The sequence below is a fragment of the Sporotomaculum syntrophicum genome, assembly GCF_009932395.1.
GTDB classification, from domain to species: Bacteria; Bacillota; Desulfotomaculia; order Desulfotomaculales; family Desulfallaceae; genus Sporotomaculum; species Sporotomaculum syntrophicum.
Map to the genome: position 1 here is coordinate 559,860 of NZ_LSRS01000003.1, position 57,157 is coordinate 617,016.

At 45.3% G+C, this 57,157-nt stretch carries 60 protein-coding genes, 3 tRNA genes and 1 pseudogene (1 of these 64 running past the window's edge); 10 read left to right on the forward strand and 54 right to left on the reverse strand.

Translation table 11 applies throughout. The features are described from left to right. The coding region (locus tag SPSYN_RS07690) for an MCP four helix bundle domain-containing protein (protein WP_161821882.1) at window positions 1-1,058 on the reverse strand (1,058 nt) is incomplete at its 3' end. A 354-nt stretch (window positions 1,059-1,412) separates the two neighbouring features. Here SPSYN_RS07690 and SPSYN_RS07695 point away from each other — a divergent pair. The 3 genes from SPSYN_RS07695 (at window position 1,413) to SPSYN_RS07705 (ending at window position 3,677) form a co-directional block, all read left to right on the forward strand. After that, window positions 1,413-2,897 (forward strand): recombinase family protein, encoded by a 1,485-nt coding sequence (locus tag SPSYN_RS07695; protein ID WP_161821883.1) that lies wholly within the window; start codon window positions 1,413-1,415, stop codon window positions 2,895-2,897. Window positions 2,898-2,908: 11 nt separating this feature from the next. Beyond that, window positions 2,909-3,358: a manganese catalase family protein gene (locus SPSYN_RS07700; protein ID WP_161821884.1), complete on the forward strand. Its 450-nt coding sequence runs from the start codon at window positions 2,909-2,911 to the stop codon at window positions 3,356-3,358. A 109-nt stretch (window positions 3,359-3,467) separates the two neighbouring features. Next, window positions 3,468-3,677 carry a hypothetical protein gene (locus SPSYN_RS07705; RefSeq protein ID WP_161821885.1) on the forward strand — a complete coding sequence of 70 codons (210 nt, stop codon included), beginning with the start codon at window positions 3,468-3,470 and terminating at the stop codon, window positions 3,675-3,677. 77 nt (window positions 3,678-3,754) lie between these two features. Here the strand turns inward: SPSYN_RS07705 and SPSYN_RS07710 are convergent, their stop codons facing one another. From SPSYN_RS07710 to SPSYN_RS07720, 3 genes are all read right to left on the reverse strand, one after another. Further along, window positions 3,755-4,603, reverse strand: a complete 849-nt coding sequence (locus SPSYN_RS07710; protein WP_161821886.1) for a nucleotidyltransferase domain-containing protein — start codon at window positions 4,601-4,603, stop codon at window positions 3,755-3,757. A gap of 148 nt (window positions 4,604-4,751) precedes the next feature. After that, window positions 4,752-5,153, reverse strand: a complete 402-nt coding sequence (locus tag SPSYN_RS07715) for a pyridoxamine 5'-phosphate oxidase family protein (RefSeq protein ID WP_161821887.1) — start codon at window positions 5,151-5,153, stop codon at window positions 4,752-4,754. A gap of 182 nt (window positions 5,154-5,335) precedes the next feature. Beyond that, window positions 5,336-5,662 (reverse strand): hypothetical protein, encoded by a 327-nt coding sequence (locus SPSYN_RS07720; protein WP_161821888.1) that lies wholly within the window; start codon window positions 5,660-5,662, stop codon window positions 5,336-5,338. Between the two features lie 489 nt (window positions 5,663-6,151). On the opposite strand from SPSYN_RS07720, the gene SPSYN_RS07725 reads away from it, so the two are divergent. Further along, window positions 6,152-6,409 carry a hypothetical protein gene (locus SPSYN_RS07725; RefSeq protein ID WP_161821889.1) on the forward strand — a complete coding sequence of 86 codons (258 nt, stop codon included), beginning with the start codon at window positions 6,152-6,154 and terminating at the stop codon, window positions 6,407-6,409. Window positions 6,410-6,481: 72 nt separating this feature from the next. Here SPSYN_RS07725 and SPSYN_RS07730 read toward each other — a convergent pair. Together SPSYN_RS07730 and SPSYN_RS07735 are read right to left on the reverse strand one after the other, a co-directional pair. Further along, window positions 6,482-6,556: transfer RNA gene (locus SPSYN_RS07730), tRNA-Gly, on the reverse strand. A gap of 21 nt (window positions 6,557-6,577) precedes the next feature. Continuing rightward, a tRNA-Asp gene (locus SPSYN_RS07735) sits at window positions 6,578-6,654 on the reverse strand. Window positions 6,655-6,832: 178 nt separating this feature from the next. Here SPSYN_RS07735 and ybaK point away from each other — a divergent pair. Next, window positions 6,833-7,315: a Cys-tRNA(Pro) deacylase gene (gene ybaK, locus SPSYN_RS07740; protein ID WP_161821890.1), complete on the forward strand. Its 483-nt coding sequence runs from the start codon at window positions 6,833-6,835 to the stop codon at window positions 7,313-7,315. A gap of 2 nt (window positions 7,316-7,317) precedes the next feature. Here the strand turns inward: ybaK and SPSYN_RS07745 are convergent, their stop codons facing one another. The 12 genes from SPSYN_RS07745 to SPSYN_RS07800 form a co-directional block, all read right to left on the reverse strand. After that, window positions 7,318-8,733, reverse strand: a complete 1,416-nt coding sequence (locus SPSYN_RS07745; protein ID WP_161821891.1) for a sensor histidine kinase — start codon at window positions 8,731-8,733, stop codon at window positions 7,318-7,320. A 7-nt stretch (window positions 8,734-8,740) separates the two neighbouring features. Further along, complete coding sequence (locus SPSYN_RS07750) at window positions 8,741-9,418, reverse strand: response regulator transcription factor (RefSeq protein ID WP_161821892.1); 678 nt, start codon at window positions 9,416-9,418, stop codon at window positions 8,741-8,743. Between the two features lie 22 nt (window positions 9,419-9,440). Continuing rightward, the gene (locus SPSYN_RS07755) at window positions 9,441-10,595 is read right to left on the reverse strand and encodes a S1C family serine protease (protein WP_161821893.1); all 1,155 of its coding nucleotides are present in this window, start codon (window positions 10,593-10,595) and stop codon (window positions 9,441-9,443) included. 89 nt (window positions 10,596-10,684) lie between these two features. Then, complete coding sequence (locus SPSYN_RS07760; protein WP_161821894.1) at window positions 10,685-11,299, reverse strand: nitroreductase family protein; 615 nt, start codon at window positions 11,297-11,299, stop codon at window positions 10,685-10,687. A 42-nt stretch (window positions 11,300-11,341) separates the two neighbouring features. After that, window positions 11,342-11,731, reverse strand: a complete 390-nt coding sequence (gene mutT / locus SPSYN_RS07765; protein ID WP_161821895.1) for an 8-oxo-dGTP diphosphatase MutT — start codon at window positions 11,729-11,731, stop codon at window positions 11,342-11,344. 148 nt (window positions 11,732-11,879) lie between these two features. Continuing rightward, window positions 11,880-12,386 carry a rubrerythrin family protein gene (locus SPSYN_RS07770; protein WP_202623763.1) on the reverse strand — a complete coding sequence of 169 codons (507 nt, stop codon included), beginning with the start codon at window positions 12,384-12,386 and terminating at the stop codon, window positions 11,880-11,882. 90 nt (window positions 12,387-12,476) lie between these two features. After that, a complete protein-coding gene (locus SPSYN_RS07775; protein WP_161821896.1) occupies window positions 12,477-12,893 on the reverse strand; it encodes a Fur family transcriptional regulator in 417 nt (138 codons plus the stop codon). 351 nt (window positions 12,894-13,244) lie between these two features. Then, the gene (locus SPSYN_RS07780) at window positions 13,245-14,138 is read right to left on the reverse strand and encodes a formate/nitrite transporter family protein (protein WP_161821897.1); all 894 of its coding nucleotides are present in this window, start codon (window positions 14,136-14,138) and stop codon (window positions 13,245-13,247) included. A gap of 71 nt (window positions 14,139-14,209) precedes the next feature. Further along, a complete protein-coding gene (gene fdhF, locus SPSYN_RS07785) occupies window positions 14,210-16,912 on the reverse strand; it encodes a formate dehydrogenase subunit alpha (RefSeq protein WP_161821898.1) in 2,703 nt (900 codons plus the stop codon). Window positions 16,913-16,928: 16 nt separating this feature from the next. After that, a complete protein-coding gene (nuoF, locus tag SPSYN_RS07790) occupies window positions 16,929-18,155 on the reverse strand; it encodes an NADH-quinone oxidoreductase subunit NuoF (protein WP_161821899.1) in 1,227 nt (408 codons plus the stop codon). 25 nt (window positions 18,156-18,180) lie between these two features. Then, window positions 18,181-18,627: an NADH-quinone oxidoreductase subunit NuoE family protein gene (locus SPSYN_RS07795; RefSeq protein WP_161821900.1), complete on the reverse strand. Its 447-nt coding sequence runs from the start codon at window positions 18,625-18,627 to the stop codon at window positions 18,181-18,183. 436 nt (window positions 18,628-19,063) lie between these two features. After that, window positions 19,064-19,447, reverse strand: coding sequence for a YbgC/FadM family acyl-CoA thioesterase (locus tag SPSYN_RS07800; RefSeq protein ID WP_161821901.1), 384 nt, complete (start codon window positions 19,445-19,447; stop codon window positions 19,064-19,066). Between the two features lie 244 nt (window positions 19,448-19,691). Here SPSYN_RS07800 and SPSYN_RS07805 point away from each other — a divergent pair, with 244 nt between their 5' ends. After that, window positions 19,692-20,675, forward strand: a complete 984-nt coding sequence (locus SPSYN_RS07805) for a sporulation protein (protein WP_161821902.1) — start codon at window positions 19,692-19,694, stop codon at window positions 20,673-20,675. 77 nt (window positions 20,676-20,752) lie between these two features. Here SPSYN_RS07805 and SPSYN_RS07810 read toward each other — a convergent pair whose 3' ends face one another. The 8 genes from SPSYN_RS07810 to bioB all read right to left on the reverse strand — a co-directional run bounded on the left by SPSYN_RS07810 (window position 20,753) and on the right by bioB (window position 28,832). Beyond that, the gene (locus SPSYN_RS07810; RefSeq protein WP_161821903.1) at window positions 20,753-21,958 is read right to left on the reverse strand and encodes an ABC transporter permease; all 1,206 of its coding nucleotides are present in this window, start codon (window positions 21,956-21,958) and stop codon (window positions 20,753-20,755) included. Window positions 21,959-21,970: 12 nt separating this feature from the next. After that, window positions 21,971-23,125, reverse strand: coding sequence for an ABC transporter permease (locus SPSYN_RS07815; protein WP_161821904.1), 1,155 nt, complete (start codon window positions 23,123-23,125; stop codon window positions 21,971-21,973). Then, the gene (locus SPSYN_RS07820) at window positions 23,118-23,825 is read right to left on the reverse strand and encodes an ATP-binding cassette domain-containing protein (RefSeq protein ID WP_161821905.1); all 708 of its coding nucleotides are present in this window, start codon (window positions 23,823-23,825) and stop codon (window positions 23,118-23,120) included. The genes SPSYN_RS07815 and SPSYN_RS07820 overlap by 8 nt, the downstream gene beginning before the upstream one ends. 3 nt (window positions 23,826-23,828) lie before the next feature. Then, a complete protein-coding gene (locus SPSYN_RS07825; protein WP_161821906.1) occupies window positions 23,829-24,896 on the reverse strand; it encodes an HlyD family secretion protein in 1,068 nt (355 codons plus the stop codon). 26 nt (window positions 24,897-24,922) lie between these two features. Further along, the gene (locus tag SPSYN_RS07830) at window positions 24,923-25,573 is read right to left on the reverse strand and encodes a TetR/AcrR family transcriptional regulator (RefSeq protein ID WP_161822242.1); all 651 of its coding nucleotides are present in this window, start codon (window positions 25,571-25,573) and stop codon (window positions 24,923-24,925) included. A gap of 240 nt (window positions 25,574-25,813) precedes the next feature. Then, a complete protein-coding gene (gene bioA / locus SPSYN_RS07835) occupies window positions 25,814-27,160 on the reverse strand; it encodes an adenosylmethionine--8-amino-7-oxononanoate transaminase (RefSeq protein WP_161822243.1) in 1,347 nt (448 codons plus the stop codon). A gap of 21 nt (window positions 27,161-27,181) precedes the next feature. Further along, window positions 27,182-27,868 carry a dethiobiotin synthase gene (gene bioD / locus SPSYN_RS07840; protein ID WP_161821907.1) on the reverse strand — a complete coding sequence of 229 codons (687 nt, stop codon included), beginning with the start codon at window positions 27,866-27,868 and terminating at the stop codon, window positions 27,182-27,184. Continuing rightward, complete coding sequence (gene bioB / locus SPSYN_RS07845) at window positions 27,861-28,832, reverse strand: biotin synthase BioB (protein WP_161821908.1); 972 nt, start codon at window positions 28,830-28,832, stop codon at window positions 27,861-27,863. Before bioB ends, bioD begins: the two co-directional genes overlap by 8 nt. 336 nt (window positions 28,833-29,168) lie before the next feature. On the opposite strand from bioB, the gene bioF reads away from it, so the two are divergent. After that, entirely contained in the window at window positions 29,169-30,335 is a 1,167-nt protein-coding gene (gene bioF, locus SPSYN_RS07850; RefSeq protein WP_161821909.1) for an 8-amino-7-oxononanoate synthase, read from the forward strand. 2 nt (window positions 30,336-30,337) lie between these two features. On the opposite strand, the gene SPSYN_RS07855 is transcribed toward bioF, so the two are convergent. From SPSYN_RS07855 to SPSYN_RS07870, 4 genes are all read right to left on the reverse strand, one after another. Continuing rightward, window positions 30,338-31,066: an enoyl-CoA hydratase/isomerase family protein gene (locus SPSYN_RS07855; protein ID WP_161821910.1), complete on the reverse strand. Its 729-nt coding sequence runs from the start codon at window positions 31,064-31,066 to the stop codon at window positions 30,338-30,340. A 193-nt stretch (window positions 31,067-31,259) separates the two neighbouring features. Then, entirely contained in the window at window positions 31,260-31,430 is a 171-nt protein-coding gene (locus SPSYN_RS07860; RefSeq protein WP_161821911.1) for a hypothetical protein, read from the reverse strand. Further along, a complete protein-coding gene (locus SPSYN_RS07865; protein ID WP_161821912.1) occupies window positions 31,414-32,301 on the reverse strand; it encodes an S-layer homology domain-containing protein in 888 nt (295 codons plus the stop codon). Before SPSYN_RS07865 ends, SPSYN_RS07860 begins: the two co-directional genes overlap by 17 nt. An 86-nt stretch (window positions 32,302-32,387) precedes the next feature. Beyond that, a complete protein-coding gene (locus SPSYN_RS07870; RefSeq protein WP_161821913.1) occupies window positions 32,388-33,545 on the reverse strand; it encodes a hypothetical protein in 1,158 nt (385 codons plus the stop codon). A gap of 220 nt (window positions 33,546-33,765) precedes the next feature. Between SPSYN_RS07870 and SPSYN_RS07875 the strand changes: the two genes are divergently transcribed. Then, window positions 33,766-34,326: a 3'-5' exonuclease gene (locus tag SPSYN_RS07875; protein ID WP_161821914.1), complete on the forward strand. Its 561-nt coding sequence runs from the start codon at window positions 33,766-33,768 to the stop codon at window positions 34,324-34,326. Between the two features lie 92 nt (window positions 34,327-34,418). Here the strand turns inward: SPSYN_RS07875 and SPSYN_RS07880 are convergent. From SPSYN_RS07880 to gdhA, 17 genes are all read right to left on the reverse strand, one after another. Next, window positions 34,419-34,493, reverse strand: a tRNA-Arg gene (locus tag SPSYN_RS07880). A gap of 66 nt (window positions 34,494-34,559) precedes the next feature. Continuing rightward, window positions 34,560-35,393: an ABC transporter permease gene (locus SPSYN_RS07885; protein ID WP_161821915.1), complete on the reverse strand. Its 834-nt coding sequence runs from the start codon at window positions 35,391-35,393 to the stop codon at window positions 34,560-34,562. After that, window positions 35,377-36,303, reverse strand: coding sequence for an ABC transporter ATP-binding protein (locus tag SPSYN_RS07890; RefSeq protein ID WP_161821916.1), 927 nt, complete (start codon window positions 36,301-36,303; stop codon window positions 35,377-35,379). The genes SPSYN_RS07885 and SPSYN_RS07890 overlap by 17 nt, the downstream gene beginning before the upstream one ends. Before the next feature lie 14 nt (window positions 36,304-36,317). Then, complete coding sequence (locus tag SPSYN_RS07895; protein WP_161821917.1) at window positions 36,318-37,424, reverse strand: anti-sigma factor family protein; 1,107 nt, start codon at window positions 37,422-37,424, stop codon at window positions 36,318-36,320. After that, the gene (locus tag SPSYN_RS07900) at window positions 37,424-37,984 is read right to left on the reverse strand and encodes an RNA polymerase sigma factor SigX (RefSeq protein WP_243152960.1); all 561 of its coding nucleotides are present in this window, start codon (window positions 37,982-37,984) and stop codon (window positions 37,424-37,426) included. The genes SPSYN_RS07895 and SPSYN_RS07900 overlap by 1 nt, the downstream gene beginning before the upstream one ends. A 134-nt stretch (window positions 37,985-38,118) precedes the next feature. After that, window positions 38,119-38,592, reverse strand: a complete 474-nt coding sequence (rimI, locus tag SPSYN_RS07905; RefSeq protein WP_161821918.1) for a ribosomal protein S18-alanine N-acetyltransferase — start codon at window positions 38,590-38,592, stop codon at window positions 38,119-38,121. Continuing rightward, a complete protein-coding gene (gene tsaB / locus SPSYN_RS07910) occupies window positions 38,585-39,295 on the reverse strand; it encodes a tRNA (adenosine(37)-N6)-threonylcarbamoyltransferase complex dimerization subunit type 1 TsaB (protein ID WP_161821919.1) in 711 nt (236 codons plus the stop codon). Before tsaB ends, rimI begins: the two co-directional genes overlap by 8 nt. Then, window positions 39,276-39,755, reverse strand: a complete 480-nt coding sequence (tsaE, locus tag SPSYN_RS07915; protein WP_161821920.1) for a tRNA (adenosine(37)-N6)-threonylcarbamoyltransferase complex ATPase subunit type 1 TsaE — start codon at window positions 39,753-39,755, stop codon at window positions 39,276-39,278. Before tsaE ends, tsaB begins: the two co-directional genes overlap by 20 nt. 123 nt (window positions 39,756-39,878) lie before the next feature. Next, window positions 39,879-40,256, reverse strand: coding sequence for a response regulator (locus tag SPSYN_RS07920; RefSeq protein WP_161822245.1), 378 nt, complete (start codon window positions 40,254-40,256; stop codon window positions 39,879-39,881). Between the two features lie 219 nt (window positions 40,257-40,475). Next, on the reverse strand, window positions 40,476-41,639 hold the full coding sequence (locus SPSYN_RS07925; RefSeq protein WP_161821921.1) for an amidohydrolase: 1,164 nt from the start codon (window positions 41,637-41,639) through the stop codon (window positions 40,476-40,478). Window positions 41,640-41,694: 55 nt separating this feature from the next. After that, window positions 41,695-42,423 carry a gamma-glutamyl-gamma-aminobutyrate hydrolase family protein gene (locus SPSYN_RS07930; protein ID WP_161821922.1) on the reverse strand — a complete coding sequence of 243 codons (729 nt, stop codon included), beginning with the start codon at window positions 42,421-42,423 and terminating at the stop codon, window positions 41,695-41,697. A 171-nt stretch (window positions 42,424-42,594) separates the two neighbouring features. Then, a complete protein-coding gene (locus tag SPSYN_RS07935; RefSeq protein WP_161821923.1) occupies window positions 42,595-42,945 on the reverse strand; it encodes a type II toxin-antitoxin system PemK/MazF family toxin in 351 nt (116 codons plus the stop codon). Then, the gene (locus tag SPSYN_RS07940; RefSeq protein WP_202623765.1) at window positions 42,945-43,223 is read right to left on the reverse strand and encodes a CopG family ribbon-helix-helix protein; all 279 of its coding nucleotides are present in this window, start codon (window positions 43,221-43,223) and stop codon (window positions 42,945-42,947) included. The genes SPSYN_RS07935 and SPSYN_RS07940 overlap by 1 nt, the downstream gene beginning before the upstream one ends. Before the next feature lie 88 nt (window positions 43,224-43,311). Beyond that, window positions 43,312-43,809 (reverse strand): acetolactate synthase small subunit, encoded by a 498-nt coding sequence (gene ilvN / locus SPSYN_RS07945; protein WP_161821924.1) that lies wholly within the window; start codon window positions 43,807-43,809, stop codon window positions 43,312-43,314. A 206-nt stretch (window positions 43,810-44,015) separates the two neighbouring features. Further along, entirely contained in the window at window positions 44,016-45,314 is a 1,299-nt protein-coding gene (gene glnA, locus SPSYN_RS07950; protein WP_423828288.1) for a type I glutamate--ammonia ligase, read from the reverse strand. 368 nt (window positions 45,315-45,682) lie between these two features. Next, entirely contained in the window at window positions 45,683-46,267 is a 585-nt protein-coding gene (locus tag SPSYN_RS07955; protein WP_161821926.1) for an ANTAR domain-containing response regulator, read from the reverse strand. 196 nt (window positions 46,268-46,463) lie between these two features. After that, window positions 46,464-47,798 carry an NADP-specific glutamate dehydrogenase gene (gene gdhA, locus SPSYN_RS07960; RefSeq protein WP_161821927.1) on the reverse strand — a complete coding sequence of 445 codons (1,335 nt, stop codon included), beginning with the start codon at window positions 47,796-47,798 and terminating at the stop codon, window positions 46,464-46,466. A 384-nt stretch (window positions 47,799-48,182) separates the two neighbouring features. On the opposite strand from gdhA, the gene SPSYN_RS07965 reads away from it, so the two are divergent. Together SPSYN_RS07965 and SPSYN_RS07970 are read left to right on the forward strand one after the other, a co-directional pair. Next, complete coding sequence (locus SPSYN_RS07965) at window positions 48,183-48,983, forward strand: IclR family transcriptional regulator (protein WP_161821928.1); 801 nt, start codon at window positions 48,183-48,185, stop codon at window positions 48,981-48,983. 460 nt (window positions 48,984-49,443) lie between these two features. After that, window positions 49,444-51,999, forward strand: a complete 2,556-nt coding sequence (locus SPSYN_RS07970; RefSeq protein ID WP_161821929.1) for a PEP/pyruvate-binding domain-containing protein — start codon at window positions 49,444-49,446, stop codon at window positions 51,997-51,999. A 108-nt stretch (window positions 52,000-52,107) separates the two neighbouring features. On the opposite strand, the gene SPSYN_RS07975 is transcribed toward SPSYN_RS07970, so the two are convergent. From SPSYN_RS07975 to SPSYN_RS08010, 7 genes and pseudogenes are all read right to left on the reverse strand, one after another. Beyond that, window positions 52,108-52,509 carry a PIN domain-containing protein gene (locus tag SPSYN_RS07975; RefSeq protein ID WP_243152961.1) on the reverse strand — a complete coding sequence of 134 codons (402 nt, stop codon included), beginning with the start codon at window positions 52,507-52,509 and terminating at the stop codon, window positions 52,108-52,110. After that, a complete protein-coding gene (locus SPSYN_RS07980; protein WP_161821930.1) occupies window positions 52,496-52,738 on the reverse strand; it encodes an AbrB/MazE/SpoVT family DNA-binding domain-containing protein in 243 nt (80 codons plus the stop codon). Before SPSYN_RS07980 ends, SPSYN_RS07975 begins: the two co-directional genes overlap by 14 nt. Before the next feature lie 303 nt (window positions 52,739-53,041). Continuing rightward, window positions 53,042-55,139: pseudogene (locus SPSYN_RS07985) on the reverse strand (thioredoxin domain-containing protein). A gap of 151 nt (window positions 55,140-55,290) precedes the next feature. Beyond that, window positions 55,291-55,485, reverse strand: coding sequence for a spore coat protein (locus SPSYN_RS07995; protein WP_161821933.1), 195 nt, complete (start codon window positions 55,483-55,485; stop codon window positions 55,291-55,293). Window positions 55,486-55,490: 5 nt separating this feature from the next. Then, a complete protein-coding gene (locus SPSYN_RS08000; protein WP_161821934.1) occupies window positions 55,491-55,751 on the reverse strand; it encodes a hypothetical protein in 261 nt (86 codons plus the stop codon). A 202-nt stretch (window positions 55,752-55,953) separates the two neighbouring features. Then, window positions 55,954-56,094, reverse strand: coding sequence for a hypothetical protein (locus SPSYN_RS08005; protein WP_161821935.1), 141 nt, complete (start codon window positions 56,092-56,094; stop codon window positions 55,954-55,956). A 134-nt stretch (window positions 56,095-56,228) separates the two neighbouring features. Next, window positions 56,229-57,157, reverse strand: partial view of an ammonium transporter gene (locus SPSYN_RS08010; RefSeq protein ID WP_161821936.1) — the 3' portion only. Its footprint extends 397 nt past the window's final position; the window shows 929 of its 1,326 coding nt (coding positions 398-1,326); the start codon falls outside the window, past its right edge — the gene reads right to left on this strand; it ends in the stop codon at window positions 56,229-56,231.

Sequence of the window (57,157 nt, forward strand, 5' to 3'; positions counted from 1 at the left end):
AGTCCTTCTCCCAATTTGAAGTCGGGACTGTCAATCTGGCTGCCGTCAAAAGCGTAGGCAGCTAGTTTCTTGAGATATTTCCGATCTTCTTCCCCTCCTTCCAGCAGGTAAATAACTCCATATTTTCCGCCAACCATTGGTGTTATCTTAGTGATTAACTCATTACAAAAGATTTCTATATTTTTAACACCTTGAAACATTGTGGAAACTTCGCCAACGCTTGATTTTAACCAGCTTTGTTCCTGGATTTCTTTGTGATATTCTTTTTCCTGCTTAATACGCTTTTCGAGAACACCGGCCATTTCGTTAAATGCGTGGGCTATCTGGCCGATTTCGTTGTTGGCAGCTATATTTATACGGGGTAAATTGTTTGTTGCGTCAAAGGATGTAATGCTGTTTAGTACACCGGTTACTGTATTTATATCACCGGTAATTTTATGCATGGATATGAACATTACTCCTAAACCGATTAGTACTCCTAATATGATCAGGGTTGTAAATACCCCGATAGCCTGTTGGTATGATGTTTCGGCCTGTTTGAGTGCATCTTGCATAGCTTGTTCTTCAATTTCTACAATTTGGTTTATAACTTGATATATCTCATCCCTATTCTTTTGCACACTGGCTAACAACTCAGCTGCATCATCTTTTCGACCCTCTTTAATCAAAGTCGCGATTTCAATTTGAACATCATTAAAATTGCTATATAACACTTTTACCCTGGAAACTAATTTACTAGTCTCATTTAATTTCATTAATTTATCCATATCATTTAGGGCAAATAACGTATTTCTTCTAGAATCTTCTACATTTTGAATATCTTTTTCAATACTTGCCTCATCCATATCAAGCAAGATAAGATCCCTGAGATATCTGCTGGTACTACTGATCTCATAGCGTACAATATTTGCCAAACGAACCTCTTCATAATTATTCTGCACTACTTCGTTCATGTTATTTTTAAATTGGCTAATGACATAAAGAGAAGTAATCGCGATAATTATTATTAAAATCAAAAACAAACCAAAATCAATGTACAGTTTATTTCTTAATTTCAAAGTGACCGAACCTCCCCATCCCATTTTATATAAATTATTAATAAGTTTACAAACTAAATACTTACCATAGATTTTATCCTCTCATTTTTAATGACTTAATTTAAACAGCAAATTCATTTTTACCTTCAGGAATTATGTATTATAATGTCGCACAAAAAAATATATTCATATATATTCCAATTTGTCTAAATACTAACCCTCAGCTTTTAACAATCATATATTTATAATGGAGTAAATACTGGTGCGAGTTAAAATTTAAGCTAAGTTCTCTCCGAGAATTAACGAATTACAGCAACAAAGAAAACTGCAGGAATTCGCCTGAACATACTGCAATTGTTTTTTAGAGGTGACTTTATGTCCAAGTGTAACTTAGTAGCTGCTTATGCACGAGTATCCACCGAAGAACAGGCAGAACAAGGCCTTTCCATCCCTGCCCAAAAATCTCGTCTTCTCGCCTACTGTCAATCACAAGGCTGGGAAATATTCGATTTTTATGTTGACGATGGATACTCGGGAAAAGATCTTGAACGCCCTGCCATAAAACGACTTATTGAGGACGCTAGAAATAAAGTAATCAACATTGCCTTGGTCTTAAAGCTGGATCGTATTTCCCGCCGGCAAAAAGATGTGCTTTATCTCCTGGAGGATGTATTTGAGACCAATGGCGTAGGTTTTAAATCTGTCACTGAAACATTTGATACAACAACCAGTTTCGGAAAGGCTGCCATTGGTATGATGGCTGTTTTTGCACAGCTGGAACGTGAAACCATTTTAGAACGCACACGCATGGGCAAGCTTGAGGCGGCACGGAAAGGCCGGTGGCACGGGGGCACTATATATGGTTATAGCTATGAACCGGGAACCTATATCCTCAAAATACGGGAGTCTGAAGCTAAGGTGGTTAGAGGAATATATGATATGTACCTTGACCGCAGCTATGGCATAACCTCTATAGCTAACGACTTAAATGATAGGGGCGTCCCTGGCCCGGACGGCGGTCACTGGATTAAGCAAACTGTAAGCTATATCCTTAACAATCCCACTTACGCCGGATATTCGAAACATAAAGGCAGCCTATACGAAGGCATACATGAGGCCATTATCACAAAAGGACAATGGGAAAAGACGCAAGAACTTCTTAAACAGCGCCGGGGAAAACACAACCATCGTCACCCTTCAAAAAAAGCGTTGCTTGCCGGAATTATTTATTGCACTGAATGTGGAGCCCGGATGCGTAATAAAACAGTTTGGCAGAATTATCCTTATAAACCCAAAAAAATTATGCACTATTACGTTTGTTATTCTCAGGATGGCTCTGCCAGGCATATGGTCCGAGACAAAAACTGTAGGTGTGGCTACAAGCAAATGGAAGATATTGATAACAAGGTTATTAAAAGATTATTTAAGTTGAGCTTTAATGAAAAATTGCTTGAGGGCATCATAAAGGAAGAACTGGCAAAAGAAACCGTCGACCAAAAGAATGCCATCCGAGGTCTGAATCAATCTCAAAAAGAATTGCAACAAGTGAACAAATCATTAGACCGGTGGTATGAAGTGTTTGAAAAAGGTGCTCTAGATCCGAATGAGTTAACTGAACGTGTAAAGAATCTGCGGGCTAAACGTGAGCACCTGGAAAACTCCATCCGTGAGTGGGAAGAAGAAGTGAAGGAGGAAAAACAGCGGACCGCCAACGTAAAAGAGATACTTGAAACAATGATAAATTTCAGGCTAATTTGGGATTTGGCCACCCCAGATGAAAAGCGAGATATTTTAATCAACCTCATCCAGGAGGTTCGCGTAAACAAGGCAAGTGAGGTTGAAGTTAAGTTTAATTTGTAGTAGCAAATATTATGCCATTAATTTATCATATCAACATAGTCAATTACGCCAAGGGGGTGCTTACCGACATTGGCACCGAAGAACTTGCGCATATGGAGATAGTGGCCTCACTGGTATATAAACTCATCGAAGGTGCCTCAGTCGAAGCCATCAAAGCCGCCGATTTAGGGGCCCATTATGCAGACCACGATCGTGCCCTATACTGGGAAAATGCTGCCGGGGTACCCTGGGTGGCCGCTTATGTTTCAGCAACCGGTGATCCGGTAGCCGACTTGCACGAAAACCTGGCGGCAGAGCAAAAAGCCAGGGCTGTCTATGAAAACCTTATTCAATTATCAGATGACCCTCTGGTAAACGATGTGCTGCGCTTTTTAAGGGAGCGAGAAGTTGTACACTACCAGCGCTTCGGCGAGACGCTGATGCACGTGCAGGATTATATGGCTCAAAAGAAAATATTTTAATCCAACACACCCCATCCCACCGAAATTCTCGAGGTGGGATGTATTTTTTTGTATTGGCGGTGTTTATTACTATAATATAACTATACTAGATTTCAAAGGATGTGATTAAGTGAACGACTCCGACAAATGGAATTTAATAATCCGCAATGCCGAGCAATTCTGGATCATCAAGGAAGAGGGTACCTCTCAGTACGTGGTCATGAAAAAACCGGTTGGATTATTCGGAAATGGTCAACCCATCAAGCATTATCAGGCCGCCAATAACGAAGAGGCCATCGAAAAAGGTCTAATAATTGCAAAAGAAAATAATTTATACTGAGCAATTGATCCATACCAGAAAAAAGCTAAGCTGCCGCTCAACACGTGCAGCTTAGCTTATGCAGTTAGCTACATCTATTAATTTTGCAGTAGTTTTTCCGTTTCCGCAATCAGTTCTTTCAGTATCTCAATCGCCATACTTGTTTTATCCATGTCTGCGGAAATCAATGTGATAGCATAATCGACTTTTGGCTGGTAATTTGATGGTTTGATATTAAAATCATTTATCTTAGCGGCCGCCTTTTTCTCATTTAAGCAGTATTCTTCGTTCATTGCAAAGATGACCTGGTTTAAACAGGCAATAGTGCGATAACAGCAGCCGGCAACATAAGTGACGTCATCTTTTTCTACATTGTCGGCGGCGTACATTAGGGAGTAATTTGCTTCAAACATGAAGTATTTTATAATGGCCTGCTGCATCGCTTTGGGGTATGTATTTGTTTTGGCTTTTAATTCAGCTATGCGATTTTTTGGATCAGCCAGTATCTTACCGGTAGCTATTTCACCCATATACATGACATTAACAAAAGCATGGGGATGACCGGCATGGTAATGGGCCTCCACCTTACCTCTTAAACAATCATCAATTACCTGTGAGACTTTTTCTACATCACGAAATACAAAATCAAAAAGATATCCTTCAACCTCCAGCCACCCACCGCCGTTTATCCACGGGCCCCATGCCCCTAAGGAAGTAATTAATCCTTCCCGGTGTTCATCATCAATATGGGCTGCTATTATACCTATATCTCGCGCATTGAAACCAGCTGCTTCACTATAATAAATGCCCATATCGATATCGGAATTTATACCCTCGGTGCCTCTAGCTCTTGAGCCTCCCAGAACCACTCCCTCAACTCCAGGTGCTTCTAATAATATATTGGCTACATCTTTTATAATTTCATTTAAATCATTTACAATATTCAAAACCAGTTCTCCCCTCCTATGATTAATGCTTAAAAAAAAGCGGAAAATTTGCGGCGGTTAGCTATTGTATGTAAGAAAGGTATTGCTGTCCGATACCGGCAACAATACCTTCATATACCATAGTATTGTTCTTATCTTTATAAAAATATTAAAATGAGATACTTTCAAAATTTCCTTGCACATCGGCAATTTCAGCGACACCGTCTTTAATATAAAAATTTGCGAGAGTCCGGCCGGTTTTTTCGTTGTACATCTCTTTTAAAGCAGGCATGGTTTCAAAGGCTTTTTCCAATACTTCCTGACGCTCATCAAATACCGCCGTGCCACGGATACGTATCCATTGTCCCTTATCATTGGCTGTACTGATTTCCACGTTCGGGTTGGCTACGGTTTGAGCATATGACTGTTTATGCTTACCCATACCGAAATATAATTTCCCTTCATATCCCATGAAAAAGCCGAAAGGCCTTACCCTGGGCTTATCCCCGTCTACCGTTGCATAATAAAAAACCGGGTTTTCTTTTAAAAAAGTAAGTATTTTTTCCATCATTTACACCCCCAGAATAATATTCCTAATTAAGAATAGTATCAATTTTTTGGCTTAAAAAGTCAAGACCGGGTATTTGTATACGGGTTGTAATAAAGAAAAGGATTAATAAAAAGCTTTGTAATCACCTTTTATCAATCCTTTATCAGGCAATGCTAATGAATTAATTTACATGTAACAACAGACTACTTTACGCCTGGACGCATCTGTTCGAAGGATATGGTAACAAAATCCCATGCATTAGAACGTATATGAGTGGTTTCAGTATAGTATAACGTGATTTCAGAATCACTCGCCTTAGCGGATAGAGCCATTTGAAGTGCAGGAGCAAATGCCGGGTGGTTGCCAACAATTACTACTCTTTTGGTTTCGGGTATATCTGCTACAACAGGTTTTAATTCATCCATGTGAATAAATAAATATGCAGTGCCAGATGAGTCTTCATTCCAAACACCCGTCACGGCTATGTTGGTAATTTTACCCTTAACCCATCGTAATTTTGTTTCTTGCAATTGAATCGCCCTCCTTTTGCATATTTCGTTACTATAGCCTAATTTTTCTTTCCATGCATTCATCAGTTAGGTGATCTTAACCCTATCGACCGATACAAACTCAATTCTAATGCGTAATAGACTCACTGTCACTTCAAAATAGCGCAAATTCACCTCCACCACTTTAATTTGCACCTGACAACAGCATTTAGATTCTTAATAGTATCTTCATTTTAGATTTAAACTAGTCTACTTACAATGTAATAAATGGTATTTAGTACATTATTTATACTATTATCAAAAATTTTTTTACTATTATGATAATATCTATGTTTCAGAGATAGGTCAATTTTAGTATTATGTCTCTGTTCAGAGCTCATTACAACCGTCTGAATTTTTATCGTAGAGTTGGGAAAAAACTAATTTTATGAAATTTACATCATTGATAACACTGAATAAAACTATAAGTTTATCCGGAACGCGAGGGGCTATTAGAAAGGGGAAAAAGCATTGAACAGAGACATTTGCATAGTTGGTATCCTGGTTGATGAAAGATCATGCCAGGCGCCTGAAGTGCAGGAGGTACTGACGAAACACGGATCGCGAATTCTAAGTCGTAACGGCATACCGGATCCTGGCAAAGAGAGGGGAATTATCACTTTGACCATGCAGGCAAGCGATGAGGAAAGGATAAGCCTGGAGAATGACCTGAACGGTATTGGTGGAGTCTATACTAAATCATTCTGTCTTGCAAAAGCTATTGAGTAAAAAACCAGAAAATAAGCCCCTCACGTATTATGTGAAGGGCTTATTTAACCGGCATTGCTGACTAAAATAAATTGGAGCGGAAGACGGGATTCGAACCCGCGACCCTCGCCTTGGCAAGGCGATGCTCTACCACTGAGCTACTTCCGCAAATTATATTCAATTTTTTATTGGCGGAGCTGACGGGAATCGAACCCGCGATCTTCGGCGTGACAGGCCGACATGTTAGACCGCTACACCACAGCTCCGCAATAGTTAGTCCCATCAGCGACAATAACAATTATACTAGCTTGTCTGCAATATGTCAAAGGTTTTCTCTTAAATTATTATCAGTACGATTATATGCCGGCGTTCTAGTTGCTTAAAGCCGGCAAATATGTGTATTATAAAATAAAAAGTTATTTAATCAAGGAAGGAGTTATTAATATGGCTAAGAATAAAACCCCCATAACTCCTGCGATAAGATTGCTGCGTAATGAAAAGGTATTTTTTGAAGAGTATACCTATAACTATGAGGACAGGGGCGGCACCGCTGTTTCGGCCAGAGAGCTTGGTGTTGACGAGCATTCGATAATTAAGACACTGGTTATGGAGGACGAAAATAAACAGCCTTTAATTGTTCTAATGCATGGTGACCTGGAGGTATCCACAAAAAAACTTGCTCGCTTAATTGGTGTTAAAAATATTGCTCCCTGCTCACCTGAAACAGCCAACAAGCATACGGGGTACTTGGTGGGAGGCACCTCCCCCTTTGGAACCCGCAAATCAATGCCTGTTTATATGGAGGATACCATTGTTGAATTGCCCAAAATCTATATTAACGGCGGCAAGCGTGGTTTCCTGGTCGTCCTTGACCCGCGGGATGTGATACGCCTTTTACAGCCGATTCTGGTACAGGTAGGGATATAAGCTTAAGCCTCATCGTAAAGAGGCAGCTGAACTGTGAAAACACTACCGCCTTCAGGCCTGTTGGCGGCTGCGATGAATCCGCCGTGCCGGTCAACAATCCAACGGGCAATAGACAGACCCAGTCCCGAACCCTCCTGGCCGCGGGTGCTTTCACTGCGGTAAAATCGATCAAAAATGCGGTCTTCATCCCCTGGGGTTAACCCTGGTCCCTGGTCGGTAACGGCTATTTCCACCCACCCCTCCTTTGTTTTGGCAGCAGTTAGCTTCACTGTACCGCCCGAAGGCGAGTATTTAAAGGCGTTGTCCAGCAAGATAAACATTAACTGGCTGAAATAATCCCTATTTACTTGCACCTTGGCCTGGGCTGGGTATTGTTCATCAATAATAAACCCCCGGTCCGCGGCTAGAAAGCGGGCTTTTCTTACTACTCCCTGGATTAATTCCGCCAATAGAACAGTTTCCTTTTCCGGAATGAATCCGGCGTCGGCTCTGGCTAATACCAGCAAGTCTTCTACCAACCGGGATAAGCGACGAGCCTCGTCGGTTATATCGTTAAGCGCCTCTGCCATTAGTACAGGGTCACCATCCTGCACCTTAAGCAGCAGCTCGGCGTTGCCCCGGATGGTGGTCAGTGGTGTGCGCAATTCGTGGGAAGCGTCGGAAACAAACCGCCGCTGCAGTTCATAGCTTTGCTGCAGTTGGTAATACATGGTTTCCAACCTTTTCAGCATGGCGTTTAAGGTGTCCACCAACCGGCCCAGCTCGTCTGCAGGGCCATTATATTCGATGCGCCTGCTTAAATCGCTGCCAATTTCGATAGAAGCGGCTGTTTTTGTGATCTTATCCAGAGGCCTTAAAGCAGTCCGGCTTAATAACCATCCCAGCAGAGCGGCGAAGATTAGTGATGCCGTACCTACCAGGGCAATAAAAAAGCGCAAACGGTTAAGCAGGTTATGAACAGTGGAAAGTGCTTGTCCCACCTGCAGTAAACCTACCAGGTCTCCCTCAACCACCAGCGGTACACTGTATACCCGAATTTGCTGCCCGCCCGACAGTACTGTTTCGTAAAAGCTTTCTCCCTGCAAAGCGCGTCTTAACGTATATTCACCCAGTGGCAGGTATTGTCCACCCAGGTTACTGGAGCGGGAAACCACATTTCCCCTGCTATCAACTACCTGAAGGTAAGTATCGGGTGTTGCGAACACATCTACGTCGGGCAGCACTAATTCTCGCAGTGAAAATAGAGAACTAGTGACCCTAATGGATTTTACCAGCGACGCAGCCCGAGCGGCAATGCCTTCGTCAACTTCTTTATATAGGGTGTGAGAAGTGGCAAACAGCAAAACCGCGGTGAGTATAAGCAATGCCAGGCCGAGCACCCCGGTGTACAGCAGGGTAAGTTTCGTACGCAGGTGCATTAAATAATCACTGCTCCCTCAAAGTATAACCTACACCCCGCACAGTATGGAGCAGTTTAGGTGCTTGCGGATCTTCCAACTTCTGGCGCAAGCTCCCGATATAGACCTCCAGCACGTTGGATTCGCCGGAAAAATCATAGCCCCAGATTTGTTCCATGATTTGGTTGCGGGTCAGCACCTGGCGGGGGTGCTCCATAAAAAGTTTGATCAGTTCAAACTCCCGGGTTGTCAATGGAATTATCTCTCCGCACCGCCGGGCCTCCCTTTTTTCCAGGTCCAAGGTTAAACCGGCAAAGGTTAACACAGATTCTTTCTCCCGGCCAAGTATGCGCGAACGGCGCAGCAGCGCTCTCACCCTGGCCAGCAGTTCTTCCAGCGCAAAGGGTTTCACCAGGTAGTCATCGGCACCCACATCCAAACCCCGCACCCTTTCCGCCACCTCGTCCCGGGCAGTGAGCATTAGAATTGGGACATTACTTTGCATACGCAACCTCCGGCATACTTCCCAGCCGTCCAGACCCGGCATCATTATATCAAGTATAACCAGATCCGGCTTGTACTGCTCTGCCTGGTGCAGCCCGTCCTCACCGTTAAAGGCGATCAGGGCTTCATGACCCTCGAAGGTAAGCACCCTTTGCATCATGCTGGTAATTTTTTTATCATCGTCAATAACCAGTATTTTCAACGCTTCATCTCCCTGCGCCGGGTTATTTTTCAGCCAGAGTAACGGTTATAGTTTTCTGGGAGCCGTTTCTTTCCACCAGCAGAGTTATTTTGTCGCCAACTTTTTTACTCTGAATAAAATCTGTTATATCACTGGCGTCGGTAATTTGTTGATTGTTAATTTTTAGTATAACATCCCCTTGTTGAAGACCGGCTTTAGCTGCTGGAGAGCCGGTCATGACTCCGGACAGCAAGGCACCCTGGCTGCTTTTCAAGCCCAGCTGGCTTGCCAGTTCACTGTTCATCGTCTGGATATATACCCCCATCCACGGGCGGGTTACTTTTCCATCTTCAATTAAATTTTTCAGAACGGATTTTACAGTATTGGCAGGTATTGCAAAGCCTATTCCCTGGGCACTGGCATTAACCGCGGTATTGATACCGATTACTTCACCGGACAGGTTTAAAAGCGGACCTCCGCTGTTGCCCGGATTAATAGATGCATCGGTTTGCAGCAGGTTTTTGTACTGCCTATTCTCAACTTGCACAGGCCGACCTTTGGCGCTAATTACGCCGGTGGTTACTGTATGGTCCAGCCCGTATGGATTGCCAATGGCGATGACCCACTCGCCTACCCGGATATTTTGATCATTGCCAAGTTTTAGGTAGGGCAATTTACTGCCGGCATCAACTTTAAGCACTGCAAGGTCAAGCTCGGCATCCGAACCGATCACCTTAGCAGGCAGCGGCTTTTTCTGACCGGTTAAATAGACATTAATTTCAATAGCCCCGCTCACCACATGTTCATTGGTTAAGATATAACCATCTTCACTAATAATGAATCCCGAGCCCATACCCTCGGTAACATTTGATTTCTCTCGATAAGGACTTTTTGAGCCGAAGAATTCACGGAAAAACGGGTCATTAAAAAACGGGTCATAGTAACGGGTAGTAGTCTTGATTTGAGTTTCAATTTTAACCACTGCCGGGCTGGTTTTATCAACTGTATCTGCGATTATGTCGGTGCCAACCGGTGAAACAGCTGATTTAACTGCTGTACCAGTGTTGGCCGCGGCCGCTACCGAATCATTGCTGTCATTAGAAAAACTGAGGAATATTCCTCCCAGCAGAGCCGCTTCCAGTACCAGTGCTCCTAAAATTGCAATCAGCGTTGTCTTCATTGACTTTTCCCTGAGCATTATAGATCCCTCCCAGATTTTTTCTCTGGTATAATTCTTTCAGACCAACCTTAAAAGAGACTGAAGTAAAGTTTAAAAATTTTTAATCTTTACTTCAGTTCTTTAATTAATAATTCTCTCACCGGCAGGCGGGGTCTCGGTGCAGGATCCTGGTCGGCATAACCTACCGGGATTAACGCCAGTACATCAATATCGGCACCCAGACCTAATATTTTTTTTACACTGTCTTGATCAAACATCATCACCCAGCAGGTGCCCAGCCCCAGGTCGGTGGCACGCAACACTAATTGTTGAACGGCTACCGCGCAATTGATTGAAACATATTCTCGGATTTCGTTAGCATTCAGTGCACCACGCTGCTTCCAGTATTTATCGCCATCATTAAAATTCAAATCTACACCGGAAAAAGCTCCGGCCCTGGTTAATTCTTTAATGCGCTGCGGCTTATGCTGCTTATAGGTATTCAGGTCAACACAACACGCTATTACCACAGGTGCAGTAACCACAAAATTCACTGTGTGCCCCAGCAGCTCCCGGCGTTTTTCCTCGCTTTTTATTATTATAAATCGCCAGGGCTGCAGGTTGGTTCCCGACGGTGCGAGCCTGGCCGCCTCAAGTAATTCCATGATTAGCTCGTCAGGCACCGGTTCGGGCTTAAACTTGCGAATACTCCTGCGTTTGCGTATTACTTCCATAAATTCCATTATTAATCAGCCTCCTATGCGTATTCTTAAACCAGCAGCACTCTAGATATCAGCTTGTAGTTTGCTCACTACGGACTTGTCCGCTTCGGCAAAATCATACAGGTGCAGTTCACCGACTAACACCCATTTAAAATCACGGCAATCCAGGGCTTGAGCGGCTCCGGCAATCAGCCTGCACAAGTAGCAAAGCAAAATTATGTGTCGGTCGCCATAGTTGTGGGAGATCACATCATATATTTTCATTACCTCTATGGAAAGTCCCAATTCCTCCTGTATTTCCCTGACAAGACATTGTTCCGGCGATTCACCTAGTTCTAGTTTGCCGCCCGGGAATTCCCATTTGAGCGCCTGGTCCACGTTTTCCTTGCGCTGGGCAATTAAGATGAAGTCCTTATGTTGAATTATAGCGGCTGTAACTATCAATGTTTGCATGAAAATTGGTAGCATCCCTTCATGAAATCAACTATTAACGACAAAGTAATAAAAAAGCTGCTAACTCCTTAAAAAGGCCGACAGCAGCTAATTTAACGCAGGTACATACTGAATAGTTTTTTGAAGTGTTTTTTATCTAATGTAAATATTAAACATTCTTAAATGATTTAGCCGGGGCTCCACAAATTGGACATTTATCCGGCGCGTGATCCGGGGCAACGTATCCGCACACAGGACAGAGGTAAAAGCCTTCAACCTCCAGGTCTCCGCCGCCTTCCAGGGCTGCGAGTGCTTTTTTAAACAGCTCGGCATGTACCTTTTCAGCCTCGTTGGCTAAATTTAAACTCCTGCCGGCTGCAGTTTGCCCCTCTTGTTTAGCTTCTTCAATAAAGCCCGGATACATATTAGTGAACTCTTCCGTTTCACCTTCAATAGCAGATTTTAAGTTGTCCATTGTTGAGCCAACTTTTCCGGCTGTTTCAAAGTGTTTAAGTGCGTGGATGGTTTCCGCCTCGGCAACTGTTTTAAATAACAGGGCAATCTTTTCTTTACCTTCTTTTTCTGCTTTTTGGGCAAAAGCCAGATACTTGCGATTAGCCTGGGACTCACCGGCAAAGGAAGCCATTAAATTTTCATTGGTTTTTGTAGTAGACATTTAGCATCTCCTTTCTCTATTTAAAACAATATTATTATTTTACCATATTTAGACATGTTTTATCCTGTCGAATTACCGGCAAAATACTCTTTATTGATTGGACTCGTTAACTTTACTGCTGCAGCGTTCACACTCGCCATACAGGTACAGAGAAAAGTTGTTAATACTAAAACCGCCGATATGACTTGGGACAGGTATATCATCTAGAGCAATATCTAAATCGTAAACCTTTTGGCAGTGGGTGCAAAGGAAGTGACAATGAGGCCGGGGGTTGGGATCAAAACGTCGCCTTTGCGGGTCAATGCTTATTTCTTGAATTTCACCGACCTTGGCAAGAGCTTCCAGGGTATTATATACCGTGGCCGCAGATAACGAAGGATATTTAGGTTTTAATTCCTGATATATTTCTTCTACCGATGGATGGCTGGTATTGCCTTCTAACAATTCCATTATAGCCATGCGCTGTGGTGTAGCCCTCAGGCCAAATTTTTTTAGTGTATGAATCATGGCAAACCTCTCAATCTTTAAACAGTGAAATACTTTGCACTATAAGATTAGTAGGCAATATTAGTTTATATTAAAAATAAAATAAAACCAGTTTTTTGTCAAGTGGCTATAACTTAGTTTATATTTATTATACATCAACTCTTTATTCCGGTGCAGTATTAATGGGTAGAAATATAAAAAAATGCGAAGTATTTCCCTAAGGAAAGTCTCCGCACGAGGAAAGAAAACTTAAGTGTCATTATATATATACTATAATTGACCTGTTTTTTCGAGGGTTAATATTATGAAATAATACTATTTTTTACATACAACTTTTACCTTTAATAGAGTTGGTCGGAAGCTAGAATATATTTACGCCGATGCAGATTTATCTTGTTTGACTTCGGCTTTCTTTTTCAAGTAAATCATCCAGTAAATCGCGCCTACAAAAATACCGCCGCCTACTATGTTGCCGAGGGTTACTGGAACCAAATTATTTACGAAAAAGTTTCCATAGCTGTACAGTGCGGTAACTGCTTGCGGGGTCATATTTAACGCCGCTGCAGCCGCTTCAGGATTGGCGCTGGCAATGGTAATGCCCATAGGAATAAAGAACATGTTGGCAACACTATGTTCAAAACCGCTGGATACGAAAGCCATGATCGGGAAGAATATTGCAAATATTTTTCCGATGATGTCTTTAGCGCCAGTTGCCATCCACACAGCCAAACATACCAACCAGTTACATAATATTGCACGCAAGAAGGCCTGCGTCCAGGTTAGAGTCAACTTACCCTTGGCAATGGCTAATGCTTTGCTGCCCTGTGCGGTTATTGCCAGTGCGCCGGTTGTTGCGTCGGGAGCAATCCAGTAGTTACTGTAAAAAATAATATAAACTAATAAGATCGAGCCGATGAAGTTGGTAACGAAAACCACAGTCCAGTTATAAACCAAGCCGCCCCAGCTGGACTGGCCATTCATTGATGATGCCATACATGCCATATTATTGCCTGTGAAAAGTTCTGCACCGGCAATAACGACTAACATCAGTCCTACAGAAAAGCATGCGCCGAACAGGAACTGACCAACGGCCGAACCCGGAGCAGGGTCCATAGAGCCAATTTTAGTCGCCAAGTTAGCTCCGAAGCCAATGTAGACTCCAGCTAGAATTCCTAAAAGTACTAGTTTAGTTAAGGCCATTTCCGCTTTGGTTTTACCAGCACTACAAATGGCAATTGCTATTTCAGCTGGCGATTGAAAATTCATCTTTTACACTCCTTTCATTTCACCCATTCTCATGTTCTCTGCCCAAAATACTACTCTCTAATATCTATAAATTATATCTTTTCAACTACGGCTGCAGAAACTTTGTATTCAGGTATCTTAGCCGTAGGATCTAAAAATTCGGAACTGGTTAACAAGTTAGCCGGAGTTTCTGTAAAATGGAAGGTTGTAAAAATAACCCCGGGAGCAATCGTATCAGTAACTTTAGCTTTCATTTCCAACCTGCCGCGGCGGGTTGATACATTCACCAAGTCATTGTCTGCAATACCCAATGCGTTAGCCTGCTCTGGATTGATTTCCAATTCAGCCGTGGGTACGTGCTCATTCAACGCTGAAGCACGGCGAGTCATGGTACCCGTATGGTAGTGGAACAAGCTGCGGCCGGTGGTAAGTCTTAATGGATACTTTTCGTCGGGCAGCTCACCGGGAGCGATATAATCTATCGCGGTAAACGCGCCCAGACCACGGCTGAAGTTACCTTCTTTGTGCAGGTAAGGTGTACCCGGGTGCTCTTCGTTTGGACACGGCCACTGTATGCCGCCGTTCTCAATGCGCTGGTAACTGATCCCGGCATAGGACGGGGTAAGAGTGCGAATTTCTTCAAAGATTTGTTCGCTATTCTCGTAATTCATGGGATAACCCATCCGGGTAGCAACCTCGCAAAGAATTTCCCAGTCAACCCGAGCTTCGCCTGGTGCTGATACTGCTTTGCGAACCCGCTGCACTCTTCTTTCCGTATTGGTAAAGGTACCGTCCTTCTCCGCAAAGCAAACGCTGGGTAAAACCACGTCAGCGTATTTGGCGGTTTCAGTGAGAAAGATATCCTGTACTACTACAAAATCAATCTTTTCCAGGGCTTCTCCTACATGCTCAAGATCGGGATCACTCATCATTGGATTTTCACCCACGACATAAAGGGCTTTAATATCTCCATGATGTGCCTTGTTAATTACTTCCGTTAAAACCAGACCATTTTGGCTTGGGAGAGATACTCCCCAGGCTTGTTCAAATTTTTCCCGGGCGGCATCATTAGTTACAGCTTGGTAAGCGGTAAATACGTTGGGCAAGCCACCCATATCACAGGCTCCCTGTACGTTGTTCTGGCCTCTCAAGGGGTCTACCCCGGTTCCGGGACGACCGATGTTCCCGGTGAGCATAGCCAGGTTGCAAACTGATTTAACGTTATCAGTACCGGTGCGGTGCTGGGTAAGTCCCATGGCGTAACAAATGACTGAGTTGCCGCTTTCAGCATACAGCCGGGCTGCTTTGCGAATATCTTCAGCCGGTACACCGGTGATTGGCGCTACAAATTCAGGGGTATACCCGGCAACCAAAGCCGCCATTTCTTCAAAGCCCTCGGTATGTTGGGCAATGAAATCCAGATCGGCCAGTCCCTCACTGATGATCACGTTCATCATCCCGTTTACCAGAGCGACGTCTGAACCGGGCAAGTGCGGCAGGTAGACATCGGCAATTTTGGCCAGATCAGTACGGCGTGGGTCAGCCACAATTAAACGAGCCCCATTTTGCAAGACATTCTTCTTAATTTTCATACCAATTACCGGGTGATTTTCGGTAGTGTTGGAACCGATCACGAATATACAATCAGCGTCTTTTTCTAATTCACCAATGGAATTAGTCATTGCTCCGCTTCCGAATGCTGCCCCCAGACCGGCGACAGTAACGGAGTGTCAAAGACGGGCGCAATGGTCAACGTTATTAGTGCCAAGTACAGCACGTGTAAATTTCTGGGCAATATAATTTTCTTCATTGGTAACCCGGGCAGACGTAAATACAGCCATACTATCCGCACCGAATTCTGTTTTAATCTCACCCAGACGTTTAGCTACCAGGTCCAGCGCTTCATCCCAGCTGGCTTTTCGGAATTCACCGTTTTCCTTGATCAAGGGCGTTGTTAAGCGTTCGGGGGAGTTAATGAAGTCCCAACCGAAACGTCCCTTTACGCAAAGGGCGCCTTTATTAACCGGGCTTCCAGTTTCTGTACGATTGGAAGTCACGCCCACTACGCGGTCATTCTTAACATTTAGTTCGAGTGTACAGCCGGTGCCGCAATAACTGCAGGTAGTCAGAACTTTATCAACTTCGTAGGACCGGCCCAGTCCGGCGCTGACTTTACTGGTTAGGGCTCCTGTCGGGCAAACCATCACGCACTGCCCGCAGAAAACGCAAGGGGAATCAGTCAAATTGCCGTCAAAAGCAGTGGCTATTTTGGCATGGTGGCCGCGATTATCGACGCTGATGGCACGGGCAATGGTAATATCTTCACAAGCCCGGACACAACGGGTGCACATAATGCATTTGTTATAATCACGTTCAAAAAACGGGTTAGGGTCATTAATGGGATAATTGGTTGGTTCACCATAATTGAAACGGCTTTCCTTAACCCCGTATTGATAACAGTAATCCTGCAACTTACAGTTGCCATTTTTTTCACATACCTGGCAATTGAAATTATGGCGGGCAGACAACAGTTCCAAAATAACCTTGCGAGCAGCCACTATTCCCGGACTTTCGGTTTCAACAATTATTCCGTTTTCGGCAGGCGCTACACAAGATGCTGCATACAAGGGACGTCCTTTTATTTCCACCAAACACATGCGGCAGGAACCGGCCAGGCGCAAATCAGGGTCGTAGCAAAGGGTCGGGACGGGAATTCCTGCTTGCTGGCATGCTTCCAGAATAGTACTGCCTTCCGGGGTTTGAACTTCTTTGCCGTTAATTGTTAAAGTTATCATTTTATACCCCCCCTTTCTAATTTAATTGCAGCCGAGCTTGGTATTCAGGGTAAAAATGCTTCAGGGTAGTTAAGATCGGTGCAGGGGCTGCTTGCCCTAAACCACACAGGCAGGCTTTTTCCATAACTTGAGACAGGATGGTAAGGTTCTCGATATCCTGCACTGATGCCCGGCCCTGATTAACTTTTTTCATGATTTCGTGAGCGCGGAAAGTACCTTCCCGACAGGGGTTGCATTTGCCGCATGATTCATGTTCAAAGAACTTGGCAATGCGAGTCGTGATATCAACAATGTCTCTGGTTTCGTCCATAACGAATACCGCTCCAGTCCCCAAGGTGGCTCCAATACCGCGCATAGAATCAAAATCAATGGGGGTATCGAGCAGTGATTCGGGAATAAAACCTCCTGAAGTTCCGCCCACCTGCACCGCCTTAAATCTCTTGCCATCCTTGATGCCACCCCCGAAGTCATAAATAACTTCACGTAGAGTAGCGGTGGTAGGAACTTCTATAGATACCCGGTTAGCTACATCACCTGTAAGAGTCAATACTTTGGTACCCGGGTAGTTTGGTGCCCCAATGGCCGCAAACCATTCGGCACCGTTAATGACAATTGATGGGAGATTGGCAAATGTTTCAACATTATTTACTACAGTCGGCTGAGCCCACAAGCCTGCCACGCCAGGAAATGGCGGTTTAAACCGTGGTTCGCCCCGGTGGCCTTCAATGGATTCAATGAGCGCTGTTTCCTCACCGCATACATAAGCGCCACCGCCCATACGGACTTCAATGTCAAAATCACCCAGGACACCTTTATTGCGGGCCTGGTCAATAGCTCGGTTTAGCAAATCTACTACATAAGGGTACTCACCACGACAGTAGATGTAACCCTTTTTCGAATTGACAGCATGACCGCAAATGGCCATGCCCTCAAGCAGTGACTGGGGGTCCTTTTGCACGATAATGCGGTCCTTATAAGTACCGGGTTCACCTTCGTCAAAATTGCAGACCACATAAGACACAGGGGCATCAGCAGGCACAAAGCTCCATTTTAATCCACAATTAAAAGCGGCTCCGCCGCGTCCTCTCAGGTTAGACTTTTTAATTTCAGCGATTAGATCCGGACGTGACATTGAGCGGGCTTTTTCCAGGCCTTGATAACCGCCCGCCTGCAAGTAGTCTTCAATTTTTTCCGGATCAATCAAGTCTGCGTTGCGCAAAACTATTCTTTTTTCCTCAATCAATTGTATCCCGCCCTTCTATAAGTATTTACTGGCACAGGGCTAACACCGCGGGTACCTGTTCGGGACTCATGTTAACATAAGGCACATTGTTGATCGTGATGACCGGGGTGGCCTGACACTGTCCTACACATTCGGTAAGTTCCAGAGTAAATTTCCCGTCTGCAGTAGTTTCACCGGCTACAATTCCTAAAGCTGCTTCAAAAGCTTTAATTAAAGCCTCGGCACCGGCGACGTGGCAGGGAGCACTTTCGCACATCCTGATGATATATTTACCGCGTTTTTCAACAGATAAATAGGAATAAAACGTTGCTACACCGTAAGCCTGGGCTTCTGAAACACCGAAAGTACTGGCTGCAACGGTAATGGTTTCCTCTGGAAGGTAATTGTATTCTTTCTGCACAGCATGATATGCTTCGATGATTCCGCCGGGTTTATCCCGAAAAGCTAAGACGATGTCTTGGATGGTCGACATTATTTCACCTCCTTATGCATATATTGTGACGCAACCTTTTGATTCAATTGATTAAATATAAAAGGTTATGTTTATTTAATTTTGAAAGCTTTTTTTGCTATTCCCTAATTTTTTTATACAATAAAAGTTACGATATGTCATAATATTTTAACTGTTTTTTGAATATAATCTTTTATATCATAATATTATCACACTGTTTATAGAGAAAATGGTGTTATTTGTCGACTGATTTTATTTTTTTATCAATAACCCAGCTAATACAATATTGTTAATAACTAGACGAACTAGAATAAACCATGGTTCAAAATTCCAAAATCTTAAATTTTAAAATATTGAATGGTTATTAAATAAAAAAACCTACACACGTTTTTACAAAATTTGTATGCAGGCTGATTACATTTAATACATATTTTTCATGTAGTATCTCGTTGCACCTTTACGCTTTAAGAGCTTGTAAAAGCTCTTCGGGCAGACGTATGGGTTTCCTTCCCGGACCTACACATGCTAATTTAACTTTACCTTCCACGAGCAGTTTTCCATCATTAACCCGCAGAACCCGGTGGGTAAGCGTGAAAGAGGATTTACCGATTTCCAGAACGTCAGTTTCCACGGCAAGTAAATCGTCCTGCCACGCCGGGGCGCGGTAATTAATCTCCACGTGTACAACAGGAAAAGCGATACCTCCCCGGGCCATTGCCGCAACCGATAAGCCCCGGTTGCGCAGGTATTCGGTTCTCCCTCTTTCAAAGTATTTTAAATAATTTGCGTAATACACCACGCCGCCTGCGTCAGTGTCTTCGTAATAAACTCTAATTTCCATAAAGATACCCTCCGGCAAAATAAATTATTGAAATCCTTATTCCACGTAATTAGATAAACAACCTTCAACCAAGCTACTGTTCAAACTAACATCTTCAATTAGTAAATTTTTTTGACGATACTTCTCTAGTATAACGTTTAACTGTACGTTTTACTGGATAAAGTCTATAATACAGGTAATTATTAAAAAAGATTTCCTATATGATTTTAAATATGAACAATCTTTTTGAAAGGAATGATTTTCCATGCTAAAACGGCTGTTGGCTAGTTTCGGTATTGGTTCCTCAAAAGTTAACCTGGTGTTGGATAAACAAGAGTTTAGTATTGGGGAATCGTTAAGAGGCAGGATAATTGTTGAGGGTGGTAATATTGACCAGGAAATTAACACCCTTGATGTAGAAGTGGTTATGAAATTTACCATAAAGGGCAAAGAATTTAGCAAAAAAGTTGATACTATTAGAGTTGCCGGAAATTTCTATACCAAAGCTAAAGCAACACAAGAAGTTCCTTTTGAGCATTACCTGCCCTTTCATTACCCTATTTCAAAAGGTTCGGTGTCCTACCATTTAGTGACTAAAATGGACATAGCCAAGTCGGCAGACACCGGCGATACCGATGAGTTTATTGTGCTTCCCGGTAAAGACATGGCATTAATACTGGATGCCTTGGCAGTATTAGGTTTGAGGGAAAAAATAGGCTCGGGCAGAATTGGAAGATATGGACAGGAATTTAATTACTATCCCACAACGTTATATGCGGATAGTTTAAAGGAACTTGAAGTTAAGTTTTATCTTGATGACCAGGCTATTAAGCTGTACTTGGCCTTAAGTATTGCAACCGGTCAAATGATTCCCATGAAACACCATACGGAACTAGCTATACCTTCCGAGTTACTAGCCGGGGGTTCAACAGAACAAGTAACCGATTACATTAAAAAATTTCTAAACCAGGAACTCCAACTTGCTGCTGAACAGGGACCGAATACCCAACCGGCATACCAAAACTATCAACAGCAACAAAATACCCAGGGCCGGCCGGGCTTTGGTGGCTTTATGGGGGGCATGGCGGCAGGTCTTCTGGGTGCAGCTGTGCTGGGTAGCCTGTTTGGTGGTGATGAAAGTGAAGCTACTGCAGGTGAAGATGCGGATGCTGATCTAGCAGGAAGTGAAGATGATGGTGGCGGCTTGTTTGATGGATTTGATGATTTTGGTGGAGGTGACTTTTTTTAAACACAATATTATATTATTAAACCCCCGGCGTCAAAACCAGGGGGTTATTTTTATTTTAAAGCACCGGATAACAATGTTTAATTTAAAAAGTTCTTCTTAGGATAAGTACTGCCGCTGTTTACCACCAGCCCCCCTTCTGCTGCCGGGTTCCGACGCTTCGTAAAGGTTACTGCTAAAAATGAAGTAAATGCGGCCATGCAGCTCATAATGATAATAGTAATAGCCAGGTAGTTGGCACCCAGGTCCTTTAATGTAACCAAGCGTAAACCTTCAGCCATCCAAGTGAAAGGCATAAGTTTGCCCAAGCCATAAAGTAATACCGGCATATGGGTGCCGGGCCAGGTGTACCCGGCAATAAAGAACAAGGGAACCGACAGCAGCATTAGATAACGCGACACCTGCAGAGAGTTGGGCGCATACAGCGAAATAACAAACCCCAGTGAGGTAATGATTATGTTGAAGAGCAACCCCAGCAAAAGTATCAAAGCCAGTGAGCCTTCAAGCTTGACATTTATAAACCGGGCGGCCAGCCATAATAATAAACCATAGTTAAAGAAGTTGACAATAAAATAAGGCAGAGCTTTGCCCATAAAAATTTTCCACTGGGGCACTGCGGCACACAGATACTGGAGCCAGGTATTCCGTTCTTTTTCCCTGGTGATCGTGAGTCCAATACCCAGTAGGCCAATCTGGTGCAAGATTATAATAATCAAACCGGGAAAGATAAAAGTGCTGTAGCTATAGTTTGGATTATACCAAACCTGCATCGTTACCGAAACGCTGTCCATGACGCTTTTTATTTCTTGCTTGCTCATGCCTAGCCCGCCGAGATAGGCAGCAGTATGCTCCGCACTGAAGGTATTCAGCACCAGCTGGAAATATCTGCGAGTATTATAGCCATAAATTAGGTTGGAACCATCATATACGGTTAAAATTTGGGTCAGCCGGTGCTGAGATAAACTTTGGGAATAGTCTTCCGGGATCACCACCCCGGCCCGGACCGTACCGTTTTTCATCCCTTGCTCCAATTCAGCATAGGTATCGACTGATGGGATTACCCGGAAATCATTACTATTCTCAAAAGCCGAGACAACGGCACGGCTTTCCGCGGAATGGTCAAGATCAACAATGGCAAGCGGCACCTGCTGCAGTATACTGGAGGCATAAATCATGCCTAGCAGCGATGCATAGATAAAGGGCACGACAAATACCACCAAAAAAAGAATCCGGTCTTTAAATATATGTACAACCTCGTAGTGAGCAATATTCAGAAGCTGTTGCATGGCAAATACCTCTTATCTGAAACGCGCTTGAAAACAGTGCGTAAACAAAGCAGACAGGCTATAGCAGAGCACTGCCATCATTCCCAGTACCAAAAAATAGCGATTCATCATTTCCCAACCCGGGTTTTTTAGAACAAAATAGTTGATTCCCTGAAAAAACCAGGTTTGAGGAAGCACCCAGGCCAACGGCTGGAACCACTGCGGCATGGCTGCAATGGGCCAGGTAAAACCTGAGATCACAAAGGACGGCAAGGCAATCACCATCCCAAAACGTGATGCGTCTACAGCATTACTGGAAAAACTCGAGATCAGTGTACCCAAGCTGTGCAGGGAAACAGCGAATATCAGGGTAAACAGCAGGAAAGTAATGATTCCACAGTTAAGGGGCAGTTTAAAGATCACAAAAGCCAGGTAATAGACCGGCAAAACGAGCAGCATAAAAACGCTAATATGCACAATAGACTTGCTGCAAAAAAGCTTAAACGCAGACAGCCCGGAAGCCTTTATCTGCAGCCAGCTGCGGACACCGTTTTCGCCGACGATATTCATACAGGAAGCCAGCATGCAGCACTGCTGCCAGATATTAAGGACTAATGCCAGCACCAAAAAATAGGCGTAGTTTAAAGTAGGATTAAACCAAGCTTCTTCCCGAAATTCAATAGATTGATAGGCTTCCTTGGCCTGGTTCGGTTGTATTCCCCGGGCGATCAAGGTTTTAACCCCCACCTGGGCTCCCAGGTTTCTGGTGACCGTTAAAACTGCACTTGCCGCATTCGTAGCATAAGTGATGTTGGCGCCGTCTATTACCACCGCCACCCTGGTCTGGCGCTGCAGAGCAATATTTTTGGCGTAATTTTCCGGGATAACGACACCGACCATCACCTCTCCCCTCTTCACCAGCTCCTCAAGCTGCTTGAAGTTTTCGGGATAACAGGCGATCTCTAAGTCTTGGGTATTCCTTAACTCAGCAATAACTTGCCGGCTGGCTTCGCTTTGGTCTAGGTCAACCACTGCCGTGGTAATATGGTCAATCCTCGGGTGGCTGTATATACCCATAAACAAAAACAGTCCCAGCAGCGGCCCGATCAGCAGAATATTGCGCAAACCCTTGTCCCGCCACATGTAAAATAACTCACGCTTCATAATAGCCGGGCATTGTTTAAACATAATGGCTATCACTCTGTTCTGCGTATAATTTTATCTGCCGGTGCCATTCCGCCCGGGCAGACTCCGGCTCATAGACCTTCAGTTTCCCGTTCTCCAGCCAGCCAACCTTGCTCAGCTGCTCACAAAAGTCAATATTACTGAAGCCAAAGACACAAGTGCCGCCCTCAGCTTGGAATTGCCGCAGCTCCCTTAAAATGAGGTTGCGTGAGTATAAATCGAAATCCTTAATGATTTCATCGGCAATCAACAACTTTGGCCGGTTAAGCATGGCACAAGCGAGGGAAAGCCGTTGAAAGCTGCCCATGGCAAGCAGGATAACGGGCTCAGCCAGTAAATCCTTTAATGCATAACGTTCAATCATTTGATATACATCGGACCGGGAAGACTTTTTTAAAGCGGCCATAAAGTCTAGATTTTCAACCACGGTCATATCCAGAAACAAGCTTTTCTCCTGGGTGACAAGACCTAAATCGCGTTTGAACTTTTCGGATTTCTTGATATTGTAACCAAGCACTTCTACCTGGCCGGACTTAAACCGGTCTACGCCGGCCAAAATATGTAACAGTGTTGTTTTGCCGGCTCCCCGGAGGCCAAACACGCCAAAACTCTCACCCGGCAGCACCTCAAAAGATAGACCGTTGAATAGTATTTGACGACCGATTTTCTGCACCAGATTACTGACCTTAATTACGGGCTCCATAACTTACTGTCCCCCCTCAATGAGCTTAACTCGGGCAGTCATACCTGTCTTCAAGGCCAGATCATCATTGGGCACATCTATCTTGACCTTGAAACTGCGGATATCATGCTCATGCTGGTCATCAAGGGCTTTTTTAACCGCAAATTCTCCGGCCTCGTTGATTAAAACCACCTTACCCTTAAAGACTCGCTCCGGGAAGGCATCGACAGTGATTTCAGCAGCTTGATTCAGCCGGACACGGCCAATCTTTCGCTCGCTAAGATAAATGTTAATATAAGGGTGTTTCATATCGGTAATTTCAAACACCGGCGTACCGGCATTGAGCATTTCTCCCGGGTTGAGATATTTTTCAGTGATATAGCCGGATAACGGGGCTAACAAACGGGTATTTTTCAGGTATTCCTCTGCTTTTTGAACGGCGCCACCGGCTTGCTTGACCGCTCCCTGGGCAGCCTGGTATTGAGATTGAGCCAACGAAACGTTAAGCTTAGCCGCTAAAGCCTCGTCAAGACCGGCCTGAGCTTCCTGTAGCTTGCTTTGGGCCAGTTCGTAAGCATTGGTGGCATCATCCAGAGTTTTATGAGGCACAGCCCCGTTTTCAAATAAGGCTAAGGCTCGCTCGTAGGCTAGCCTGGCGTCTTTAACTCCTATTTCAGCCTGACCCACTTTAGCTTGTAATTGGTTAATCGTACTCTCTACTTGTTGACTGGTCAGGGAAACCGAATCTGCTGCTTGTTTGGCTTGGGCTACCGCCGCATCATAGGCCCCGCGAGCAGTAACCAGATCGGAGCTGATTTCCTCAGCTTCTAAGGAAGCTATTTCCTGCCCGGTTTTAACTTGGCTGCCTTCGTCTACCAATATTTTTTCAAGTTTACCGGGAATCTTAAAAGAGGCCAGAACAGTCGTTGCCTCAACTGTTCCCGTTGCAGTCAGACTTTGGCGTTCACTTTCCAAGGCGGCCTGTTGCTCATAAAAGTAACGGTAGAAAATGAGCACACCCACGGCGATAATGCCCAAGAAAAGGATAAAAACAAGTCCTTTCTTAATACTAATTTTGCCCAAGTCATCCATTAAAATGGCCTCCTGTCATCATAAGGCTAAATAAAGATCCCGTCAAAAATAAGGTTTAAAATATGCTGCAAGCAGGCTTCAAGCATTTCCTCGGAAAACATATCTTCCCGCCAGAGAGACTGTACGATGTTGCGCTGAGTAAAATAAACCAGACATAAGGCATGCACACTGAGAATTGCCTGGCGAATATCTATATCCGGCCTAATGCAACCCCGCTCGATTCCATCCTTAATAATGTCGTCAAACTCCAATTCAATCAGAGCAAAAAACTGAGGAAACAATTTACCTCCAAACCGGCCCCCGCCAAGTGCTTCCCAACTGGTCAGCCGCACAAAAGCCTCATTACCGGCTAAAAAATAAAAGTAAGAACGAATAGCCCTGGCCACATTCACTCTGGGTTCGTCCGCTGAATCAATGGCATTCTTGCTTAACGTGTATATTTTGTTATAGTTGTAACGCAGTACTTCCAGGTAGAGATTTTCTTTACTGCCAAAATAATGATAGAGCATGCGCTTATTTATTCCCGCCTGTTCGGCAATTTCATCTACCCGGGCTCCCTCGGGTCCCTTTTCGGCAAAGATTCTTGTTGCGGCCTTTAAGATACGAGTTCGGCTTTCGTCCGAGCGTTGTTCCCGGTCAGCTGCTTGGGGAGGGGTTGTATGATTACGCTGTCCGATAGGTTATCCCTCCATGTCATCGTTTAGAATTAATCCAAGTAACTGTTTAGTTACTTATATTAAACATATTTTAAGCGGTAACAAATTATTCTGTCAAGAAAATGCTGTAAGTAAACCTGCGCACACAAAAAAAGCGCGCCCATTCGGTTCGCTTTGGGCGCGCTTTTCAGTATATTCCGGTATGCAACCAAAAGGCTCTTATGTAAGCTACCTATTGCGCATATCAGCTTTATTGCCGGTTCAGTATGCCCGGGTAATTGTCTCAATAGCGCCGGCACAGATATCCACTGCCTGGTCAATTTCCTCTTCGTTGATGATCAAGGGTGGATTAAAATACAGCACATTGCCCAGCGGCCTTAAAATTAATCCACCCTCCAGGGCCTTTTTATAAATTTGGTAGCCCATTCTAAAGTTTGCGTCAAAGCCTGTTTTCGACTGCTTATCGGTAACCAGCTCCATGGCATTGATCAGGCCTATGTGGCGAATTTCACCCACGTTGGGGTGGTCCAGGAGTGCTTCGTTCAGCCGGTCGTGCAAATATTGAGCCCGAACGGCCGCTGTTTCCAAGATATGTTCTTCACGCAGGATTTTCTGGACAGCCAGTGCAGCAACGCTCCCCAGCGGATTACCGCTGTAGGTATGACTGTGCATAAAAGCCTTGCCTTCGCTGTAGTCGGCATAAAACGCATCGTAAATGGCATCCGTGGTAATGGTAATCGAATAAGGAAGGTAGCCGCCGGTGAGCCCTTTGGAGATACACATGATATCGGGGCTGATCCCGGCATGGTCACAAGCAAACATTTTGCCGGTGCGGCCAAAACCCGTGGCAATTTCGTCGGCAATCAGCAAAACGTTGTACCGATCGCAGAGTGACCTCAGTTTTTTCAGGTACATGGCCGGGTAAATGCGCATACCGGCGCTTCCCTGCAGCATAGGCTCAACAATAATGGCACAGGTTTCTTCTGCATGCTCGGCAAAAGATTGCTCGGCGTGCTCAAAGCAGGCACAGTCGCAGTTGTCACGGCTTTGCCCGTAAGGGCAGCGGTAGCAGTCCGGGGCTTCAATGCGGAAGGTTTCCATGAGCATCGGTTTATAAATTTTGGCGTATAGGTCCAGGGTGCCCACCGACAATGCGCCGATGGTTTCGCCGTGATAGCCTTCGGTCAGGCACATAAACCGGGTTTTCTCCGGGTGGCCAGTCTGGTACTGGTACTGAAAGGCCATTTTCAACGCGCATTCCACCGCCGACGATCCATTGTCGGAAAAGTTGAATTTAGCCAGCCCCCTGGGGATAATCTCCATCAGCTGCTCGCACAGGGTAATGACTGGTTCGTGGGAGAAGTTGGAGAAAATAACGTGTTCCAGCTTATCCAGCTGGTTCTTGATGTATTCGTTGATTTTGGGGTTGCAGTGCCCCAGCAGGTTGCACCACCAGGAGCTGACAATATCTATGTAAGCTTTGCCGTTTATGTCGTACAAGTAGACTCCCTGGCCGTGGTCGATAATAATTGGCTTGAGCTCCTCATAATCCTTCATCTGGGAGCAGGGATGCCAGATATATCGCAGGTCCTTTTCCACTAAGTTCATATTCATCCTGTTCACATCCTCCTAAGCGTACAAGGCGGCCAGCCGGCCGGCCTCCAGGTTGATTTCGACTGCGTTTTCCTGCACCAGGGCAAGCACCGGGATACCGGTAAGTTCCTCAATCATTTTCTTGTTGTCCAATTCCATCAGACTCCCGCAAAAATGATTTAAAATAACTCCCTTCACGGCGATATCGCGGTAGCGCATGTATTCTACGGTCAGCACCACCGCATTGATGGTGCCCAGCCCGGCATGGGCCACCAGGACCGTGCCCAGGTTTAATTCCTTGATTACATCCTCCAGAAATATGCGGGCCGAGCTGTCGTAGCGGAGCGGACACATAATACCGCCGCTGCCTTCCATTGTCAGGTAGTCATATTTAGCTGCTGCTTTGGCGTAAGCGGCTTTCACCAACGGCAGTTCCACTGGATTGCCCTCCATTTGGGCTGCCAGGTGCGGGGAAACGGGGTTCTCATAGATGTAGGTAACCAGGTTGGACAAGTCTTCATCCAGGCCGGCGACCTGTTTCACGTAGCCGGCGTCACTGGCCTGCAGCCCGGCTTTTGTTTTCTCCAGGCCGCTGAGGGCGGCCTTATAATAACCTGCGTTGTAACCGGCCTCACGCAGCTTTTTCACGATCAGGGCGGTCACATAGGTCTTGCCCACCTCCGTACTGGTGGCAGTAACGAAAAGACCTTTAGCTTCAGGCATCCCACAACACCGCCTTATAGCCCAGCTCGTCTAACATTTGCATGTCCTGCTCAATGGTAATGCCTTCCGTGGTCAGCATATCACCGGAAATAGCGGCATTGGCGCCGGACAAAAAGCACTGGCGTCCCTTATCGGCCAGCAGCCCGCGGCCGCCCGCCAGCCGGATGGAGGCATTGGGTATTAAGAAGCGGAACAGCGCCACTATACGGCACATTTCCTCGTTAGTTAACCGCTTGTTGTTTTCGTAAGGCGTACCCGGGATGGGGTTAAGCATATTGACGGGAATGGACCGGACACCCAGCTCGCGAAGGTCCAGCGCCATGTCGATTCTATCCTCCATCGATTCGCCCAGCCCCATAATACCGCCGCTACAAACGTTTAGCCCGGCTCGCTGCGCAGCCCGGATGGCCGCAATTTTATCGTCGTAGGTGTGGGTGGTGCAGACATTGGAAAAGTTCCTGCGGGAGGTTTCCAGGTTATTGTGAACTCTGCTAATACCCGCTGCTTTCAACCTGGCAAACTGCGCTTCATCTAACAGGCCGAAGGAACCGCAAACAGCAATATTGCATATTTCTCGGATGGCCCGGATGCTGTTACACACCTGGTCTACCTCTCCGGGTGACAATCTCCTGCCGGAAGTAACGATAGAATACCGCAGCACTCCCCGTTCCTCGTTGTAAACAGCCTGTTCCACGATCTTGTCCGTGTCCAGCAATGGGTATTCCTCAACAGCAGTCCGGTAAAAGGAGGACTGCGCGCAATACTTGCAGTTTTCCGAGCATTTACCGCTTTTGCCGTTGATGATGGTGCAGATATCAAAGGCGCTGCCGCAAAAATGCTGCCTGATTTCGTTGGCCGTTGCGCATAGCTCCGCCAGCGGCGCTTCGCATATTTCCAGGGCTTCGTCTTTGTCAATTAATGCACCGGAAAGTATTTTATTTTTAGTTTCTTTCAGTTTGAACATGACTAAATCTCTCATTTCAAATTTATTTATTAGCAATTATTACACAAAAAAAAGCCCATTGTCAACTAGTTAAATATTAAGGGTTAACAATTACCTTAAAGATATAAAGCAAAGCTTACCCGTCTATGTATCCGGTTAATTCCACCAAATCACCAAGAATTCAACTTCAATTTCGTTACCCATACCGGTTATAACATTTCAATGTTAACCGAAGTTTAATTTCAAGTTTACAATACTACTATGTTTTGGTAATATAAAAGCAATAAACGTCAACCTTGCTAATTTTTATGGTTTACGTTTTAAATTTTACCGCTAACCCGAAAAGGAGAGTTTTAGATGGAATTCATAAAAGAGGAGCTATCAAATCTCAAACAGAAGAATCTTTACCGCCAGCTAAAAACAATGAACGCCGCCCAATCCTCCAGAACAATGGTTAACGATAAAGAATGTATTTTATTATCCTCAAATAATTACCTGGGGCTTACCGAACACCCGGAATTAAAAGCAGCGGCCAAGGAGGCTGTGGATCTCTGGGGAACCGGTTCGGGAGGGTCACGTTTAATCACGGGAAATATGAGGCTCCATGAAGAACTGGAAGAAACCATTGCCCGTTTTAAAGGCACGGAAGCAGCCATTGTGTTCAACACCGGCTACATGGCTAACATGGGAGCGATAACTGCACTGGTGGGCCGGGGTGACATTATTTTTAGTGATGAACTAAATCACGCCAGTATTATTGACGGGTGCCGTCTCAGCCAGGCCAAAACTATAATTTACCCGCACAAGGACACCGGCGTGCTTGAAAAATTATTACAACAAAATCGCAGTTACCGTCGTATTTATATCATTACCGACGGAGTTTTTAGCATGGATGGCGACCTGGCCCCTTTACCCCGCTTGGTGGAACTGGCCGAAAAATACAATGCCTGGTTAATGGTAGACGATGCCCACGCTACCGGAGTAATGGGTCACCGGGGTTCCGGTACAGCCGAGCATTTTGGCCTGGAAAGCAGGATTCCCATTCAAATCGGCACTTTGAGCAAAGCCATCGGCAGTGCCGGCGGCTTTGTGGCCGGTTCTTATGATTTAATTGATTACCTGAGGAACAAAGCGCGCAGCTTTATTTACTCGACAGCTCTCCCCCCGTCTGAAATTGCCGTTGCTTTGGCGGCCTTTAGAGTGCTGCGAACAAATCCGCAGATACGGGAAAGTCTGCATTTGAATGCTCATTACCTCAGGTCCGGTCTGAAGAAAATAGGTTTTACCATTCTAACTGAAGAATCACCGGTAATACCTGTATTAATAGGTGATGCCAGCAAAGCCGTACAAATGGCCCAACAGCTGTTATCCCTGGGCGTTTTTGCTCCGGGCATCAGACCGCCCACAGTGCCGCCGGGCATGAGCAGGTTGAGAGTTGCGGTAATGGCCACGCACACCCGGGATGATTTGGACAAAGCTCTGGCTGCCTTTTCACAGGCCGGGAAGGAGACAGGTGTTATGTAGTCTTAAAGACGATCTCGAGTTGAAAAGGCAATCGTCGAAGCGAATTTTTCTAATAATAACCCTGTGTTAATATTAACGTTGGCACCCGTGTTAATGCTTATTTTAGCCAGGCTGACTGCCAACGGTCCATTAGCTATTATTTTATACGCTAATTGTTTAGTGGCCGGCAGTAAATCTTCGGGCTGTTCCACTACTTTATTGAGAAGGCCAATGGCTTTTGCCTCCCGGGCGCTGAGAATATTGCCGGTAAATATTAATTCTTTGGCCTTAGCGATGCCTACCAATCTTTGCAATCTCTGGGTACCGCCCGCCCCCGGGATGATGCCCAGGCCGGTTTCCGGCTGTCCCAGTTTGGAGCGGCTAGTGGCAATTCTTATATCACAGGCCAGGGCCAGCTCGCAACCGCCGCCCAGGGCAAAACCGTCTATAGCAGCAATAACGGGCTTCTCCAGGTTTTCCAAAGCATTAAGCGATGCATGAGCTTCGCTTTTTAATATTGCATAAGTTTCACGCTCATTTAGAGAACGAATATCTGCCCCAGATGCGAATGCTTTGCTCCCTGAACCGGTGATAATAACTACCCGTACATCCTGATCAAAACGGCATTCCCGTGCGACTGCATAAATCTCCATCCAGGTGCGGGGGTCCAGGGCATTGTGCACATCCGGGCGGTTCAAAGTAATCAACGCGATAAAGTCTTCTTTTTTATATGCTAAATTATGGTATTTCATTAAAGGATTCCTTCCTGTCAGATTAGCACTTTTCTTTAAACTCATAGTTTTATTTTACAGGTTATTGGTAAAGTTGAGTCATTAAAGTTATCATTGCTGCACGGGTTAAAGCCAAAAGGGAGAGACCTTCAAGCCCTCCCTTTCTTAATATACTGGCATTAAGTTTGGCAAATTATTTTTGAACAAAATTTATTTACTTGAGCATTTCACCCGATTCAGTGGTTATAATCTGGTTTATCGGCTTATACTTGCCATTCATTAGTTGATAAGTGGTTTTCAAAAGCGCTATGGTATCCGAGTGAGACACGCCGATGACCCGTTGGATGGCAGTTACTTCACAGGCTCCGTCATTGTTTCCCGTCACCGTCAACATCCTGAGCCTTGAAGCCGGCATTGGTATATAACCCATCTTCACCGCCGATTTCAAGCACTTTTTGTCCGTCAACAGTCAAGTGGAAAGCTACCGGCATGTCCCTGGGATCTCTCTTCTGGTAAAGATTGATTTTTTCCGGTGTACCGTCTCTATATAGGTCTAACTCCTCCGATTGTATAACGGAGACATTCATTGGCTCGGTAACATCTTCGACAGGCTGAGCATTGTTCAGGGTGGTCAGGGTCCTGTTTAATACTGCTGCCAGCTCGGCACGGGTAATGTTCCCATTAGGCTGAAACTGGTTGGCAGACCTGCCCTTCATGATGCCCGAGTTAAACATAAAAGCCACCGTCAACTGCTCATCATGTGGTAAATATGTGGTATCTTCATACAAAGGCCACATTTCCGTGGTGATCACGCTTAGCTTCTTGGCCTGAAAAGCTTTATCAATGGCCACGGCTACCTCCAGCCTGGTAACAGGCCGTTTGGGGTCAAACTTGCGGTTATCCAGGTTGAAAATATTATATATCCCTGCTCTTGTTATGGCCTCGCTGTACCATTGCCCTGCGGCTACATCGTCATAATAGTCTGCCGGGGAAGGCTCTTTGATAAATTTCAGGTGATCGTAATTTAAGTCAAAAATACGGTCCAAGCAGACGGCCACCTCCGCCCGGGTAACTAGCTGGTTGGGGGCATACTTATCTTTAGCAATGCCCTTCATAATGCCCTTGTGATAAACTTGCTCCACTTCCCGAACCGCCCAGTGGCCCTGTATATCTGTGAAAGGGGTTTGGGCAAATCCGGCAACAGGCATCATTAACAAGCCGGCCGCCAACCCCAGGCTAAGAATACTCTTTTTCATGCTTCATCACACTCCCTTCATTTTAAAGGATTGACGTCAGGAAGCATAAAAAAGTTGCGGCTTTAGCTCAATATAAAGTATGGTTATTACCGTCCGCCAATCAGATTCTTCAGCGAGAGCGGGTCTGCATCGGCAAGGCATGCAGGATCCCCGGCAATCAGCCCCGCCTTCTCATGCCAGAATTCGCTAAACAGGATGTAGAGCGGCTTGAACCGATCAGTATCGCCGCCATCCGCTAATGTTTTTGCCAGGAAATCGATGGCGAAATACATGGTCTTGCTTTCGAAGCATATGTGAGGGTGCGGGCCGGGGGCATCAATTACCCAGATAATCAAGTTGCCCACCCGTTGCAGACCATATTGGGGGGTTATGCCAAGTGCTTGACAGAAAGGGATAAGTTGGTCGTTGAAATCCATCTTCGAACGGCAGTTTACAATGACCAGGTACTTGGAAGGGCTATCCGTGGAGAAAACATGCGCGAAATCGACACGACCTACATCTCCCTCTTGCTTTTCATAGGCAAGATCAATTCCGGTGCACTCTTTGAATCTGACGAGTGCACTGGGAAGAAAACGCGTAAGGTCAAGCTGGGGATTCGATGCTATTGCAACGCTGCCGGGGATTTTGGCAGCGGTGAACAAGCCCGATGTGCCTCCTGACGAGATTGAATAGAAGATAATTCGATCGTTAGGGATGCCGAGGCATCGCGCCACGCTCGTGACGAGCTTTGCTGTTGCGTCGCGGTAGTCTCGTTCATGCGTGCCGTAGAACCAGCCCACAGGGATGTCCGATTCAAAATACATCGGGTCTTCGATGCTTAGCAGATGTCCTCTTAGAAACGTATTCCATGACCATTTATGAAAGCGGGGGAGCGGCCCATGCGCAATTGTCTCGTCATCGCGCATGGTATCCAGCACAACATAAAGGTAATCATATTCGCTTGCATGGTAAAAGCACTCAAAGCGCGCGCCATCAACCTCCGTATGGAACCTGCCGTCCGGCACCCTGTTGATGCGTGTGTAATCGATATGTACACTGTGGGTTGTGAGGGCTGATGCATCGGCAGATCGGTATCGTTCGCATCGGTATCCTTCGAGCGTTTCGGCAAGGTTGACCGCGATACCTTCGCTATCATACTCGCAGGCTATATTTTCAAGAAAACTGACTGCTGGGAGGCCGTCATTGTAATGCCCCCTCTTTTGATGCTGAACAAGGTATGCTTGATTTTCCTGTCCTTTTTTCATTACAGTTAATCACCCTCCAATTTGTAATCTTGGGCATCCACTGGCTCTTCCACTATGGTCCCCTCATCCATAGATATATTTCGATCGGATATTTGCCGGGCAAAGGCATCTCATGGGTAACAATGATCATAGTCATACCCTCCTCGGCCAATCTTTGAAGGAAATTAGGATATCCGAATTGAATATCTAGTAAAAATGTTAAGCATAGGAAGATTCGCTTATGAATTATGTTGCTTTAGATTTTGAAACCGCAAACCATAGTAGGGCAAGTATCTGTTCAGTTGGTATAGCTGTAGTAGAAAATGGTAATATAGTTGAACGAGAGTCTTGGCTAGTAAGACCACCAGATTTATATTTTCATCCTTTCTTTACCAGAATACATGGTATTACGGCTGAGGATGTAATTGATAAACCTGATTTTAAGGAACTTTGGCATTCAACATTAAAAGATTATCTTATAGGCAAGACCGTCATAGCACATAATGCCGCCTTTGATATTAACGTTTTAAGGAATACTCTTAATCAATACTTGATACCACACCCCCGGCTTACATATCAATGCTCGGTAGTTATTGCAAAAAAGACTTGGCCAGGTCTGGGATCTTATAAGCTAAATAATTTGGCCAAACGTTTTGGCATTTCTTTTAAACACCACGATGCAGCCGAGGATGCCCTGGCTTGTGCAAAAATAGTTCTAGAAGCCGGTGTAACGCTGGGAACTCGTTCTTTTAATGAGTTAGTTAACAAGCTATATATAAACGTTAAAGATTTTGCAATTTAAGGACAATGATAGTTGGAACAAGTCTATTGCCTGCCCCCACTAAAATAAAAAACCCGCCATCCCTTAATTTTATAGGATCGCAGGTTTATGCTTGGTGCGCCTGACAGGAATCGAACCTGTGCTTCCGGCTCCGGAGGCCGGCGCTCTATCCCCTGAGCTACAGGCGCAAACCTTTAAATTTGCTACATAGGATATTGTATCATAAATTTTGAATAATGCAAGGTCCAATACTATTATATATCCTTCCTGCCGAACAGGTATACTGCCATCCCCGTAAAAAATATCACGTACAGCACTGCATAAACCACCATCCACACACTGGGCTCGGACATGCTGCCAAAGGGCCCCATCTGCTGGAGAGCCTGCAGCGGGTTAGCGGTGGGGTTCATGAGCAGGTGGACTATTTTGCGGTACAGGGCGTCGACGGGCATAATCAAGCTGGCCAGTATGCCGGTCTGCTGAAGGGTAACGTTATTGATTAGCCAGCCTATTTGCTCCACCATGCCGCCAATTATGGATACCGCATACAGCATAAACATTACCACACCGTTAGCTATGGTGGGCAGCAATGTGGAGCCGCACAGGGTTACCGCCAGCAGCACCACAGGCTGCATGGCAAAAAGGGCCAGGGCGTTCCATTGCCCGGTTAACTCCATACCGGTCTTCAAGTGAATTAGCAGGTAAATTACCGTAAAAAATAACGCTGCGTACAGGGCCAGAAACAGGCCGGTTCCCAGGAACTTGCCCAGCACTATTTCATAACGCCGCACCGGCTTGGGAATTATGGTCTGGATGATGCCGCTTTCAATTTCCGAGGATATTGCGCCTACAGCGGAAAATATTGCTAAAAAGGATACAATAAACCCGCCGAAATAAAGTCCGAAGGAAAGTAATTGGGGATAAATCACTTGCGCCAGCATGGGGTTAGGGTGCCTAGCCAGATCTCCGGCGACAAAATGAACCCCGGTACCGTACAGTCCGAGAAAAGCGGCGGCTAGAATAAGCGAAATAAGCACCACTTTACGGCCAAGTGCTTCGCGAAAAGTTATTTTAATAATAGCCGTCATTGTTTGTCTCCTCCTGAGCCATACTGATGAACATTTCCTCCAAAGAAGAACGCTTACGGTTTAATTCATACAGCCTGCCGCCGCCCCGAATAACTGCATCCGCCAGCAATGGAATATCCTCATCCTTGCTTACAGTGGCTAACACTGTACCGCCTTCTATGTACATAGAAAGGGTTAGACCGGCCAGCGCGTCCCTTATTTGCTCGGTTAACCCCTCACAACGCATTTCCACGTTAATTTCGGCGGACCTCAGTTCATCCAGAGTCCCCTGCCGGATGACTTTTCCCTGTCTGATAAAAGCCACCATATCACAAATCATCTCCACCTCGCTGAGCAGGTGGCTGTTTAAAAAAATAGTTTTGCCGCCGGCCCGCAGCTCTACCAGTAGCTCCCGAACATCGCGACGTCCCAGGGGATCCAAAGCAGAGGTGGGCTCATCTAAAAAAAGTAAATCAGGATCAGGCAGCAGTGCACAAGCCAGCCCCGCCCTTTGCTGCATACCCTTGCTATAAGTGCGTATCTTTTGACTTTCCCGTCCGGACAGGCCAACTTGCTTAATAACCTGCGGTATACGGCGCTTTTTTTCCGCATTGCTCATGCCGTACAGTGAGGCGTGGAAATCCAGCAGTTGACTGCAGGTCAGCCAGTCGTGATAGCGGAAATTTTCCGGTAAAAAGCCAATTTTTCTTCTTACACCGATGTCTCCCAGAGGCTTGCCCAGCAGCCGGGCTTCTCCCGAAGTTGGGAAAAGCAGGCCTATTAATGTTTTAACCAGGGTACTTTTGCCTGCTCCATTAGGGCCCAGGAATCCGAAGATTTGCCCCCGGGGAACCCGGAGGCAAATCTCGGCACAGCCCACTTTATTACCATAATGCTTGGTTAAGTTAATTGTTTCAATGGCCAAGTCCAATTATAAACCCCACCTTATTTCATTTGCCCGGCGATGGATAGGGCTAATTGCTCATCCAGGTTGGTGCCCGAGATGGTATACACGACACCGTTACTTTGCCAGACTAACAAGCTCACCGGTGCTAAGTTATCCGACCGGGTGCTGCCATCCATAAAAACACCCTGACTGCCGTTAACTATAACATCCCTGGAAGTGCCGTCCATATCGGGGATTAATACCGTGTGCTGCCAGTCATCTACCGCCAACAGCTGGTTGCGAAGGTTTTCCGGCAGTACGGGCACATTTAAAAGAGCATCCCTAATGGCCAACACATCCACCCCGGAAGGTACTTTCATTTCAGGGCTTCTAGCCTGGATTACGTTCAGCACATCACTGCCCGAACGGTATTTAGCCGTTATAGCAGTGGGCATTTGCATAGTAAAGGTTTGACCGTCAAGGCTTTTCGGCAGCAATTCAGTACTGCCCAGAGACTGCAGCAGACTATTCACACTGGTCACATCCAGCGTAAAGTTAACCGTGCTGCCGGTTATCTTTTGGAGCTCGGGCTCGTTGTAACCTGTAGGCTGGGGCAGCTTAACAGCGAAGTCAACAGCTTCCTCCGCCTGGTCTAAAGTTACCGGAACTGCTTCTTGTTTACCTATTACTTCAACCCGCCCAAAATTATCAATATTCACATTGCCGGTCCCTTCATTAACAGTCCTTTCCAGCTGTTCCAGATCCTCAGGATTAACGGTAATGGTTTGCACCTTTTCCATTCTAAACACGGTTAGAAATTCACCGGCCATACTGCGCACAGCCGGGAAACTAAAGGCGGTGAACATTACCGCGGCCATAGCGGCGGTGGCAATCAACTTTTTGTAAAGCTTCATGGTATTTAAACTCCTTTTAAATTTATTTAGTATATTGCCGCGGAGCCCGGTTGTCAAGGCGGGCGAGACTCCCGGCAGGTCAGCCAGGGACCGGTTCATACACAGATTGACGAAATTGTTATTTAACTGTAATTCCTCCAATACATCGCGGCATTTAGCACATTGAGCCAAGTGCTGGTTTATCTCCTGTCTCTGCTTGATGCTTACTTCATTATCAATGTAAGCTTGGAGGATGCCTTCTTCATAGCACATTAAGCATCACATCCTTTCTGTTCCAGGTAAACCCTTTTAAACTTGGCCTGAGCCCGGGCAATAATGGTACCCACCGATGTTTTTTTTACTCCGATGGCTTCAGCTATTTCATCATAACTAAAACCGGAATGCTTCATTAATAAACACAACCTGTCTCTCTTCGGTAAGGTTTGTAAAGTGATGCGCACGAGGTTGTTTTCTTCATTTTGCAGCGCTGCTTCCTCGCAGGAAACCACTTTCAACCCCTGGCTCTTGGTCTTTTCTTCCCTGCGCAGGCGGCTTTTTTCACTGCGCAGGTAATTGTAAGCTAGATTTACAGCCACTTTGGAAAGCCACCCCCCGATGTTTTGGTATTGCCGGGGCGGTGTGCAGTACAGTTTAAGGAATGCCTCCTGAGTGATTTCTTCCGCTACCGCACGGCTGCCCAGCATATAGGTAAGCTGGCGACATATAGCCGGGTAGTAGCGATTATACGTTTCCTGGTACGTTAAACCGGACTTTGCGCCTTTTTCCATTTGAGTCGGGAAAATGGCCGGCCACCTCCCCTGTTTTCCTTTCAACTTAATAACACGGCTGCCTTTGGTAAAATGACATTGCTTAAATAATTATTTTTTAAATGTAATAATTCCGGATGATAAAAAAACCGGGAAATGCTCCCGGAACTTAAGTGTTAAATTATCATATGTCAGGGTTTTTAACCCAAATCGTTCTTCCACATAATGATGGCGTCTTCATTAGTATCGGGATAATAATTTTTTCGACGCCCGTAATCCTTAAAACCCAAGCGAGCATATAGAGCACGGGCAGGTGCATTAGAGGGGCGTACCTCCAGAGTCATCCGTTGTACCCCCAGCACAGTTGCCCTTTGAATTAACTGCAGCATTAAGGCCATGCCCAAACCGTACCCCCGGTAATCTTGGCGCACAGCAATATTGGTCACGTGAGCCTCGTCTATAATGACCCATATACCGGCATAACCGACAACCTCTTGGTCCTCTGCCAGTGCTACAATGTAATGGGCAAATTCATTACTGCGCAGTTCGTAGTCGAAAGCATTTTTTGACCAAGGTGTGGGAAACGATACCTTTTCAATTTGTATCACCTGGTCCAAGTGATTAAATTGCATTTGAGCAAAAGTTATGTTTGCCAAGCTTGCTGCTTTATTCATTAACCCGGCACCTTTCACGCCATTTTAATTCAGCTTCGGATTCCCGCAGGTAATAAGGCAGCAGCGTCAGGGGATCGGAAACCGCACCTTTTTGAAGCAGCTGCAAACCTAGTTCAGCTACTGCAGCGCCTCTGGGAAATGATGTACAAACCGGTGCCAGGCCGGCACGTGCACCCATATGAGATTTTATGACGCCGATATACTCGGCTAAGCCATCGCCAATAAAGGTAACCTGCTCATTGTAACCCTCCAGCAGCTGAAGAAGCTCTTGAATACCCGCAGCCCGGGCGGGTACCAGGCATTCCTGTCCGGTGCCGGTGCTGTGGTACAGGGCGGTATAAACTTCGTTTTTTCGGGCATTAAGCAGGGGGCAAACCAGTCCGGCATGGCCTGTTAGCGGGTAAGCCAGGGCGTCTAAAGTAGGGACACCGGCCAGGGGCAGGTTCAATACCTGAGCCAGAGAGCGGGCGGTGCTCAACCCAATGCGCAGTCCGGTAAAGGACCCCGGGCCGATGGAAACCGCAATGCCCGTCAGTTGTTCTTTGTTAATACCTGCATCAGCCAGTGAATCTTTGATCATAGGTAACAGATTTACTGAGTGGGTGCGGCGGTTGTTCACCATCCGCTCGGCCAGTATTTTACCTTCCGTGGCCACAGCTACGGCAGCCACCGGAGTTGCCGCTTCAATGCCCAGAACGATCATGCTGCATAAACTCCTCTGCCAATTTATTGTACCGTTTTCCCCGGGCTATAAACCGTAATACCCTAATATTATCATCATCGGTATGCTTTTCAATAAAAATATCCAGCCGCTCGGCAGGTAAATATTGTTCAACTCGTTCAGCCCATTCAATCAAAGTTACACCGGAGCCATAAAAGTATTCTTCGTAGCCCAGATCTTCAAGTTCTTCCGGGCTTGCCAGCCGGTAAACATCCAGGTGGTATAATGGCAGCCGGCCGTCATACTCATTGATCAAGGTAAAAGTAGGACTGGTGATCCGCTCGTTAATGCCTAACCCCCTGGCTACACCGCCGGCAAAACAAGTTTTACCGGCACCCAAGTCTCCATTTAATGTAATAACGTCGCCCGGCTGCAGCAAACTACCCAGCAAAGCTCCTAAATCACTTGTTTCAGTGGCCGACAAAGTTTTAATTATAGTCAAAATGCGCCCTCCAAAAAAAGCCAGCGATTATACGAATATCAAGTCTTAGCTATAATTATAAACAAAGATGAACTTGTTAAAAAGTGTACAGACAAAAAAACGGACATAATTGTCCGTTTTTGTCTATCCTATCTTGGCTTGGGAGGTCCGGTGAGTAAAATCTTCTAAAAAATCTTTTATACTATCAACATCAAAGGGTTTAGCCATACAACAAAGCGCGCCCTGTTTCTGTGCCTGCAGGATAGTATCATCAGAGCCGTAAGCCGTCATGATTACCACCTGGGTATCGGGATACATTTTTTTTATTTTACTCAGTGCCTCCAATCCACCCATTAAAGGCATACGCACATCCATAAAAACAAGGTTGGGCCTTATGGTACGCACCTTTTCAACTGCTTCAAGGCCGTTTTGGGCTGTGTGTACCCGGTGACCAACTTCCCTAATTACAATATCCAGTAAATAACGGACCCCAGGGTGATCATCAACAACCAGTACATCCATGCAACGAGTTTTTGCTGCCGATGAATTGGCTGCTGGTAGATCATCAACGACCATTATATCCATGCAACTTGAGCCCATAATATGCCCGCCCCCTATTTATGCAAATTATGACATTTATATGTTTTACAGTATATTTATACCAAAATCATATTTAATTATCTTCGACATGCTTTAGTATAATCCTTCTTTTCCATAAACAAAATTTTATAATTTTTTTATTTAATGGTTATTGCTTACTTTAATTAACTTTCCTCCAATATATACCCCATTAACAACAGTACCTAAATAAAACGGGTGACCGCTTAATAATACTATATCTGCATCTTTACCTGGTGCGATGCTGCCAATACGTTCTTCTAAACCCAGCACCCTGGCTGCACCAATGGTAATGGCGCTCATGGCCTGTTCTTCGGAGAGTCCGCCGCGGGTAGTTAACCCGGCGGAGATAAGCAGGTATTGTACAGGAACCACCGGGTGGTCGGTCATAATGGCAAAGCTTACGCCTCTGGCGGCCAATGCCGCTGCGGTTTTTAGCGAACGCCCCATCAGTTCAACTTTTGCCCGGTTAATTAATACCGGACCAACCACGGCAGGCACGCCTGCAGCAGCCAGCCTGTCCGCTACCAGATGGCCTTCGGTACAATGCTCAATAACTAAACGAAGGTTAAATTCGCGGCCGATGCGCAGTGCGGTCATAATATCGTCAGCCCGGTGGGCGTGCACACGCAATGGTATTTCGCGTCGTATTACCCGTGCTACGGATTCGAGTTTTAAATCCTGCTCCGGGGGTTCTGTTTTACCGGTAAGTGCCCTGGACTGTTTTTCCAGGTACTGCTGGCCGCGTACCAAAACGTCCCTTAACAAAGCCGCTGAAGCCATTCTGGTTACCGGTGTTTTTTTGTTAGGCCCATATACACGCTTAGGGTTTTCACCCAGGGCGGCCTTAAGGCCCACAGGACAACTGACCACCATATCGTCCACCACTGAACCACAGGTCTTCATTGCCACCATTTCCCCGCCTAATATATTGGCACTGCCGGGGCCGGTAACTACGGTGGTAACCCCTGCATGCAACGCGTCTTGAAAGGCCAAATCCATTGGGTTAATGGCATCTAAAGCTCGTAAGTGCGGCGTGATGGGGTCGGTTATTTCATTTAAGTCGTCCCCTTCTTCGTATATCTCTTCCAATATACCGAGGTGAGTGTGGGCGTCAATAAAACCGGGTACGACCACCATACCTGCTGCATTATATATTTCAGACCCGCAGGGGATGGCAAGGTTTTCTCCTACAGCGATAATTTTTCCGTCATCGATAAGCACAGTCCCCTGCCGCAGGCGCGGTCCGTGCATAGTCCAAATTTCTCCATTTACGATCGCCTGCAAATTATCATCTCCAACATAATGTATGTTTCCACAGTAGCTGTTTTTTTCCCTTTAATTATGCGTAATTTTTACTCGACAAATAATGCCTGCATGCTTCAATAAAAGCAATAAAGATACTTAATATGAAAGAATATTTACCGTACATATTTTCGGGATGAAATTGTACTCCCAGTATAAAGTTTTTATCTCCCTCGCCTTCAATTGCCTCAGGTACTTTATCCCCGGCAAAAGCTGATACTAACATGTTTTGGCCTAGTTTGTCAATTATTTGGTGATGAAAAGAATTCACTCTGATATTATCCTGATTTAAGATACGCTGTAATCGTGTACCCCGGATTATATTGATATGGTGGGTAGGATACCAGCGTGGAGCTTGTTGCATATGCTGTAGGGGCCGGTTGATGTTCAGGCTTATATCTTGACAAACGCTTCCCCCTGCAGCAACGTTAAGCACCTGCATACCCCTGCAGATACCCAGTATAGGAATACCAAGCTTTAAAGCCAAACCGGCCAGCCGTATTTCAAACATGTCTCGCAAAGGGTCAATATAGCCGTTTACCGGCCAAGGCTCTTCGCCAAAAAAAAATGGGTCGATGTCACCTCCGCCCGAGAGAAGCAAACCGTCCAGCCTGGCCAGTATATGCCCAGTATGCTCATCGTTTAAGTATGGTATGAGCAGAGGCAACCCGCCGGCTGCCTGAATTGCCTGTACATAGTCCTCACCAATGGTGTACCTATTTGTAGTTTCATCATAATTGCACGTAATACCTATTAATGGGTACATCAGTTAGCCCCCTTCCCTTTATAAACTATATGGGAGGAGGGACATTTTTTTGCACCCGGTACAAACTTAATTTTGTGTTCAATATAATAAAGCCGTAACCTGTTTCAGGTTTCGGCTTTATATACCAAAGATATGTATTACTTTATGCATGCTAAACATCATATGTATGTATTAGATATCCACAAGACCCAAACTTATATCAACTGCCTGGTTAACCTTGGCCATCATATCGGTTTGTAGTGAAGTTACCTTTTCCAGCAGCCTGCTTTTGTCGATGGTACGGATCTGTTCTAAAAGAATAACTGAATTTTTGCCCAATCCATCTTTTTCAGCTGGGAGTTCCACATGCGTGGGTAGCTTAGCTTTTGATATCTGTGAGGTAATTGCGGCAACAATTGTGGTTGGACTGTACTGGTTGCCTATGTCGTTTTGTATTATTAATACCGGTCTCGTACCTCCCTGTTCCGACCCCACTACGGGGCTGAGGTCGGCGTAATAGATTTCACCACGGCGTATTTGCATTATCGCTTGCCTCCTGCCACAGACTCATCGAATACCGTCGCCACCTCGGATTCAAGTCTGTACTGTTCAACGGCTAGGGACAGGTTAATGGTAGCCATCTCCACATAGCCTTTTTTCATTTGTTCCCTTAATATCTGACGTCTTCGCTCGGCAAGGTAAAGCTTCATGGCCTCCCGGACAAATTCACTCCGATTTTGCTTCTCAGCCGCTGCAATGCAGTCTATCTCGGTTAGCAGATAATCCGGTAGGCTGATCATGATACGCTTTACTTGTGCCACCTGTAACAACCTCCAGTATACAAAATCTATATAAAACAAATATATATAATTATATACTCTTTATATCACCTTATGTCAACATAATCTTTTATTTTTCATCCTTCGCTGCCGAAGGTTGGCGAGAGAGGGCAATTTTACCTGTTCGCACCATTTCAACAATTCCTTGATGTTCTATGACCTGTGTAAAAGCATTAATCTTCTGCCCGTTTCCAATAACCTGGATGACCATCGTATCCTGGCCAACATCCACGATACTGGCGCGGAATATTTCAACGATATCCAGGATATCCCGGCGGGATTCCGGTCTTGCTTTTATCTTGATTAAAGCTAGTTCTCTTTCAATGGAATCGCCATCCTTCAACTTTGTTATCTTAAGCACGTCCACAAGTTTGGATAGCTGGTGGATAACCTGCTCCAGTTCTCGCTCGTCCCCATTTACCACAAGGGTAATTCTGGAGACATCAGGTTCTTCGGTATAACCGGCGGCAATACTTTCGATATTAAATACCCGCCTGTTTAATAATCCTGCAATACGAGCTAAAACGCCGGGTTTGTTTAAAGCTATCACTGCGAGCGTATGAGTCATACGGTTTTTCCTCCCTAGTTTAGTTAATTGGATTATAGCAAACTTACCCCAGTCTAACGGTTACTGAGTGCACCCAACTAGCTAATTATTATTGGTTAAAAACATTTTAACACATGTAAGCAGCCAACCCAAATATTATTTGGCAAAAGCAATAGAACACAAAACAGGCCTGACTTAGCAGACCTGCTTATGTAATTTTATGCTACTTAAAACTTGGAAAGGTATTGCTCCAGCTCCCAGGGATGCACATGCTGCCGGTAGTTGTCCCACTCAATACGCTTGGCTTCCATAAAGCGCTGCATGACATGCTGGCCAAGGGCATCAGTAATAACCGGGTCAATAGACAATTGGTACGTGGCATCATTCAGGCTTTCGGGCAATATCGCTATGCCCAGTTCAGCGCGTTCCTCAGGCGTCAGTTCATATATATTGCGGTCACAGGGTGCAGGTGGTTCTATCTTGTTTTTTATACCGTCAAGTCCGGCCTTAAGGCATACCGCCAGAGCCAGGTACGGGTTGCAGGACGGGTCGGGGCTGCGCAGCTCAATACGGGTAGATTGTCCACGCTTGGCCGGTACCCTAATTAACGGGCTGCGGTTGCGGTAAGACCAGGCCACGTATACGGGCGCCTCATAACCTGAAACCAACCTTTTATAAGAGTTTACGGTAGGATTGGTAATAGCCGTGATGGCTGGAATATGCTTCATTATTCCCCCAATATAATAAAGGCAATCCTGGCTGAGCTTGTTCGGTGTACCGGGATCATAAAAGGCATTGGTACCGTTTTTCATCAGCGACTGGTTTAGGTGCATTCCCGATCCGGCTATACCAAAAACCGGCTTGGGCATAAAAGTGGCGGCTAATCCATGTCGCTGGGCAATGGTACGCACCACAAACTTAAAGGTTACCACTTTATCGGCTATATCCAGGGCATCGGAATACTTAAAATCAATTTCGTGCTGGGCCGGTGCCACCTCGTGATGGGAGGCTTCAATTTCAAAACCCATTTGCGACAAATTGAGCACCATATCCCGGCGAGCATTTTCACCCAAGTCAACAGGAGTCATATCGAAATAACCGGCCCGGTCATGGGTAATGGTAGTAGGCCTGCCGGCCTCATCAACGTGAAATAAAAAAAATTCAGCTTCAGGACCAACGTTCATTGTATATCCCATTTCCGCCGCTTCAGCAATAGCCCTGCGCAAAACATAACGCGGGTCGCCGATAAAGGGTGTACCATCGGTATTATATATATCACAAATTAGCCTGGCTACTGCGCCGTCCCGAGGTTTCCAGGGGAATACTACAAAAGTTGAAGGATCGGGATACAGGTACATATCGGATTCTTCAATGCGTACAAAACCTTCTATTGATGAACCATCAAACATTAATTCATTATTCAGGGCTTTTTCTAATTGCTCTACAGTGATGGAAACATTCTTTAACACACCAAATATGTCTGTAAACTGCAAACGTACAAATTTAACACCGTAATCTTTTACCATAGTGCGCACATCATCGCTAGTAAATAACGGCACCGTAAGTCACACCTCTCTTTTTCAAGCTAAGAGGCACAATGAGTATACCAATATAATGAAGTTACTAAAAAAACCCACACTGACAGAATTTGCTAATAACTGCCAGGTGGGCTTCATTGCCCTTATTTATGATACGCCATTGTACCGTAAAATATTTTTTAGTTTTTAACTGCCTGAATTTATCTGACTGTTTGTGTCAACATATTTTGTATTACTAATAATTGTATTACTAATAATATTAACAGGCTATGACGGTACCAATTAACTTCTTGCTGAAATAAATTATATGCTAAAACATATTTTAGCACAAGCATGTCAATATGTCAGTATTTTTGCTACTTATTTAATGAATGGGCCATTATAACCGCTTCAGCCACCAGGCGTATGCTTACTCGCTTGTTCATGCTCTGGCGTTGTATGCGTTTAAAGGCTTCGGCTTCAGTTAGTCCCTGGGTTTCCATCAATATACCCTTGGCCCGTTCCACAATTTTTCTGGTTTCCAGGGTTTCCTGCAAATCCTTAATCTTTTCCTCCAGAGCGGCAATCTCGTGATAATTTGCTATGGCCAACTCTACCGCCGGTAATAACGACATTTCCCCCAAAGGCTTGATTAACAGAGCAGATACCCTTGCTTCCTTGGCCTGCTCTAATATGACCTGCTCATCGGAGGTGCTGGTAATAATAACTGGTGCCAGTTTATCTTCGTGTACTATTTTAGCCACCTGCATCCCGTCCATACCCCCCGGCAGCGCGGCATCGATAATAAGCAGATCAGGTTCTCTGCTGCGCACCAGTTTTATCGCGCTCAGGCCGTCACCGGCCTCTCCCACCACCCAGTGGCCATACTTGGTGAGCATCGCCTTTACATTTTTTCGCCATACATTATCTGCATCGACCAGTATTACCCTGTATTCACCCATGCAGGCTGCCCCCCATATAAAGAAATAAAAATGCCCGTGTAGTTATACAATCAACTACACAGGGCAACCATTGCCATTATTGGACACGTCATTGTATCCTGATATTTTTTTTAACTCAAATAAATTATATCAATAATTTTTGGAAAAGCAATGATTCATGTTTTCATAATGCGAAAACTTCTTTATACTTAAACGTCTACACGATCCCCTGTGCCATCATAGCATCGGCGACTTTCAGGAACCCGGCAATGTTAGCTCCGGCAACGAGGTTGCCTTCCATGCCGAATTCTTTAGCTGCCTCACTTGCACTATTATAAATACCGATCATAATATTTTTCAGCTTGGCATCTACTTCATCGAAGGTCCAGGAATATCTCATGCTGTTCTGGGACATTTCCAGCGCTGAACATGCAACACCGCCGGCATTGGAAGCTTTGCCGGGGGCATAAATCGTCTTGTTGGCGAGAAATACCTCAACAGCTTCAGGAGTCGACGGCATATTAGCGCCCTCGCCAACTGCAAAGCAGCCGTTCTTAATCAGAGTCTTAGCAGCTTCCCCATCCAATTCGTTTTGCGTTGCACAGGGCAGAGCAATGTCACAGGGGACAGACCAAATATCACTATAGCCTTCATAATATTCGGCTGTTGGGTGCTCTTTGACATATTCGCTGATGCGTTTACGCTCAATTTCCTTAATCCGCTTTACTGTATCAAGTTTAATGCCGTCCTTATCATAGATATAACCGTTAGAGTCACTAAGGGTAACCACCTTGGCGCCGAGCTGCTGTGCCTTTTCGGTGGCGTAGATAGCAACGTTACCGGAACCCGATACAACTACGGTTGCTCCGTTAAAGGATTTACCCCGGGCTTTGATTGCTTCATCCATGAAGTAGACCAAGCCGTAACCGGTGGCCTGTGTCCGCACTAAGCTGCCGCCAAAAGTCAGGCCTTTACCGGTCAGAACTCCCTCGTACAGGCCGGTAATTCTTTTGTATTGTCCATACAAATAGGCTACTTCACGACCACCGACTCCGATATCCCCGGCAGGGACGTCGGTATCGGCGCCGATATGACGATAAAGTTCAGTCATAAAGCTTTGACAAAATCTCATTACTTCATTATCGGACTTGCCTTTAGGATCAAAGTCACTGCCGCCTTTACCACCACCAATGGGTAGTCCGGTTAAAGAGTTTTTAAAAATTTGTTCAAAGCCCAGGAATTTAATGATCCCGAGGTAAACGGACGGGTGAAAGCGCAGACCGCCTTTATATGGCCCGAGAGCGCTGTTGAATTGCACCCGGAAACCGCGATTGACTTGCACATTGCCCTGGTCATCTACCCAGGGTACACGAAACATGATTACTCTCTCAGGTTCAACGATTCTTTCCAGAATTCCGGCTCTCTCGTATTCCGGGCGTTGAGCGATAACCGGCTCAAGAGATTCTAAAACCTCTTTCAGAGCCTGATGAAATTCAACTTCACCCGGATTGCGCTTAATCGCTTGTTCGAGAACGTTTTGTACGTAGGACATTGTATAAACCTCCTAAATCTTGGTTTAGATTTAATTGCTTTGATAATGTTCTTGTTGTTTCAGCTCGCCATCTTTCTAAAGAGAGAGTCTTAATTTGACATTTAAGTATAGTTGGTTAATAATTTATATAGTTGAAGTTCAGTCTTTACCAAATGACATTCTAGCTTACAGCTTCCTTGATAAAATAGAAACAACTTTCTTATCGTGAAATATATTATCACACTGCAACAAAAAAGAAAAGTTTTTTGGGTAAGCTATTAAGATAAAATACATAATACATGAATGTTTACGCAAGTCTTAGACTGCATAAATACCTTGACAGCTTCTCTGTGTTCTGTATACAATTTTGAAAAGCTATTTTAATATTAAGGAGATTTGATGAAAATGGCTAAACAAGGAACCAATGGTGATGATGCAAAAACAGTTCAGGCAGTAGACAGAGCTCTATTTATTCTAGAAACCTTGGCCGATGCGGGTGAGCCCATTACCATTACGGAAATAGCACAAAAAACAAACCTTACCCTGGGAACTGCCCACCGGCTTCTATATACCATGATACAGAGAGGTTTTGTCGAACAAAACACTGAAAACAGCAAGTACCGGCTGGGGATAAAAGCTTTTCAAGTTGGCAATGCTGCAATTTATTTCAAAGATTTGCGTTCCATCGCCCGTCCTGTCATGGAAGAATTGCAGCAAAAATATAATGAAACGGTTAACTTAGCCACTTTGGACGATTCCGAGGTGGTTTATATAGATCAGGTCGAATCAACCAATATGGTGCTGGTCAGGATGTTTGCCCGTACAGGTAACCGTGGTCCTGCCTATTGTACAGGTTCCGGTAAGGTTTTACTTTCCGCTTTACCCCAGGACAAACTGGAAAATTTAGTCTACAACATGAATTTAAAGAAGTTTTCCAATGAAACCATTACCGATCCGGAACTGCTTTTAAAAGAGCTTATCAGGGTAAAACGGGATGGATATGGTTTGGACCTTGGAGAGCGAGACGAAGAAGTGCGGTGCGTGGCGGCGCCGATTAATAACTATGAAGGTAAAGTTATAGCGGCGTTGAGCATTTCGGGGCCCAGTATCCGTATCACCACACCTTTTATCAAGAATGAACTGGTGGATGCTGTAAAGAATGCCGCTAATAAAATATCTATTCAGTTGGGCTATAACGGGAAGTAATGGCCTCAGACACCTGTATTTTGGGAGCATGGTCGTTTTTTAGACCAGGCTCCTTTTTTATTTGCGATACACATCTTCATCTTTCCATCCCCTCCCATAATAAATACTCAAGAGGTCAAATAATTCCGATTGATTACTTATCACAGCAAACAAAATATCTTTCCATATAATGAAATACGATAATCCCGCACTGTGTATGCAATTTTTTTTGATAATGCGTGTAAAGTTATGAAAATTTCATATCGTGAAACCATATTCTATTGACTGACTAACCAAGAAAAGTTAGAATAACTTCAACAAAGTGAAATACAAAGGGGTCAGGCTTAAACTTTCTTAAACTAACTGCAACATTTGAATATATAAATATACCTTCTTTCCTTCTTCTTTCATCATAATTCCAGAATACCCCGCACCTGCAATCGGGAATTTTATTTGTCGACTTGTCCAAAGGAGGTGCGCTATGAACATCGACAATAAGATAAGCACGGGCCTGAAAGGTTTAGACCGGGTCATCGACATGCTGCGACCGGGCGATAATGTGGTATGGCAAGTAGATTCGGTTTCAGATTACCGGAAAATCGTTGAACCCTATGTAGCTCAGACCAGGCTGGACCAAAGAAAGCTGGTTTACGTTCGTTTTGGCAGCCATGCGCCGCTGCTGGAGGACAGCCCGGAGGTTAAAACTTATTCTCTGGAAACGCAAAGAGGCTTTGAAAGCTTTGCTACAGCGGTACACAAACTGGTTGAGCAGGAAGGCCCCGGAACCTTTTATGTTTTTGACTGTCTGAGTGATTTATTGGCGTACTGGTATTCCGACTTAATGATCAGTAATTTTTTCAAAGTGTCTTGTCCGTTTCTGTATGAACTGGACACCATAGCTTATTTTGGCATCATACGCAATGTACACACTTACGACACCATTGCGTGTATCCGTGAGACAACACAGCTGCTGCTGGATTTATATCAAGTAAAGAACCAATATTATATCCACCCCCTTAAAGTCTGGCAGCGTTATTCGCCCACCATGTTTTTACCGCATTTGATTCAAGGTCAAGATGCTGTCTGCATCACGGCCAGTTCCGAGGCTGCCGAGCTGTTCTCCAGCATTAACTGCGGTGAGGAAAGGCCGGATTACTGGGATGTTATTATTAACCAGGCTAAAGATGCGCTTGTTTCCGGGCAAAAAGAGCAGGAAAAAGTCAAAAGGCTTTTAATGACTATGCTCATTGGCAACGAGTCCAGAATGTTTGAGCTGTGCGACCGGTATTTCAATTTAAGGGACATTTTAGACATTGCAGCCAGAGAAATTGGGTCGGGCTTTATTGGCGGTAAAAGCGTAGGTATGCTCGTGGCACGGAAAATTCTGTTGCTGGAGGGTCATGGTCGCTTTGAACCCTTTTTAGAATCCCATGACTCTTACTATCTGGGAGCGGATATTTTCTATACATATCTAGTGCAAAACGGTTGCTGGAAGCTGCGCGCCAGGCAGAAGACGAAAGAAGGCTATTTTAAATACGCGCCTGAATTGAGGGAAAGAATTTTAAACGGCAAGTTTTCAAAAACTATGCGGGAAAAGTTTATGCGCATGCTTGAATACTTCGGACAATCACCTATTATTGTACGTTCCAGCTCCCTGCTGGAGGATAATTTCGGCAATACCTTCGCAGGGAAATATGAAAGCGTGTTCTGCGTGAATCAGGGTACACCCGAAGAGCGTTATGCGGCCTTTGAACAGGCGGTCCGCACTGTTTATGCCAGCACTATGAATGAGGACGCGCTGGCTTACCGGATGAACCGGGGACTTTTTGAGCATGACGAGCAGATGGCCATCCTGGTGCAGCGGGTGTCCGGTGATTATCATGAGGAAAAATTTTTCCCTCATGTGGCAGGGGTGGGCAACTCCTCCAGCCTTTATGTCTGGGACAAAAGCATGGATATTAACGCAGGCATGCTGCGCCTGGTCTTTGGGTTGGGCACCAGAGCGGTGGAAAGGACATTGGACGATTATGCCAGAATTGTTGGTCTGGATAATCCTTTACGCACTCCCCCGGTAAATTGTGAGGACAAAAAGAAATTTTCACAGCATTATGTAGATGTGCTCTCCTTGAAAGAAAATGCCTTAACAAGCCATAGCTGGGATGAGATTGTTAATGATGATTTTAAAGCAGATAAAAATCTGTTTGCCTCTTGGGACCACCAAACAGCCGGCCGCCTGCGCGAGCTTGGCTATACCGGCAAGCATTCGGCATATGTCCTTGATTTTTATAAACTGCTTAAAGATACTGAATTCCCGGGACTGATGCGGGATATGCTGGCACTGCTGGCCAGGGTTTATGATTACCCGGTAGACATTGAGTTTACAGTAAACTTATCGCCGGACAACCGTTTTAAAGTCAATCTTCTGCAATGCCGCCCGCTAAAGACCAGAGGCCTGGGAAACGCGGTGCAAATACCGGAACTGGGAGACGGGCAGGACTGTTTTTTCTCTGCTCGGGGTAATTTCATGGGCGGTAATGTGCGTTTGCCCATTGATTTTGTGGTTTATGTAGGTGCGGAGGCTTATGCGGAGCGTAACGAACAAAGCAAATGCGCGGTGGCCAGGCAAATTGGCTTGCTCAATATGGTGCTGAAAGGGAAAAACGTCATGCTGGTGGGCCCGGGCAGATGGGGCACCACCACGCCATCACTGGGTTTACCGGTACACTTTACCGAGCTGTGCAATATGTCGGTTATCTGTGAGGTGGCCTCCTGTGCAGCAGGATTTACACCCGAGCTATCCTACGGCACTCACTTTTTTCAGAACCTGGTGGAGGCGGGCATATTTTATGTGGCTATTTTCAACGGGCAGCATGGTGTTGTGTTTCACCCCGAACATGTCTTAAATAAAGAAAATTTGCTGGCGGCCCTTTTACCCCAGAGCATACAGTTTGCCGACGTAATCCATGTTGCCAGAACAGACGGCCTGGTGTTATTTTCAGATATTGTAACCCAGAAATTATTATGCAAACACATATAACATCGCCTCCGACATCATTTTATATCATCCGAGTGCTTGAATTAACAATTGCTTACATACAAAAGCCGGGCTAAACCCGGCTTAAAGTTTTATGGATAATACAAATTTTCATAACTCAATTCTGGCAATACCGTCAATCTTATCAAAATGCTTATCAAATGAGTATATCTCGTTTATTTCACGTTGCAGCATTTGACTGGCCGTAAATGCATCCGACCAATCTATTTTTTTATCCACATAAATATCCAAAGCGTTCAATGCTATGTCTTTGTCGGAAAATACCAACCCCTGCAAACTTAGTATTGCAGTGACCCATTCCCGAATATCTTCTCTTGTTTGTTTATAATATCCTTCAAGAATCCATATTATATCTGCCAAAATAATATCAGGTAAAAATACATCCTCGTTTCCTTTTTCTACTCTTTTGAGTAAATCTTCGGAATGCTTTGCCTGTTCAGGAATATCGTTAGTCAAATATCTCAGGATAACGTTGGCATCAATGGTTCTCACGATAACGAGCCTCCATTACCTGATTGCGGATAACTTTAAAGTCTTGTTCCCCATCAACCTTTACAACACCCCGCAATGAGGATATTCCCCTCTGGTTAGTGGGAACCAGTTTAACACCGTCTTCCAAAGGAATGATTCGTACATAGCTTGCTTTGTTAATATTATATTTTTGCCTGATCTCTTTAGGTAAGGTAAGCTGGCCCTTTTCCGATATTTTAGCAAGCGACATCTCGACCACCTCCTAAAGTTCTAACTTTACTATTATAGTATGTCATACTATTTAAAAAAGTAAATAGAAAACAAAATACTTTTCTTATGCATAACTTCTGAAATTATTTTATCTTATATCCAGTTGACGAACTGACCAACGTCAGAGACTCCAACCAATCATATTGCATCAATAATCCCAGCGTTGGGAAGGGCAGACACAAATGTGCCCCCCATCCCGTTAAATGTCAACATAGGCGAGAGCTGCTTCTGACACTGGACAGTACCACTCCGGCTAGACGGGACAAAACACTGTTTCATTTATTTACTGCAAAAGGCTCCCCAATGCGGTTGTCTCCGTAACGGGTTCCCGGCAGGCACGGTCCCGGCAAACATAGGCGGTAGCCCGGCCATCAATGGATTTTTGCTCCCGGGTAAAGGGTGCCAGTTTTTCAAGCTGTTCGCCCTCGGATCCGCTGCCTTCCCCTTCCGGCCGGTAGATGAGTACAGCGTTTGGGACATACTGCCGTTGGACCAGTTGGAGCATCTCCGTCACCTGCGGGTCGTTCATTTGACCGGTAATGACAATTTCGCTGGTCGGACCGCCGGCAAACAATAAGGCCGTCATAAAATATGCGTATACTCCGGGGTGCTCGGCAGCAGTTCCAGCAAAAGCTTTTATCTGGCACTCAGCTAATTCTTCCAGTTCCTTGTCCCCGGTAATGGCAGCAAGCTGCAGCAGATTGACGGCCATCACGGAATTACCCGAAGGCATGGCTCCGTCATAAATTTCCTTGGGCCGGGCAATCAACTGCTCGGAGTCGGTACCGTAGAAAAAGAACCCTCCGTGCTTTTGATCCCAGAACAAATCCCGCACCTGATATGTCAAGTCAATGGCCCTGCTCAGGTAAACCACCTGGAAGGTAGCCCGGTATAGCTCCAGTAAACCCCAAATTAAAAAGGCATAATCATCCAGGTAGCCGTTCAAACCGGATTCCCCGTCCCGGTAGCGGGCCAGCAGCCGGCCATCCTGTCTCTGCAGCTTGTTGCGGATAAACTGCTCCGCCTTTTCCGCCGCTTCCCGGCAGCGCACATCCCCAAGCACGGCGGCCCCCCGGGCCAGAGCAGCAATCATCAGCCCGTTCCAGGCCGTCAGCACTTTATCATCTTTAAACGGGTGTACCCTCTCGTCCCGGCGGGCAAACAGCTTTTGCCGGCTTTCCTCGAGCAATTTTTGCAATACGCCGGTTTCCATACCCAGTTTTTCAGCGTGTTCGTCGGGCAAGGAGGCAATTAAATTGGGTATGCTTTGCCCTTCAAAATTGCCATCCTCGGTAATATCGTAAACCTTGCAATAAATGTCCCCGTTTTCGCGCCCCAACACCCGGCGTATTTCGTCGGGGCTCCAAACGTAAAATTTCCCTTCTACCCCCTCGGAATCGGCATCTTCAGCAGAATAAAACCCTCCCTCGGGGTGAGTCATATCCCTCAGCACATAGGTGAATATTTGCCGGGCTGCTTCGGCATAAAAGTCCTTTTGCGTAGCCTGGTAGGCTTCTAAAAAGGCCAGAGCCAGCAAAGCATTGTCGTAGAGCATTTTTTCGAAATGGGGCACCAGCCACTTTTCGTCTGTGGAATAACGGGCAAAACCAAAGCCCACATGGTCGTTAATGCCGCCCCGGTAAATGGCCTGCAGCGTCTTTTGGGCTATATCAAGGGCTTCAGTTTCTCCGGTTTGCTTCCAGTAACGCATGAGAAAAAGCAGATTATGCGGAGTGGGGAACTTGGGAGCCGAGCCAAAGCCGCCGTATTGTTTATCAAAGGACCGGCGGAACTGGTTGTACGCGCGGGCGGTTACATCGGACAACGGCTTCTCTGCCGGTCGGCTGCCCGGTGTGAATTGAATCTGCTCGGTAATCATCTGACTGTCTTGAATGAGCTTATCCCGGTTGCCAGCCCACATATCGGCTACCTGTTCTAAAATATCCAGCAGTCCGGGCCGGCCCCAGCGAGAACGTTTAGGGAAATATGTACCGGCAAAAAACGGTTTTTTGTCCGGGGTCACGATTACCGTCAACGGCCACCCCCCCTGGCCGGTCAGAGCCTGGCAAACAGTCATGTAGATCTGGTCAATATCCGGGCGCTCCTCCCTGTCCACTTTTATGGCCACAAAACTTTTGTTCAGCACACCGGCCACTTCCAGATCCTCGAAAGATTCCCGCTCCATCACGTGGCACCAGTGACAAGTCGGTAAATTACACTCACGAATACCCAATAGACAGGAAAATGGGCTTATCTTCTTGTTTAGCCTTTTCAAAGGCTTCATCACCCCAGGGGAACCAATCAACAGGATTATGGGCGTGTTGTAAAAGATAAGGGCTTTTTTCGTTTATAAGTCTATTGGGTTTCTCTGTGAGTTTCATGGGCATCACCTCCTAAATAATATTGTGTTTCTAAAAAAAAAGATATCTTAAAAATATCTTTCTTACTGGTTTACTTCAAAAAATCGGGATTATAATATGGGATATATTGTTGCAGAAAGGTTATTAAGATAAGTCATCTACGAAGTGGTATTTATGGCCTATCTCCTTTTTTTATAATTAATTCCATAAAATTTTTTTGGGACCTTGCTGCAGAAGCGGCGGCTTTACTCATTATTTTGCGCAGATTTGGGTCAATTATCTCTGTTTCTACGAGGGCATAAGCTATTGCGGCCATTCTGGTATCTTTTTCATAGTCTTGAAGCATGTCCATGTCCGTAAATTTCATTTCTTTCACTCCAGTGTTATAGATTCATAATATTGTTGTAAAAGCCGAGCACTTTGCTTTAATAATTTGGCTTCATTTTCAAAAGCATTCTTTATTTCTGGGTCAACTGTGTTGCCGGCGTAAAAATCACATTTTCTAGCTGCAACTTGAGTTTCTGAAATCATTTTTACAAGGTACGCACCTTCTTTTATCCTTTGAACTGTTAAAGGATCAAATTCTCGTAATTGTGGCTGATTTGTGTTATTTGCATTAAATAAATTTAGCATTAAAAACGCCTCTTCTCTTTTTTATATTTAGAGTGTATGCTTACCAATAAAAATATACATTAAAGAACCAATTAAAGGTTTCCTTTAAAATCTTTAATTCCTGCCGATTGCATATTAAAAAAAGTATAATCATCCCCTCTTTTTACCTGGAGAGATTATACTTTTTCGTTAATAATTTTGCTTAAATTGCCGTTGGTACCGTTTATCTATATAGCACATCCTTACCTGATAGAGCCTTCATTGTCTCAGCCATACGTTCTTCATTGGATTCATCGATTTCCTTCAGATTGTCCAAGTCATCTTCAAATATTTTTTTATAGTGCTTCCTGTTTTCGATATCCATTATAAATTCCTCCTTAGTGTAATTGCTCTTTAGTTTGCCTGATAATTGTTACTATTAATCCCCGCAGGGGATTTGTTTATTCATTGTTTAGGAAGTGATTGCCAATGAGCTCGGAGGAATATACTGGAATTTACTTACTTGCCTGCTTGCACCGTACCGGTAAGTTTAATCGCTATTTGATCAGTTCCCTGGCCGGCGCCATACCCAATACCTTTCAGAGAATCGGTAGCCAAACCGGTATAAGCAGCAATACCGTGTTCATTAAGGTCCATACCCTCAAACTCCTCATCTCCCGATACGCGGATTCCTACCGCTGCCTTGAGCAGAGAAAACGCAACAAACGTTGCTCCGAAGGACCAGAGGGACACGCTCAACACCCCAAGAGCCTGCACCAACAACTGGTGGGTGCCGCCGCCAAATAAAAGCCCGCCCTGCTGGGCAAAGAGCCCCACCGCCAAAGCGCCCCAGGTGCCCCCTACCCCGTGTACCGCAATTGCGCCAACCGGGTCATCAGCCCTGATACGGTCAAAAAATTCCACCGCCAAAACCACCAGCATACCTGCCACAGCGCCAATAATAACCGCGCTGCCCGGGCCTACATAAGCCGTACCCGCTGTAATAGCCGCCAGACCGGCCAGAGCACCGTTGGCAGCCATACTGGGATCAGCCTTGCCATAACGCCGCATAGTAAACAATATCCCGGCGGTACCGCCGGCTGCTGCTGCCAGGTTAGTGGTAAGCGCTATACGAGCAATATTAAGATCGAGCCCGGAAAGTGAACTGCCCGGATTAAAGCCAAACCAGCCGAACCATAAGATAAATGTACCCAGGAAAGCCAGGTGCATATTGTGGGCCGGCAGGACATTTAAACTGCCATCCTTGTTGTATTTATCACGACGCGGCCCCAGTACCAGTACCGCAGCCAGCGCCGCCCAGCCGCCCACGGCGTGCACTGCCGCTGAACCGGCAAAATCCAGCATGCCCAGCTCGCTCAGCCAGCCTCCGGAACCCCAAACCCAATGTCCTGCCACAGGGTAAATTAAAGCCGTGCAGATTAAAGTGA

What these genes read in the sequence shown, in the direction of transcription:
- SPSYN_RS07715 (WP_161821887.1), bottom strand. Translation starts at nt 5,153, where the DNA reads ATGATGGAAAAAATACTTACTTTTTTAAAAGAAAACCCGGTTTTTTAT.
- gdhA (WP_161821927.1), bottom strand. Translation starts at nt 47,798, where the DNA reads ATGTCCTACGTACAAAACGTTCTCGAACAAGCGATTAAGCGCAATCCG.
- SPSYN_RS07970 (WP_161821929.1), top strand. Translation starts at nt 49,444, where the DNA reads ATGAACATCGACAATAAGATAAGCACGGGCCTGAAAGGTTTAGACCGG.
- bioD (WP_161821907.1), bottom strand. Translation starts at nt 27,868, where the DNA reads ATGCCTGAAGCTAAAGGTCTTTTCGTTACTGCCACCAGTACGGAGGTG.
- ilvN (WP_161821924.1), bottom strand. Translation starts at nt 43,809, where the DNA reads ATGACTCATACGCTCGCAGTGATAGCTTTAAACAAACCCGGCGTTTTA.
- SPSYN_RS07895 (WP_161821917.1), bottom strand. Translation starts at nt 37,424, where the DNA reads ATGTGCTATGAAGAAGGCATCCTCCAAGCTTACATTGATAATGAAGTA.
- SPSYN_RS07870 (WP_161821913.1), bottom strand. Translation starts at nt 33,545, where the DNA reads ATGAAAAAAGGACAGGAAAATCAAGCATACCTTGTTCAGCATCAAAAG.
- SPSYN_RS07775 (WP_161821896.1), bottom strand. Translation starts at nt 12,893, where the DNA reads ATGATTCATACACTAAAAAAATTTGGCCTGAGGGCTACACCACAGCGC.
- SPSYN_RS07745 (WP_161821891.1), bottom strand. Translation starts at nt 8,733, where the DNA reads ATGCACCTGCGTACGAAACTTACCCTGCTGTACACCGGGGTGCTCGGC.
- SPSYN_RS07805 (WP_161821902.1), top strand. Translation starts at nt 19,692, where the DNA reads ATGCTAAAACGGCTGTTGGCTAGTTTCGGTATTGGTTCCTCAAAAGTT.
- SPSYN_RS07935 (WP_161821923.1), bottom strand. Translation starts at nt 42,945, where the DNA reads ATGCAAATACGCCGTGGTGAAATCTATTACGCCGACCTCAGCCCCGTA.
- bioB (WP_161821908.1), bottom strand. Translation starts at nt 28,832, where the DNA reads ATGTTCAAACTGAAAGAAACTAAAAATAAAATACTTTCCGGTGCATTA.
- SPSYN_RS07755 (WP_161821893.1), bottom strand. Translation starts at nt 10,595, where the DNA reads ATGCTCAGGGAAAAGTCAATGAAGACAACGCTGATTGCAATTTTAGGA.
- SPSYN_RS07995 (WP_161821933.1), bottom strand. Translation starts at nt 55,485, where the DNA reads ATGAAATTTACGGACATGGACATGCTTCAAGACTATGAAAAAGATACC.
- SPSYN_RS07825 (WP_161821906.1), bottom strand. Translation starts at nt 24,896, where the DNA reads ATGGATGACTTGGGCAAAATTAGTATTAAGAAAGGACTTGTTTTTATC.
- SPSYN_RS07700 (WP_161821884.1), top strand. Translation starts at nt 2,909, where the DNA reads ATGCCATTAATTTATCATATCAACATAGTCAATTACGCCAAGGGGGTG.
- SPSYN_RS07815 (WP_161821904.1), bottom strand. Translation starts at nt 23,125, where the DNA reads ATGTTTAAACAATGCCCGGCTATTATGAAGCGTGAGTTATTTTACATG.
- mutT (WP_161821895.1), bottom strand. Translation starts at nt 11,731, where the DNA reads ATGCAAACATTGATAGTTACAGCCGCTATAATTCAACATAAGGACTTC.
- SPSYN_RS07855 (WP_161821910.1), bottom strand. Translation starts at nt 31,066, where the DNA reads ATGAAATACCATAATTTAGCATATAAAAAAGAAGACTTTATCGCGTTG.
- SPSYN_RS07885 (WP_161821915.1), bottom strand. Translation starts at nt 35,393, where the DNA reads ATGACGGCTATTATTAAAATAACTTTTCGCGAAGCACTTGGCCGTAAA.
- rimI (WP_161821918.1), bottom strand. Translation starts at nt 38,592, where the DNA reads ATGAATAAAGCAGCAAGCTTGGCAAACATAACTTTTGCTCAAATGCAA.
- tsaB (WP_161821919.1), bottom strand. Translation starts at nt 39,295, where the DNA reads ATGATCGTTCTGGGCATTGAAGCGGCAACTCCGGTGGCTGCCGTAGCT.
- SPSYN_RS07800 (WP_161821901.1), bottom strand. Translation starts at nt 19,447, where the DNA reads ATGGAAATTAGAGTTTATTACGAAGACACTGACGCAGGCGGCGTGGTG.
- SPSYN_RS07760 (WP_161821894.1), bottom strand. Translation starts at nt 11,299, where the DNA reads ATGGAATTTATGGAAGTAATACGCAAACGCAGGAGTATTCGCAAGTTT.
- SPSYN_RS07955 (WP_161821926.1), bottom strand. Translation starts at nt 46,267, where the DNA reads ATGGGTGAATACAGGGTAATACTGGTCGATGCAGATAATGTATGGCGA.
- glnA (WP_423828288.1), bottom strand. Translation starts at nt 45,314, where the DNA reads ATGGTAAAAGATTACGGTGTTAAATTTGTACGTTTGCAGTTTACAGAC.
- SPSYN_RS07820 (WP_161821905.1), bottom strand. Translation starts at nt 23,825, where the DNA reads ATGGAGCCCGTAATTAAGGTCAGTAATCTGGTGCAGAAAATCGGTCGT.
- ybaK (WP_161821890.1), top strand. Translation starts at nt 6,833, where the DNA reads ATGGCTAAGAATAAAACCCCCATAACTCCTGCGATAAGATTGCTGCGT.
- SPSYN_RS07930 (WP_161821922.1), bottom strand. Translation starts at nt 42,423, where the DNA reads ATGTACCCATTAATAGGTATTACGTGCAATTATGATGAAACTACAAAT.
- SPSYN_RS07965 (WP_161821928.1), top strand. Translation starts at nt 48,183, where the DNA reads ATGGCTAAACAAGGAACCAATGGTGATGATGCAAAAACAGTTCAGGCA.
- SPSYN_RS07695 (WP_161821883.1), top strand. Translation starts at nt 1,413, where the DNA reads ATGTCCAAGTGTAACTTAGTAGCTGCTTATGCACGAGTATCCACCGAA.
- SPSYN_RS07770 (WP_202623763.1), bottom strand. Translation starts at nt 12,386, where the DNA reads ATGTCTACTACAAAAACCAATGAAAATTTAATGGCTTCCTTTGCCGGT.
- SPSYN_RS08000 (WP_161821934.1), bottom strand. Translation starts at nt 55,751, where the DNA reads ATGCTAAATTTATTTAATGCAAATAACACAAATCAGCCACAATTACGA.
- bioF (WP_161821909.1), top strand. Translation starts at nt 29,169, where the DNA reads ATGGAATTCATAAAAGAGGAGCTATCAAATCTCAAACAGAAGAATCTT.
- SPSYN_RS07780 (WP_161821897.1), bottom strand. Translation starts at nt 14,138, where the DNA reads ATGAATTTTCAATCGCCAGCTGAAATAGCAATTGCCATTTGTAGTGCT.
- SPSYN_RS07920 (WP_161822245.1), bottom strand. Translation starts at nt 40,256, where the DNA reads ATGGATGTACTGGTTGTTGATGATCACCCTGGGGTCCGTTATTTACTG.
- SPSYN_RS07810 (WP_161821903.1), bottom strand. Translation starts at nt 21,958, where the DNA reads ATGCAACAGCTTCTGAATATTGCTCACTACGAGGTTGTACATATATTT.
- bioA (WP_161822243.1), bottom strand. Translation starts at nt 27,160, where the DNA reads ATGAACTTAGTGGAAAAGGACCTGCGATATATCTGGCATCCCTGCTCC.
- SPSYN_RS07875 (WP_161821914.1), top strand. Translation starts at nt 33,766, where the DNA reads ATGAATTATGTTGCTTTAGATTTTGAAACCGCAAACCATAGTAGGGCA.
- SPSYN_RS07795 (WP_161821900.1), bottom strand. Translation starts at nt 18,627, where the DNA reads ATGTCGACCATCCAAGACATCGTCTTAGCTTTTCGGGATAAACCCGGC.
- SPSYN_RS07980 (WP_161821930.1), bottom strand. Translation starts at nt 52,738, where the DNA reads ATGTCGCTTGCTAAAATATCGGAAAAGGGCCAGCTTACCTTACCTAAA.
- SPSYN_RS08005 (WP_161821935.1), bottom strand. Translation starts at nt 56,094, where the DNA reads ATGGATATCGAAAACAGGAAGCACTATAAAAAAATATTTGAAGATGAC.
- SPSYN_RS07865 (WP_161821912.1), bottom strand. Translation starts at nt 32,301, where the DNA reads ATGAAAAAGAGTATTCTTAGCCTGGGGTTGGCGGCCGGCTTGTTAATG.